The sequence below is a fragment of the Patescibacteria group bacterium genome (genome assembly GCA_041665365.1).
Taxonomy (GTDB): Bacteria; Patescibacteriota; Patescibacteriia; order UBA9570; family UBA9570; genus UBA9570.
Genome location: JBAYIY010000007.1, coordinates 1 through 57,671, shown reverse-complemented (window position 1 = coordinate 57,671; position 57,671 = coordinate 1). Strand labels below are relative to the sequence as shown.

56 protein-coding genes and 1 tRNA gene (1 of these 57 running past the window's edge) are annotated in these 57,671 nt (G+C 42.2%); 31 read left to right on the top strand and 26 right to left on the bottom strand.

The window, feature by feature from the left end:
- A protein-coding gene (locus tag WCV88_04165) for a hypothetical protein (GenBank protein ID MFA6475365.1) crosses the window boundary here: on the top strand, positions 1–466 show its end. 590 nt of this gene lie to the left of the window's left edge; only the last 466 of its 1,056 coding nucleotides appear in the window; the start codon falls outside the window, past its left edge; it ends in the stop codon at positions 464–466.
- A gap of 197 nt (positions 467–663) precedes the next feature.
- Complete coding sequence (locus tag WCV88_04160) at positions 664–2,007, top strand: O-antigen ligase family protein (protein ID MFA6475364.1); 1,344 nt, start codon at positions 664–666, stop codon at positions 2,005–2,007.
- Positions 2,008–2,178: 171 nt separating this feature from the next.
- Here WCV88_04160 and WCV88_04155 read toward each other — a convergent pair whose 3' ends face one another.
- The 7 genes from WCV88_04155 to WCV88_04125 all read right to left on the bottom strand — a co-directional run bounded on the left by WCV88_04155 (position 2,179) and on the right by WCV88_04125 (position 9,755).
- Positions 2,179–2,427, bottom strand: a complete 249-nt coding sequence (locus tag WCV88_04155; GenBank protein ID MFA6475363.1) for a hypothetical protein — start codon at positions 2,425–2,427, stop codon at positions 2,179–2,181.
- Positions 2,428–2,730: 303 nt separating this feature from the next.
- On the bottom strand, positions 2,731–3,516 hold the full coding sequence (locus WCV88_04150) for a putative metal-binding motif-containing protein (protein MFA6475362.1): 786 nt from the start codon (positions 3,514–3,516) through the stop codon (positions 2,731–2,733).
- Between the two features lie 817 nt (positions 3,517–4,333).
- Positions 4,334–5,809, bottom strand: coding sequence for a hypothetical protein (locus WCV88_04145; GenBank protein ID MFA6475361.1), 1,476 nt, complete (start codon positions 5,807–5,809; stop codon positions 4,334–4,336).
- Positions 5,810–6,618: 809 nt separating this feature from the next.
- Complete coding sequence (locus WCV88_04140) at positions 6,619–7,482, bottom strand: Wzz/FepE/Etk N-terminal domain-containing protein (protein MFA6475360.1); 864 nt, start codon at positions 7,480–7,482, stop codon at positions 6,619–6,621.
- A gap of 130 nt (positions 7,483–7,612) precedes the next feature.
- Positions 7,613–8,323, bottom strand: coding sequence for a hypothetical protein (locus tag WCV88_04135; GenBank protein ID MFA6475359.1), 711 nt, complete (start codon positions 8,321–8,323; stop codon positions 7,613–7,615).
- The gene (locus WCV88_04130) at positions 8,320–9,087 is read right to left on the bottom strand and encodes a hypothetical protein (protein ID MFA6475358.1); all 768 of its coding nucleotides are present in this window, start codon (positions 9,085–9,087) and stop codon (positions 8,320–8,322) included. Before WCV88_04130 ends, WCV88_04135 begins: the two co-directional genes overlap by 4 nt.
- Before the next feature lie 107 nt (positions 9,088–9,194).
- Entirely contained in the window at positions 9,195–9,755 is a 561-nt protein-coding gene (locus WCV88_04125; GenBank protein ID MFA6475357.1) for a winged helix-turn-helix domain-containing protein, read from the bottom strand.
- 36 nt (positions 9,756–9,791) lie between these two features.
- Between WCV88_04125 and WCV88_04120 the strand changes: the two genes are divergently transcribed.
- Positions 9,792–11,966: a hypothetical protein gene (locus WCV88_04120; GenBank protein MFA6475356.1), complete on the top strand. Its 2,175-nt coding sequence runs from the start codon at positions 9,792–9,794 to the stop codon at positions 11,964–11,966.
- 173 nt (positions 11,967–12,139) lie between these two features.
- Here WCV88_04120 and rplL read toward each other — a convergent pair whose 3' ends face one another.
- The 6 genes from rplL to WCV88_04090 all read right to left on the bottom strand — a co-directional run bounded on the left by rplL (position 12,140) and on the right by WCV88_04090 (position 16,836).
- Positions 12,140–12,553 carry a 50S ribosomal protein L7/L12 gene (gene rplL / locus WCV88_04115; GenBank protein ID MFA6475355.1) on the bottom strand — a complete coding sequence of 138 codons (414 nt, stop codon included), beginning with the start codon at positions 12,551–12,553 and terminating at the stop codon, positions 12,140–12,142.
- 50 nt (positions 12,554–12,603) lie between these two features.
- Entirely contained in the window at positions 12,604–13,119 is a 516-nt protein-coding gene (rplJ, locus tag WCV88_04110) for a 50S ribosomal protein L10 (protein MFA6475354.1), read from the bottom strand.
- Between the two features lie 253 nt (positions 13,120–13,372).
- Positions 13,373–14,038, bottom strand: coding sequence for a UMP kinase (gene pyrH / locus WCV88_04105; protein ID MFA6475353.1), 666 nt, complete (start codon positions 14,036–14,038; stop codon positions 13,373–13,375).
- A complete protein-coding gene (gene mltG, locus WCV88_04100) occupies positions 14,035–15,000 on the bottom strand; it encodes an endolytic transglycosylase MltG (protein MFA6475352.1) in 966 nt (321 codons plus the stop codon). Before mltG ends, pyrH begins: the two co-directional genes overlap by 4 nt.
- Entirely contained in the window at positions 14,997–16,043 is a 1,047-nt protein-coding gene (locus tag WCV88_04095) for a sugar phosphate nucleotidyltransferase (protein ID MFA6475351.1), read from the bottom strand. Before WCV88_04095 ends, mltG begins: the two co-directional genes overlap by 4 nt.
- A 10-nt stretch (positions 16,044–16,053) precedes the next feature.
- Entirely contained in the window at positions 16,054–16,836 is a 783-nt protein-coding gene (locus WCV88_04090; protein MFA6475350.1) for an undecaprenyl-diphosphate phosphatase, read from the bottom strand.
- Between WCV88_04090 and WCV88_04085 the strand changes: the two genes are divergently transcribed.
- The 4 genes from WCV88_04085 to WCV88_04070 are packed head-to-tail and all read left to right on the top strand — an operon-like array spanning position 16,823 to position 20,285.
- Positions 16,823–17,248, top strand: a complete 426-nt coding sequence (locus tag WCV88_04085; protein MFA6475349.1) for a divergent PAP2 family protein — start codon at positions 16,823–16,825, stop codon at positions 17,246–17,248. The two genes, WCV88_04090 and WCV88_04085, sit on opposite strands and share 14 nt — an antisense overlap.
- The gene (gene proB, locus WCV88_04080; GenBank protein ID MFA6475348.1) at positions 17,232–18,308 is read left to right on the top strand and encodes a glutamate 5-kinase; all 1,077 of its coding nucleotides are present in this window, start codon (positions 17,232–17,234) and stop codon (positions 18,306–18,308) included. The genes WCV88_04085 and proB overlap by 17 nt, the downstream gene beginning before the upstream one ends.
- Positions 18,301–19,032, top strand: coding sequence for a pyrroline-5-carboxylate reductase dimerization domain-containing protein (locus tag WCV88_04075; protein MFA6475347.1), 732 nt, complete (start codon positions 18,301–18,303; stop codon positions 19,030–19,032). The genes proB and WCV88_04075 overlap by 8 nt, the downstream gene beginning before the upstream one ends.
- On the top strand, positions 19,029–20,285 hold the full coding sequence (locus tag WCV88_04070) for a glutamate-5-semialdehyde dehydrogenase (protein MFA6475346.1): 1,257 nt from the start codon (positions 19,029–19,031) through the stop codon (positions 20,283–20,285). Before WCV88_04075 ends, WCV88_04070 begins: the two co-directional genes overlap by 4 nt.
- Here the strand turns inward: WCV88_04070 and WCV88_04065 are convergent.
- From WCV88_04065 to WCV88_04030, 8 genes are all read right to left on the bottom strand, one after another.
- The gene (locus tag WCV88_04065; GenBank protein ID MFA6475345.1) at positions 20,269–20,628 is read right to left on the bottom strand and encodes a hypothetical protein; all 360 of its coding nucleotides are present in this window, start codon (positions 20,626–20,628) and stop codon (positions 20,269–20,271) included. The genes WCV88_04070 and WCV88_04065 overlap by 17 nt on opposite strands.
- A 7-nt stretch (positions 20,629–20,635) precedes the next feature.
- Positions 20,636–22,042 (bottom strand): metallophosphoesterase, encoded by a 1,407-nt coding sequence (locus tag WCV88_04060; protein ID MFA6475344.1) that lies wholly within the window; start codon positions 22,040–22,042, stop codon positions 20,636–20,638.
- A gap of 86 nt (positions 22,043–22,128) precedes the next feature.
- On the bottom strand, positions 22,129–22,488 hold the full coding sequence (locus WCV88_04055) for an iron-sulfur cluster assembly scaffold protein (GenBank protein MFA6475343.1): 360 nt from the start codon (positions 22,486–22,488) through the stop codon (positions 22,129–22,131).
- 5 nt (positions 22,489–22,493) lie between these two features.
- Positions 22,494–23,657, bottom strand: coding sequence for a SufS family cysteine desulfurase (locus WCV88_04050; GenBank protein MFA6475342.1), 1,164 nt, complete (start codon positions 23,655–23,657; stop codon positions 22,494–22,496).
- The gene (locus tag WCV88_04045) at positions 23,644–24,303 is read right to left on the bottom strand and encodes a SufD family Fe-S cluster assembly protein (protein MFA6475341.1); all 660 of its coding nucleotides are present in this window, start codon (positions 24,301–24,303) and stop codon (positions 23,644–23,646) included. Before WCV88_04045 ends, WCV88_04050 begins: the two co-directional genes overlap by 14 nt.
- Before the next feature lie 2 nt (positions 24,304–24,305).
- Entirely contained in the window at positions 24,306–25,742 is a 1,437-nt protein-coding gene (gene sufB / locus WCV88_04040) for a Fe-S cluster assembly protein SufB (protein ID MFA6475340.1), read from the bottom strand.
- Between the two features lie 2 nt (positions 25,743–25,744).
- Positions 25,745–26,536, bottom strand: coding sequence for a Fe-S cluster assembly ATPase SufC (gene sufC, locus WCV88_04035; GenBank protein ID MFA6475339.1), 792 nt, complete (start codon positions 26,534–26,536; stop codon positions 25,745–25,747).
- A gap of 5 nt (positions 26,537–26,541) precedes the next feature.
- Positions 26,542–27,300: an SIMPL domain-containing protein gene (locus WCV88_04030; protein ID MFA6475338.1), complete on the bottom strand. Its 759-nt coding sequence runs from the start codon at positions 27,298–27,300 to the stop codon at positions 26,542–26,544.
- A gap of 64 nt (positions 27,301–27,364) precedes the next feature.
- On the opposite strand from WCV88_04030, the gene rpmB reads away from it, so the two are divergent.
- Positions 27,365–27,607 (top strand): 50S ribosomal protein L28, encoded by a 243-nt coding sequence (rpmB, locus tag WCV88_04025; protein MFA6475337.1) that lies wholly within the window; start codon positions 27,365–27,367, stop codon positions 27,605–27,607.
- A gap of 50 nt (positions 27,608–27,657) precedes the next feature.
- On the opposite strand, the gene ribH is transcribed toward rpmB, so the two are convergent.
- Entirely contained in the window at positions 27,658–28,068 is a 411-nt protein-coding gene (gene ribH / locus WCV88_04020; protein ID MFA6475336.1) for a 6,7-dimethyl-8-ribityllumazine synthase, read from the bottom strand.
- A gap of 24 nt (positions 28,069–28,092) precedes the next feature.
- Here ribH and WCV88_04015 point away from each other — a divergent pair, with 24 nt between their 5' ends.
- From WCV88_04015 to typA, 6 genes are read left to right on the top strand one after another with little or no spacing between them, the layout of a single operon-like run.
- On the top strand, positions 28,093–28,914 hold the full coding sequence (locus WCV88_04015) for an RsmB/NOP family class I SAM-dependent RNA methyltransferase (GenBank protein MFA6475335.1): 822 nt from the start codon (positions 28,093–28,095) through the stop codon (positions 28,912–28,914).
- A 46-nt stretch (positions 28,915–28,960) separates the two neighbouring features.
- Entirely contained in the window at positions 28,961–29,494 is a 534-nt protein-coding gene (locus WCV88_04010) for a hypothetical protein (protein ID MFA6475334.1), read from the top strand.
- Between the two features lie 6 nt (positions 29,495–29,500).
- On the top strand, positions 29,501–30,166 hold the full coding sequence (locus WCV88_04005) for a hypothetical protein (GenBank protein ID MFA6475333.1): 666 nt from the start codon (positions 29,501–29,503) through the stop codon (positions 30,164–30,166).
- A complete protein-coding gene (locus tag WCV88_04000) occupies positions 30,167–32,407 on the top strand; it encodes a M48 family metalloprotease (protein ID MFA6475332.1) in 2,241 nt (746 codons plus the stop codon). It abuts the gene before it with no gap.
- Positions 32,391–36,746, top strand: coding sequence for an AarF/UbiB family protein (locus WCV88_03995; protein MFA6475331.1), 4,356 nt, complete (start codon positions 32,391–32,393; stop codon positions 36,744–36,746). The genes WCV88_04000 and WCV88_03995 overlap by 17 nt, the downstream gene beginning before the upstream one ends.
- Before the next feature lie 59 nt (positions 36,747–36,805).
- Entirely contained in the window at positions 36,806–38,617 is a 1,812-nt protein-coding gene (gene typA, locus WCV88_03990) for a translational GTPase TypA (protein ID MFA6475330.1), read from the top strand.
- Between the two features lie 136 nt (positions 38,618–38,753).
- Here the strand turns inward: typA and WCV88_03985 are convergent, their stop codons facing one another.
- Positions 38,754–39,353, bottom strand: coding sequence for a YdcF family protein (locus tag WCV88_03985; GenBank protein ID MFA6475329.1), 600 nt, complete (start codon positions 39,351–39,353; stop codon positions 38,754–38,756).
- Between the two features lie 111 nt (positions 39,354–39,464).
- On the opposite strand from WCV88_03985, the gene WCV88_03980 reads away from it, so the two are divergent.
- The 5 genes from WCV88_03980 to WCV88_03960 all read left to right on the top strand — a co-directional run bounded on the left by WCV88_03980 (position 39,465) and on the right by WCV88_03960 (position 44,464).
- Positions 39,465–41,720 (top strand): hypothetical protein, encoded by a 2,256-nt coding sequence (locus WCV88_03980; GenBank protein MFA6475328.1) that lies wholly within the window; start codon positions 39,465–39,467, stop codon positions 41,718–41,720.
- Between the two features lie 71 nt (positions 41,721–41,791).
- Positions 41,792–41,862: transfer RNA gene (locus WCV88_03975), tRNA-Trp, on the top strand.
- Between the two features lie 196 nt (positions 41,863–42,058).
- A complete protein-coding gene (locus tag WCV88_03970; protein MFA6475327.1) occupies positions 42,059–43,126 on the top strand; it encodes a hypothetical protein in 1,068 nt (355 codons plus the stop codon).
- 504 nt (positions 43,127–43,630) lie between these two features.
- Positions 43,631–44,116, top strand: coding sequence for a hypothetical protein (locus WCV88_03965; GenBank protein ID MFA6475326.1), 486 nt, complete (start codon positions 43,631–43,633; stop codon positions 44,114–44,116).
- 99 nt (positions 44,117–44,215) lie between these two features.
- Entirely contained in the window at positions 44,216–44,464 is a 249-nt protein-coding gene (locus tag WCV88_03960) for a GlsB/YeaQ/YmgE family stress response membrane protein (GenBank protein ID MFA6475325.1), read from the top strand.
- On the opposite strand, the gene WCV88_03955 is transcribed toward WCV88_03960, so the two are convergent.
- Genes WCV88_03955 through WCV88_03945 form a run of 3 tightly spaced genes read right to left on the bottom strand, consistent with a single transcriptional unit; the run spans position 44,461 to position 46,623 of the window.
- Positions 44,461–44,679 carry a DUF167 domain-containing protein gene (locus WCV88_03955; protein ID MFA6475324.1) on the bottom strand — a complete coding sequence of 73 codons (219 nt, stop codon included), beginning with the start codon at positions 44,677–44,679 and terminating at the stop codon, positions 44,461–44,463. The genes WCV88_03960 and WCV88_03955 overlap by 4 nt on opposite strands.
- A 2-nt stretch (positions 44,680–44,681) precedes the next feature.
- The gene (locus WCV88_03950; GenBank protein MFA6475323.1) at positions 44,682–45,005 is read right to left on the bottom strand and encodes a hypothetical protein; all 324 of its coding nucleotides are present in this window, start codon (positions 45,003–45,005) and stop codon (positions 44,682–44,684) included.
- A gap of 16 nt (positions 45,006–45,021) precedes the next feature.
- Entirely contained in the window at positions 45,022–46,623 is a 1,602-nt protein-coding gene (locus tag WCV88_03945; GenBank protein ID MFA6475322.1) for a hypothetical protein, read from the bottom strand.
- Between the two features lie 157 nt (positions 46,624–46,780).
- Between WCV88_03945 and WCV88_03940 the strand changes: the two genes are divergently transcribed.
- The 12 genes from WCV88_03940 to WCV88_03885 all read left to right on the top strand — a co-directional run.
- The gene (locus WCV88_03940) at positions 46,781–46,969 is read left to right on the top strand and encodes a hypothetical protein (protein MFA6475321.1); all 189 of its coding nucleotides are present in this window, start codon (positions 46,781–46,783) and stop codon (positions 46,967–46,969) included.
- Between the two features lie 2 nt (positions 46,970–46,971).
- Positions 46,972–49,194, top strand: a complete 2,223-nt coding sequence (locus WCV88_03935; protein ID MFA6475320.1) for a M4 family metallopeptidase — start codon at positions 46,972–46,974, stop codon at positions 49,192–49,194.
- Positions 49,195–49,205: 11 nt separating this feature from the next.
- Positions 49,206–50,795: a polysaccharide deacetylase family protein gene (locus WCV88_03930; protein ID MFA6475319.1), complete on the top strand. Its 1,590-nt coding sequence runs from the start codon at positions 49,206–49,208 to the stop codon at positions 50,793–50,795.
- A 60-nt stretch (positions 50,796–50,855) separates the two neighbouring features.
- Complete coding sequence (locus tag WCV88_03925; GenBank protein ID MFA6475318.1) at positions 50,856–50,981, top strand: hypothetical protein; 126 nt, start codon at positions 50,856–50,858, stop codon at positions 50,979–50,981.
- Positions 50,982–50,984: 3 nt separating this feature from the next.
- Positions 50,985–51,662: a fibronectin type III domain-containing protein gene (locus WCV88_03920; GenBank protein ID MFA6475317.1), complete on the top strand. Its 678-nt coding sequence runs from the start codon at positions 50,985–50,987 to the stop codon at positions 51,660–51,662.
- A gap of 97 nt (positions 51,663–51,759) precedes the next feature.
- Positions 51,760–53,142 carry a hypothetical protein gene (locus tag WCV88_03915; GenBank protein MFA6475316.1) on the top strand — a complete coding sequence of 461 codons (1,383 nt, stop codon included), beginning with the start codon at positions 51,760–51,762 and terminating at the stop codon, positions 53,140–53,142.
- A gap of 18 nt (positions 53,143–53,160) precedes the next feature.
- Complete coding sequence (locus WCV88_03910) at positions 53,161–53,760, top strand: hypothetical protein (GenBank protein ID MFA6475315.1); 600 nt, start codon at positions 53,161–53,163, stop codon at positions 53,758–53,760.
- A complete protein-coding gene (locus WCV88_03905; protein MFA6475314.1) occupies positions 53,757–54,425 on the top strand; it encodes a hypothetical protein in 669 nt (222 codons plus the stop codon). The genes WCV88_03910 and WCV88_03905 overlap by 4 nt, the downstream gene beginning before the upstream one ends.
- A 15-nt stretch (positions 54,426–54,440) precedes the next feature.
- Positions 54,441–55,067: a hypothetical protein gene (locus tag WCV88_03900; GenBank protein MFA6475313.1), complete on the top strand. Its 627-nt coding sequence runs from the start codon at positions 54,441–54,443 to the stop codon at positions 55,065–55,067.
- Positions 55,068–55,121: 54 nt separating this feature from the next.
- The gene (locus WCV88_03895; protein ID MFA6475312.1) at positions 55,122–55,556 is read left to right on the top strand and encodes a CxxC-x17-CxxC domain-containing protein; all 435 of its coding nucleotides are present in this window, start codon (positions 55,122–55,124) and stop codon (positions 55,554–55,556) included.
- 192 nt (positions 55,557–55,748) lie between these two features.
- Positions 55,749–56,996 carry a PIF1 family ATP-dependent DNA helicase gene (locus tag WCV88_03890; protein MFA6475311.1) on the top strand — a complete coding sequence of 416 codons (1,248 nt, stop codon included), beginning with the start codon at positions 55,749–55,751 and terminating at the stop codon, positions 56,994–56,996.
- Positions 56,997–57,071: 75 nt separating this feature from the next.
- Positions 57,072–57,671 (top strand): integrin alpha (locus WCV88_03885; GenBank protein MFA6475310.1); only part of this gene is annotated, 600 nt, incomplete at its 3' end.

Here is a 57,671-nt window from a genome sequence, read left to right as displayed (position 1 = left end):
TGTGGGAGAATTGACTCAGACTGGCCCGATCGGGCGGCCGTTGCCCATTGAGGTGGATCATACCCACCTCTCTTGCGGCGATGGCGCCTCGTCGGGCTACGATTGCTTCACCGGGCCCCTCGCCGGCTCCGGGGATAGCTACGCCCTGAGTGAGTACACCGGAACGATTCCGGAACTCACGATGGGCAGCATCCTCGTGCTGCCGGAGGGGTTCAAGTGTTCGAGTCTGACCACTCTCCCGGGCAAACGACTTTGTGAAGTCGCCCGGGATCATTTCTTCTTCGTCGTCGACGATTCGTACGGCGAGGGCGAGGTGGCTTTCCCGGTCGCTGACGGCGTCCGGGAAGAGGTGGTGAAGGCCGAGGGGATCGACCTCCACAATGCCGGCGGGAATTACGCCGGCGACGTGGAGACCATCATGGGGAGTATCCTCGTGGTGGCGAACCCTACGGTCGCCGTCAAGTAAAGAATTTGGACGCCCCGGTTGAGGTTGTCTGTACTACGCATGTACATGACAATCTCCCGGGGCCTCTTTTTTTTATCAATCCAGTAGAGACATGCCATGGCATGTCTCTACTGGATTGATGTGTTATAATAATCTCAATGTCTTTCTCCCCACTTTCAAAATTCAACACCATACTTTTAATTATATACAGCCTAACAGTGTTAAGTGTATTAGGCTGGATAGTATTTGGAGATATTTCTGCTACATCCGCCATTGGCTTAGCGGCCATTGTAATTATCGCCCCAATTTTTTTATTAAAAACCGAGTATGGTTTATATGCCCTACTCATCTTTCGCCCGATCATTGATATATTTTCTGGCTATGGCCTTTTAACCATTCGATCAGTCACTATAAATTTAACTTCCATGGTGGCAATATTGGTGATTGTGTGGTTCTTAGTAATTCTACTTAGAGAACGGGTTGAACTTAGTGCCACTACCCAATTGGGCTGGCTGATTGGAGTTTTAATCTGGGGAGCCGCCACCTTGGGTGTCAGCTTGGATACATTTATCTCATTGAGTGAATGGCTCCGCCTCAGTTCGATTGTGATTATTTTTATAATTGCCTACCACGTGGCTACCACACAACCACACAGTATCACGCGGCTAACACCGGTACTAGCCGTGGCTCTGGTGATACCATTAGCCGCTGGCTTGGTGCAGCTTATTACCGCCACCGGGCTATCATTTGGTGGTTTAGATAACCGCGTCTATGGCACCTTTGGTCACCCGAATGTGTTTGGGTTTTATTTGGTATGTATCATAAATTTATTATTAATCACCCAACTGACTAAAAAACCTGAACAACGGTCTTTAATATATCCATGGCTAATCGGCTTGGGGTTGGTGATGTTATTATTCACCTATACTCGAGGTGCCTGGATTGGTTTTGTCGTCATTCAAATATTAATTGGCCTAAAATATTATCGTAAACAATTACTCACTATTGCTACTGTCTTAGTCGGTGCATTTTTGTTGTGGCAAGTAATCAACACTGTTACCATCAATACTTTTAATTATGATCTAAATAAAATAAACCTCTTACATCGCCTAACCAGTCGTGATGAGGAAGCCGATTCGATTGATTGGCGCTTACAGGTGTTTCAAACTATGGCACCGCAAACCCTCAATTCTCCCCTTCTCGGTTACGGTTTAGGCAACTTTGTGACTTTAAGACAACAGGGCGATATCGGTTTGTTTGATGACCCTGAAGCCCATAATGATTATCTCCGTTTAGCCATTGAAACCGGCTTCGTTGGTTTGGCTCTGTATCTTGGTTTCTGGCTAGGTTTGTTAGTAACACTATTCTGGAATTATGTTAGCCACCATGAAGACAGCTGGCAAAAACACTATGCTCTGTTTGGTATGGCCTTAATTATTGCCGCGCTAACAATTAGTGTCAGTGATAATCTACTCCAAGGTACCGCCGTGATGTGGACATATATGACAGTGCTAGCCATGATTGTTGTGGAGACAAGGCCACACGGCCAAATGGATCGCTGAGGCGCTGAAAGAACTGATAACGCTGAATACAAAAAAATGTGCTGGTAGCACATTTTAATATCTTTTTCAGTGTGACTTCGTATTTTTATTTTTCCATAATCATCATCTAACCTCATCGATAAATTTTTTATATTGCTTAACGAAACGATCTGTGACCTGTATGTTCATGGGCTAATCTAACTCTGCAAGTGAAGTTATTACTCTAGTTTTTCTCGATCGAGCTGCGTTTATACCTTGTTGAACAAGATGATCTAATTGTTTTGCCTCTTTTCCTTGCAAATAATAAGTCGGGACTGGTCTTGTTAGTAATTGTACCTGAAGCGTTTCCCATAGTTCCATGGGTATCATAACAACCGGTTTGTCATTCAAACTTGTCTTTGGACATGAATTTACTGTTTTTACTAATTTAGCCGTAGTCATAAATCGATATTATATCAAAAAAAAGGTCACGTCAACCCCCTATTTATTTCCTAACTCCTATTTGTTAATTACTATTTCCCATTAATCTATCCATAATACTATTTGATTCTGGATACATTATTAGGTGGGCTTGCCCGCCGAAGCTCTTCTTAGAGCGAAGGTGGGAGGTGGCGAGGAGCGTTTGTGTGCTCTACTCATGCCACCTCCCGAGCTGATCTATCTTCTGCTAGAAGATTTTGGTTTTTTGTTTGCACTTATGTCTGTGCCCGGAGAACTACCAATCTCCGGTTGAGATAACCACCTTTAGCGGGTGGCCATCTCGGCCTGGATGGACGTGATCGTCCTCCAGGTTGACGGATCGACCTGCTGGGCCGCCGTCATTTCGCACGTTGCGTTCACACCGGAGTAAACCACTCCGCTGGAGGCATACGTCCACGAGATCGTCGTATCGAACGGGCTGCTCGAGGCGGACTGATCCGCCACGAACGACGCGTCCACGCACTCGAACTCGGGCCCGCTGCCCTGTTCGAAATTCTCGTATCCGTCGCCGTCGGTGTCGCACAACATACTACATCCATCGTCGGCGGTGCCGTCGCAGTTAGTGTCGATCCAGTCGTACATTTCCAACTGCCCCGGGTGGATATCGCTGTTCGACCAGGACGCCGTCGTCCCGATCGAATCCGCGCAATCACCACCGGGGAGGCCGGCGACTCCGTCATATGACGTGCAGTCGTCGGAGACGTACCCGTCCCCGTCGGTGTCATTGTCGTCGATCGACCCGTTGCAGTCGTCGTCGACGCCGTTGCAGTACTCGGTCGCGCCCGGGTGGACGCTGGCGTTGGCGTCGTTGCAGTCCCCGCCGTCCACGGTGTACCCGTCGCCGTCGTTGTCCACGTCGGTTTCGGTGGTATCGGTGTCGGAGTCCGTGTCCGTATCAGCGTCGGCGTCCGTGTCCGTGTCCGCGTCGGTGTCGGTATCGGAGTTGGTGTTGGTTTCGAAGCAGTCCGAGTCCGAGTCACATTCCTGCACCGGGCCCATCTTGCAACCGACGACGAGCGCGAGCGAGATCACGATGTTTTTGAGCGTCATTGTCGTAGCTCCAGTCGAAATTGTGTAGTCGATCGGTCCCGGTTCTTTTGAACAGGGTAGAACACATGTCATGGGAACATTCCCACAACCGCATCTTTCCCATTCTGGGAACCGAGCACGCCGGTATTGTTTTCACCGGTAGCGATATGGAGACCTCTCCGGATACGTATCCCTCTCCGGAATACACCATCCCCGGCCCTTCCTATTGTAGGAAGGGAGTAAGAAAATTTATTCTTATTCCCTCCTAGAATAGGACCTGCCACGCCGGCAAGGCGGGGGGCTAGGGTGGTGTACTCAAAGAAGTGTGTATGCTTGATGAGGTCTGTATATCGCTACCGATGATTCTTAGCAGAAGATTTTAAAGAACAAATTGTGTTTCGTGGTCACAAGCGATCATTGCTGATCGACTATGACTCTTCGAACCACATGGCAACACCTTCACTTTGATGGTGTTCTCATCTGATTCGTGTGAGACTAACTGGTGTTTACCCACTCCGGAATTTACCCCCAACCCCCTTGCAGGGGGCTATGAGAAGATATTTTTAAAACTTCTTTTCTTATCCCCCTGCACCGTGCTCCGCCGTAGCGGCTTCGCAGAGGCGAGAGGGGGACAGAGGGGGTAAAGGTTTTAACCATAGATTATTTTTAAAGACCGATTCCTTATTCAGTTGAATCAGGAACCATGTTTACCGAGGTCACTACCTCGAGAGACATTATCCCTTATTCATATTTGTGTAGGTGGGGAGGAGGTACAGATTGTTCGCAGACTTGCGACACAACCTATACCCCCTCACCCTAACCTACTTTCCTACTCAGATCAGAACGTCTTGATGATCCGCAGACCACCCGCGATCCCGACTCGCTCGGTGATCGCGAAGCCGCCGGTCGCCTGCACCTGCCCGCTCACCCAGTCGACCACGGGGCCGATCTGGGGAACCAGGTAGAGCTCACGCTCCACCTGCACGGGCACGCCCAGGTTGAGACCCAGGCGGTACCGCGGGGTGAGGACTTCACCGTTGTACATGGTGAAGCCCGCAGATCCGTTCAGGAAGGCGGAGAACCCGACCTTCCCCTGCCTGTTGAGCCACGGGCCGGTGAAGGCCTCGAGGTCAACCTGGCCGGGGGTCAGGCAGTTCGGGTCCCACGACGGGCCGACGCCGAGCCCGAAAGCCCACGCGCCGTACCCGCCGCCGATCACCGCACCGCCCTCGACGTGCCCGGCGAGGTCGAAACCCCTGCCCGGGTTGAAGGGGCTGTACTTGGGGATGAACGTCCCCGTACCCGCGACCGACCCACCGACCATGAAGTCGGTGTTGTACGCCGCGAGCCTTGCGGACTCGCGGGCGTCGGCGTCGGCCTGAGCCTTGGCTTGCGCCTTGGCGTCGGCCTCTGCCTTCGCGGCGTCGAGGATCGGCGAGCACCTGTCCGGGAACTGCACCCGGAGCAGGGTCTCCGACTCCACGAACTCAACGGACAGACCGTCGGGCGTGGAGGACGGATCGCCGAGCGCGTCGACTTCGATGACGCGGGACTCGGTGCCCTCCTCGAGAGCGGCCCGGACTTCCGTCCAGGTCAAAGTCTTCGCGTCGGACCACTTCGAGCGGTCCGCGACGACCTTTCCCAACCAGGTGAGGTCGTTCCTGACCTCCAACTGGCGGGTGCTGGGCACTGCATCGAACGTGCTGCACCCGCAGGTTTGACCCTGCAGGGTGTAGGTTCGCGTGACCGCGTCCGCCCGCACCATCGTGGGACAGAGGTTATCGGTCTGGCGGAGGAGCACTTCCGTGAGGAAGCTCCACCTCTTGTTGGGGTCGGCCGACACCTTCGGCATCGCGGAGGCACCTTCCTTGGGCATGATCGTCGCCCAGGAGTACCGCCATCCATCTTTCGCACCGTGGTGGGGGTAGTCGGTGACCGAGTATTCCTTGATCCTTGCGGATCGAGAAAACACCGCGTCCTTGAGGACCGCGGTGCGTCCCTCTCCGAGCCCACCGTGCAATGCGTCGTCCTTGCCATTCTTGGTGTTGTCCCAGCGGTTGATGTCAGTAGATGATTCGAACTGGATGTAGCACCCACCCTGGCCGTACTTGCTCTCACACTCCTTGAAGTTCTTCATGATCCCGGCCGCCGCGGCGTCGACACTGGTCGCGCCGGCATCGAGCTTCGACCAGTACCCGAGAGTGAACGGACCCACTTTTGGATCCTCCCACTTCTCCTGGGCCTGGGCGACGGTCGCCGGGGCGAGAATGGCGAAGATGAACGTGAAGATCGCGAGGATGTTCTTGAACGTCATTGTTTTCGTAGCTCCATGTAGTCGAGTGAAGTCGATCGGTCCCGGTTCACGTCCGGGTGGACATACATCACGGCGAAATTGCCGCGACGAATGTCTCCCCGTTGGGGAACCGAGCTCCGATATTGTTGGTTTCATCGGTAGCGATATGGAGACCTCTCCGGATACGTATCCCTCTCCGGAATACACCATCCCCGGCCCTTCCTATTGTAGGAAGGGAGTAAGAAAATTTATTCTTATTCCCTCCTAGAATAGGAGGGCTAGGGTGGTGTACTCAAAGAAGTATGTATATTGATGAGGTCTGTATATCGCTACCGATGATCATTCGACAAGCTTACATGCTCAATAAATTTATACTGAGCGAGTGAAACGAGTCGAAGTAGGAAAGTAGATTGTAAATGTGCTTAACCCTTTCGGGTTGAGTGATTCATGACAGCCAGCGATCATTGCTGATCACCGGCTATACAGACGAACCACATGGCAACACCTTCACTTTGATGGTGTTCTCATCTGATTCGTGTGAGACTAACTGGTGTTTACCCACTCCGGAATTTACCCCCTCTGTCCCCCTTTCAAGGGGATAAGAGATGAGGGTTGGGGGTACACTCATGGTATCCCCGTTCGTACTAACTGTTCATAGTGAAAAGGTGCATAAGTTTATTGTTATCTTTTACCCCCTGCAAGGGGGCTAGGGGGTACATATGTCCCCAAAAATAACTGAACAATTTAGCATTATTTCTACTTTTTGTCAATACTAAAACGAGTCCATTTATTTGAACTCGTTTTTTTACCTAAATTACTGGGGAAAACCCCTATTTTTTCAAATGATCCTGCATCGACACCGGTTCACCCGCCCCTTGGCGAGGTTCACCCGCCCCTTGGCGAGGTTCTTCATCCTTCAATTCCGCACCATACACATATGGCTGTTTGGGGTATTCATCTAATACCTTATATTGGGGCTCTATGATTTGATCAGATTTTTCAATCCGATCATCGTAGAGACGTGCCGGCGGCACGTCTCTACCAGGCGTGACGGTTTGCACATACCTCACCTTGGCTTGTTCATCTTGTAACCGTTTGGTTTCTTCATAAACAATAAATACAGCCGCCGAGGCGATTAGGCCTAACACAGCCGCAATCGCACCATTTAATGGAATGTTTGGTTTTACCGGACTATCCGATGTGACCGGCCCATCGATGAGCTTAATCTCAACGGTATCTCCCCCACCATGATAATCTGATGAATTAGTAGTGAGCACTGTACTCATGGCCATCACCACATCTTCAGCGGCACCGGCGGTGGGGGCATAAGCGGTGATATGCAACACACCAGTGTTACTAAACATTTCCGCATCAGTCATGGCTTCCCATTGTTTTTTACGGGCATCAGTGGAAGCACTAAATAAATCGGGTGAGACTGTGCCGGTGGCCAAAACGCGGTTTAAAAAATCAAATGAGTCGATCACATTCACTAAATTTTGCCCCAACTTTTCGGCAGCTTTCTGTGATGTGTAAGGGTCAACATACTGCGCTTGTTTCTGCACAATCAATAAAGACACCTCCGATGAATACATCTGGGTAGGAATAAAAGATAACCCGACCGTAAGCGCCGCGGCCGCAGTGGTGATGAACAATATGGCAATCCAATGGGCAAAGACAATGCGAAGATAATTCATTGGTTAAAATTATAACAGAAAAAAATAAAACTCGCAAAAGGCTTACTGGAATGTACCCCCTTAGTCCCCCAAAGAAGTTTTTTAAAAACATTTTTTCTTAGCCCCCTGCAAGGGGGTTGGGGGTAAAGTTTTATAACCCTGGCTCTGCCACCAACTCAATCGGGATTATCTTGGTTGAATTCGTAGCAAAACCAACCATGGCATTGGTCAAATCATAAATCGGTGCGCCTACTAAACTTTTTTCTACCGTGCGATCTAATATAATATCTTTATCATTAAGACCAGACACTGATGCATATGCCACCGTGGTGACAGGATTACGGCCATATACAATTAAGCTTTCCCCTAACTCAACTGGCTTATCTCTAAACTGGGCAATTCTTAAACCGGTCGTATTTACATGGATGTAGGCTAAACCGGTCGTTGCATCAAGGCGCATTTGATCACTGGTATATTTTTTACCGGCATTAGTTTCTATGGTCACGGTTGTTTGATCGGTAAATATTTCGGACACAGCCACGATCCAACCATCACCACTCTGTACTATCCCATTACCTAAAATGGTATTTTCATCACGAATCAGCACTAAGGCATCGGCCTGATCATTTTGTAGAGCGGCTACTAAACTAGCCGACGCCGACGAAGTATTATCCGGCACTACAATCACATTCGGGGCGGTTGGTGTTAAATCCAATTCATAAACATCAGCCATTAAACTACCGGTAAAACCCGCTATCAAACTTAACAGCAGTGTTAAAATTAACCAAGCCGACCGACCGGGTTCAGCCGTTTGCCATTTAGCTCTTTCACTTGGCGCTGTCGGTACCGGTAGTCTCTTCATACATATAACCACTGCGCTGTGGCTAATAATAAAATTAATCCTAAACCACAGGTCAATAAATACCGCCAGACCAATTGTTTAGTTAAGGTTTCTGTCAGATGATGCCGGCTTAAGTGCAATAAGACATAGAGTAGTAATGTCATAATAATACCGGTCACAAAAAAACTCACTGGCCAATAATAGAGCACTACTACTAATTGCGTCATAACAACAGTTATCACTAACACAAACCACTTGGCTTTCACCCAGGGTATCTTCTGAATCCAAAATGTTTGCCCCACCAGCGCCGTTGTTACTAATAAAGTGGCAATAAAAATATAGCGCAGCTGAGTTAAGCGTAAAATTGAAAACATGAACAGACTGACATAAGTATAAAATGATGCTACAACGTTGCAATAAATACTAATATGCTCCATGGAAAATGGAATATATTTGTTCGGTTGAAATAACCAGACCGCGAGGTTTTTCTCAAATAGGAAAAAAAAGATACCGGTACACAACACCGCCGCCACTTGTAACCACAGGGTCGATTGAATTAGTAAAAAGGTATACCCACCAACTACCAGCAATATCATCGGAACTGATAAACCAATATACTCAAACCGCCAACGCGGTTGGCGCATGATCATGATCGCACTAATCGGTACTAATATCACTATCACCAAGTAAGCTAACCACCCTTGTGGGTATTTTACTAAGAGAGCCAGACATAGCATTACCACACCGGTGGTCCAATATGGAGTAAAACGTTGGAAGATTAACATTTATCTAAAATAAAGATAAATTATGGTAGCGGCCAGCAATAACACAAACACCGCTAACACATTATTGATTTTTGCGATTAACTTAATCATAGGAAAAAGTATATCCCTTACTTTGTTAGTTGGTCAAACAAGACAATGTGCTTACTATGTAGGATGTTAAACAAAAACTTGTCAGTCACATCATGCCGATATTTGTATTCGGCCAGGGTCATGTGTGTATAGCGTAACTCACGGCCAAACTGTTGTTTGAAATCATCCAACAGTTGTTGCAACTGACGTTCGGTCATATCACCAATGACGAACAAATCAACCACACTATCAGTGTCATCCACAAAATAACCGTGTAAACTGACATAGCGTACTTTGGCCGCGCGACATAATTTCTCAATCACATCTTTTTCTAAAGTGACGCGCGCTTTAATGAATAAGGCTTTTAATTCCGGATAGAGTGTAAAATTCGTGTTCACGCGATAATATTTTTTACGTTGTTCTTGAGCTGAGGTAATTAAACCTAACTGCTCTAAATGACCCAGCTCCCGCCTAACCGAGTTGATTTGTTCTTGCACCACGCGCGTTAATTCACGGACAAACCAGCGTTGCTCAGAGTGGCTTAAAAATAGACGTAATAACTTTACCCGAGTCCGGGAGCCGAATAATGATTCCAACATATAGACAAGTATAACACAATTTCGTATACTATGCCTATGAATAAGCCTGTGTTCGGTGAGTTGTTCTTAGATCGAGCCGAGGGGAGGAATGCCATTCATCTCTATGTCTCTCAACCATCGCCACTGGAGGATAAAAACCTGGGGCGTATTTTTGTATTGTTAGAATTTGATAGTGTCGAAACATATACTGAAACGATTGTCCAAGCCATCGACGAAATGTTCACTTCTGCCTATTATCGAGCCAGTGATTTTGAAATTGAAGCGGCTTTTGAACGGGCTTTGCAAAAGGTCAATACGGCCATTCAAGATCAAATCAACCAACATGGTGAGGGTTGGACATATCATTGTCATGGCATAGTCGGTGTCTTACACGGCACCACTGCCTATTTTAGTACGGTCGGTAAAATTGATGGCTACTTAATTCAGGGTGATGAGATCATTGATATAGTGCAGTATTCCCCGACCAATACAATTCAGCCGCTCAAGTTATTTAATACATTAGTATCTGGTAAATGCCCTGAACGCGGTGGTTTGTTATTTTGTACTAATAACTTACTAAATTATTTATCGTTAGAGAAATTACGCCGCACCGTCCTTGATCATACTTCAGCTGATGGCGTGGAGTATTTAAATACAGTGCTATCGGATCAAGATACGCTCACTAATATTGCGGCTTTGCTTATCAAATTTGAAGATGTCCAAAATGATATATCTGATGAAACAATTGAATCACTGACTAAAATAGATATTACAACTACTGAGGCTGACCGGGACAAAGAAACGAATGATTCCATGTCAAAGTTGATCGATCAAGAACGCACCACCGGTGATCTTTTAACACCGTCGATTTGGCCAACCATTAAGAAACGGCTACAGTACGTGGGTAATCAATCGGCTGGAAAAACCGAACAGCGCCGCGCGGTTGAAGATAATTATGCCAAATCGCAAAATGCATTTGTGAATGTGCTGTTGATTATTTGGCAATTCATTGTCAATGTAGCCCATCAAATCATGCTCGGCTTGGTGTGGTTATTTAAAATCAGCGTACAGCTCGGGCAAATGTTGTTTAAACGCAGTAATTCAATGTCGCGCTCGGTCGGACGATCCCGCTGGAATATCAGTTTACCCCAAAAAATCTTTGCCGGTTTGCTGGTTTTAACTCTGTTGGTAATTTTAATAAGTTTGTTTATCAAGAGCCGCTCGAACAATAATTCACAGCAGACTGATACCCAGGCTGCTTCTTTGCAGGAGATTGATCAGTTTATCAGTGAAGCGGAATCAAAACAACTAGTTAAAGATGAAGTTGGAGCCAGAGCAGCCTTAGCGCAGGCGGAAGCATTAATCAGCACAGTTTCGGCTGATAAACTGGGTGACCGCAGCACAAAAATAAATAATCTTGATACGGCCTTAAACAAAGTCACTGTTCTAGACTCCCCAACCTTAGTGGGTGATTTATCGGATAAAGTGGGTGACGCGCAAAATTTAAAACTCAGTTTAATTGGAAAAAATGTCTTTGTGTTTTCCGGCAGCTCAACTGGAGTGTGGCGTGTCAACATTGATAAACAAGAAGTGACCAGTGTGATTGAATCAGGCACAGATACCACTGGTTTCAAATCCGTCGAAAATGATACCGCGGCTACTACCCTAGCGGTAGTAAATGATAAAGACTTTGTTCAGTTTAACCCAGTGTTAGAAAAAACCAGTGCTGTCACGGTGGGCTTAAAAGACGATCAAGTTGCTATTACTGATATTGATATTTTTGCTGATCGTTTATACGTTATGGCAGCTGATCAGAATAGAATTGTGAAATTAACGAAAAGCGGTAATAGTTATGCCACACCAACTAATTGGTTGAGTGATTCAGAAAGTTTGCAAGATGCCATCTCCTTTGATATTGATTCGTCCATCTATATATTGTTTAGTGATGGTAATGTTAAACAATATGATGGTGGCACGTCTAGTAATTTCAAACTGCCAGAGTTTAGCCCCAGTTTAGCTGGCAGTGTAAAACTGGTGAAAAATAATGCTGATGATCCGTTTATTATTCTGAATCCAAGCACTCAGCGGGTTGTGGTATTATCAGCTGATGGCAAATTACAAGCGCAATATAAATCACCGGCCTTTAGTAATGCCAAAGATGTGGCCTACGATGCGGCTAATAAAATCATTTACGTAGTGTCAGACAATAAGGTGTATTCGGTGGGGTTGTAAGAACATCTCGGATTTTACCCCCTCTGTCCCCCTTGCAGGGGGATAAGAAAGAAAATTTAGAAAAATCTTTTCTTAGCCCCCTGCAAGGGGGTTGGGGGTAAAGACAACAATTTAGTGGTAAAAAAAATACCCGATATAATCAACCGGGTATTTTTTATGACAGGCTTTGTTGTCTATTTCAACGTTACCTTGGCACCGGATTCTTCGATTTTCTTTTTCATGGCTTCGGCCTCCTCTTTCTTGACGTCTTCTTTAACGACTTTTGGAGCACCGTCGACTAGGTCTTTAGCTTCTTTTAACCCTAACGCTGTCACCTCACGCACGACTTTAATCACGGCGATTTTATTGGCACCAACTTCAGTTAATTCAACATTGAAAGAATCTTTCTCTTCCACGGGAGCAGCGGCACCAGCTCCGGGCATAGCCATCATAGCCATAGGCGCAGCGGCTGAGACACCAAATTTTTTCTCTAGAATTTTGACTAAGTCAGCCAAATCCAACACGGACATTTTTTCAATTTGTTCGACCAAGTCTTTAAATTTGGCCGGCACTTCTACTACTTCATCCTTTTTTACTTCGTCTGACATAAAGATATATGATTATTTAATAATTTGTTGAGTCATGCCATGGCATGTCTCTACACTTTTTGGGCACGAATCGCATCCAATGCTGTAACCAGGCCGCGGACATTACCGACCAAGACGTTGACCATACCAGTCATGGGCGACTGGAGTGAACCAACTAATTTGGCTAATAACTCTTGCTTACCTGGTAAGGTGGAAAGCTGTTGCACTTCAGCGGCGGTCATGAAACGATGTTCCATTAACCCTCCGAAGAAAGCTACTGCTTCGTGTTTCTTCTTGAATGTGGCTACCACTTTGGCTGGAGTGATTTCGTCATCACCCACGGCGACGGCGACGGCTCCATCCAACTGTGCTGCGTCAACTGCTATGCCTTGCTGTTTTAAAGCGAGTAATAATAAGTTGCGTTTAGCCACCATCACAGTACTGTTTTCTTTGCGCATGTCTTTGCGCAAAGCTTCTAGATCTGTGACTTTTAACCCAGTATGGGAAAAAAACACGACCCCTTTATGATTGAGTGCGCCCGTTATTGCCTCAAGCAATTGCGCTTTTTGCGCTCGATTTTTTGGCATAGGCGTTCTTTATAAATTAAAAAGGTCTACATACCCAGCAGACCATTTTTCCTACATAGGTCTTACCGATTGAGCCTATGGTCTGTGGATACAACCGGATGATACTCTATTACGCTGTTGTCCGTCAAATACCTTTGTGGATAAATACGTGCCATCATGTAGAGACGTGCCGCCGGCACGTCTCTACATGATGGCACGTCTCTACATGATGGCACGTCTCTACATGATTGCATGTCTATACGTGGGGGTAAATTCAGGAATGTATCACTGTCCCAACAAAGTGTTTCAAATCCCCCACCTTTTGGCCATTCATGATTTTAACGGTCAACTTATGTTTGGCGGCCAGCTGCGCAGCAATTGGATCGAATGGTACATTCAAACCGGGCTGCCAGGTTTTACCAATGATAAGTTGTAAATCTGGCCAGGTGATATCAGTAATTTTTACGGCAGCACTATATTTTTTAGGATCTTTATTGTAAAGATAAGTGATGTTAGATAAATTATATACTGTATCAACTTTATTTTTCACCGCTAACATCACGGCATCATAATCGGTCGATCGACCTGGCTTCCAACCAGCCCCAATGAAAATCTTTTTTTGCTTTGGTAAGATTACTCTTGGATCACTAATTATTTTTTTATCCGCCGACTGACCACACGCCAACTGTAATAAGTGTGCATTAATCCGAGACACAGCAATACCTAATTCATCAAGTTGAGCTGAACTTTTTGTGAATGTCTTACCGGCTGTGATATATTGTCGCGCCGGAATACCACCACCCACCACTACAATAACGCGCTGGTGTGCACTTAAACGTTTTAACCATTTACTGTAGATTCTAATTCGTTCAACCGACGGTTGTTTTGTGACTTCATTAAATATAAGTGATCCACCAAGGGAAATAATAATTGTGTTCATGGGTAGTATTGATTTTTATAAACTAAATGTTGTTCATAGGTTTCGGCGTATTTCATCTCGCCGTCTGGGGTGGCTAAGAAATACCAGTAATTAGATTCGGTTGGATAGGTCGCTGCGTATAACGCATCATAGCCAGGATTACTAATTGGCCCAGGTGGTAAACCGGCATTACGATAGGTATTATACGGCGAATCTATTTCTGTATCGGATAATGGCACAAAGGTTGAGTTTTTACCGGTAATATAATTTAATGTCACATCAGATTCTAACCGCTTACCGGCATCAATTCTTTTCCAAAAAACCCCCGCTACCAAACCTTTATCTGTTAAAGTGCGCGCTTCTTTTTCGACAATACTGGCTAATATCACAATTTGATCAACCGTGCGATCATTGAGTTTAGCGGCCGCTTTCATCTCAGCGGTATATTTTGTTTTAAAATTATCTAATTGTGTTTCTACAACTTGTTCTGGTGTGGCATCAATAAAAAATCTATATGTATCCGGAAAAAGCCTACCCTCAGCTTGTTTCGCTTTAGCCGCTTGGACATATTGTGCACTAGTAAACGGTAACTGTTTGGCCAATTCATCACCCATTTGTTCGGTACTCCAGCCTTCTAATAAAGTTATTACTACTTCGTTTTGCAAAGCAGTTTGTTGAGAAATAATATTAATCACAGCCGGGATATTTACATGGCCAGATATATGATAGGTGCCAGCTTTTAATTCAGCCCGTTGTCCGGTTAAAGTAGCGTGAATAATAAAGGCCCAAGGTGAGTTAATGATACCAGCTTCTTGTAGGGCTCTAGCCGTTGCTTCAGTGCCACCAGCTGGAATTTCAATATTAACCGGTTCTGTTAAGGTAATCACTTGATTAACACGCACGATGTACCAGGTGAATAAAATAGTAGCTAGGAGACAAGTAGCTAGGGTAAAGGCCAACAACCATTTGGTTATTGCCTTCATAATAAGTGATCCTGTTTATTAGTCTTGAGCTGTTCAACTAGATCTTTTACTTTTTGGCTAGAATATTTATTACAAACGAGCAAAGCATCTGGTGTATCAACAATAACTAAATCGTGGGTGTCGATAGTAGCAATTAACCGGTCAGTTTCAGAAAACACCAGCGTGTTTTGACTACCAATATCAGTGTGATTACCCTTACTATAATTTTGAATCTCAGTTGGCACTAATTCATCTTTTAGCCTTGCCCAATCACCGATATCGTTCCAACCAAATTTTCCCGGGACAGCTAATATCTTATTGGTTTTCTCAATAATGGCATAATCAATCGCGATCTTCTTTAATTTGGGATATATTGTATTTAACTGATCAGGGTGCTCTTGTATCTGAACAAGTAACTCATACATATCCGGTAAATACTGCTCATATAATTTTAAAAGGGTATCAGCGCGCCACACAAACATATTAGCATTCCATAAATAATTTCCAGCGCGCACAAACTCTCTAGCTTTGACTTCAGTAGGTTTTTCTTTGAACGACATTACATTGTAAACCTCCGGTGTAATTAGATCGTCTAATTCAATATAACCAAAGCCGGTGTCGGCATGAGTGGGTGGAATGCCAATACACAAAATATGATCCGGATGTGCAATAATAGCTTGCTCGGCTACCTGCAAAATTCTTTGAAACTCAAGGTTATCTTTTATGCTGTGATCAGAGCCCAAACTGGCAATAATGGCTTCAGGATGATCTTTCGCGATCATGATGGTTTCTAAACCGACCGCCGCAGCGGTATCGCGTAACGCCGGTTCTATAATCAAGTTATGCTCAAGGACAGCACCCAACTCCGTTCGCACCACCGGTTCAGTGGCGGAATTGCACGACACATAAATATGCTCCAAAGGTACAACATCTAACACGCGTTCAATCGCCTCTTGTAACATGGTTTTGCTGCTCGTTAGGGCGTGTAATTGTTTTGGTTTACGGTTACGCGAAATCGGCCATAATCGTGTTCCAACGCCACCGGCTCTAATGACTACATACATATACCCCAGTCTAAAGGAAAAGCACTAGGCTGACAACCACCGCCAAAATAATGCGATAATAGGCGAAGGGTTTTAAGGTGTAGCGTTGAAAATACACTAATAAAAAGCGAATACAAAATAAACCAACTACCGCTGCTACACTAGCACCTAACAACATCACTAAAAGATCATGATTAGATAATGATGCTTGGCTTAAATCATACCCCTTCTTCACAGTTAAACCCAATAATAATGGAATCACCATAATAAAAGAGAACCGAGCGGCCGCTACCCTCTTTAAACCAAATAACATACCAAAAGACATAGTAATACCAGAGCGCGATGTACCGGGTATTAAGGCTAAAGCTTGTACACAACCCATTATCATGGCTTGTTTCCAGGTTAATTGTTCTAAATTAGTAGCTTGTTTAGAAAATTTTTCAACTAATAAGAATATAATCGCCACTACTACCAACATAATAACCACTACCCAATCAAATCGAAACGTTTGATCAATTAAATCCCCAAATAACGCACCGATAATACCGGCTGGGATAGAACTAATGGCAGCCATGTACAATAATTTTGGTTGAGTCTTGGCATAATTAATTATATCTTTACCAAAATATAAACAAATTGTTAGTAAAGTACCAACATGCAGAGCGATGTCAAAAGTTAAGGCGTCACCCGCCTCAAAGTTAAATAACTCATGCAATAACAATAAATGACCCGACGAGGAGATTGGTAAAAACTCCGTTACCCCTTGTATAAAGCCGAGAATGGCTGCATAATAAAAATCTATGTTGCTAATCATACCGTTTGTTAGCCTGATTATAACACAGCTGATAAAAATGGCTATTGATACCTTTTACTATCATCGGCCAACCTCTTTGAATACTTATGGTGGTATGCCCTCTGGCCATTCAGCTTTATTTGCATCCTTAACCACTTTAGCTGGTCTCACCCAAGGGTTCGATTCTTTTTTGTTTGCGCTCAGTTTCTTTTTCTATTTAGTGATTATTCGTGACGCGGCTGGTATTCGCCAACAACTGGGTAAACAAGGCAAAATGTTAGGAGATTTATTAACTGAACATGCCAAAGATCATCATCATAGTATTCCACATGATTTGATTGTGACGCGCTTAGGGCATACTCCCTGGCAAATTGCCGTAGGCAGTTTATGTGGAGTGGTTTTTACTTTGCTTCAATATGCGGCTTATTATTAAGCTTGGTTCGAACGTCTTACTGCATGGTGAGCCACAATTAAATCAAGGTTGGTTAAACCAAGTGGCCGAGCAGTGTGCGGCTTTAAAACAAGCCGGCCATGAACTAGTGATTGTGTGTTCTGGTGCCGCTAGTATTGGTAAACAACACGTCCAACTAACCCCAGAAGAAAAGAGTAAATACACCACCATGGCACGACGCCAACTTTACGCTGCTGTTGGTCAGCCGTATTTGATTCATGCTTTAATTGAAGCCTTTAATCAGGTAAATATCACAGTGGCGCAAGCTTTACTCACCCGTAATACTTTTTCTGAATTGAATCGCTATTACAACACCACAGCTGTTTTTAAACACATGTTAGAAGAAGGTATAGTACCAATCGTGAATGGTAACGATGTAGTTACCACACTTGAATTATCCTCCGGTGGTAACGACGGTTTAGCTGCTGTTATCGCCATTGCTTTAGACGCTGATCGGTTAGTTCTGCTCACTAACACTGACGGCGTATATGACAAAAACCCTTTTGCCGATAAGACTGCGAAAAAATTTCATTCGGTTAAACAGCCCGATGTGCTTTTACGCATGTTGAGTACCGAAACTTCCGATGTTGGTACTGGCGGCATGTATGCCAAAGTGGAAGCAGCGCGCTTAGCGTGGTATGCCGGCATTCAAACTGTGATTGCTAATGGTATGAATCTTACTACCTACACTTTACTGGCCGATAATGACCCACCCGGCACTGTCTTCACTCCACAGGCCGTACCGAGCCGCTCTGAACAAGCTAAGATTCGCTGGTTTTTATCGTCCCGGAATAATTTTGGCAGTGTGGTGATAGATGTCGGTGCCGAAGATGCCATTAAACAACGCAAGAGTTTACTCGCGGTTGGCATTACCGAGGTAAAAGGTGATTTTAAAAATGGAGATATTATATCGATCGAAAATCAAGCCGGGCAAATTATCGCCTGCGGTTTAGTGGCTTACGATGCCGATACTGTTAAGAAAAAACGTCCTTTAGAAAAACCATTAATTCATGCTGATAAATTGAAATTACTTTATGTCTAATGTGTTTAAGGTAGCCATTATTGGTGGTGGCAACATGGGTTCTATTATTCATGAATTAATACCCGATAGTATTATCATTACTCGTCAAACTTTCTTAACCACTTTGTGGGATCAATATAACTGTATTGTGTTTGCCATTAAACCCCAAGATTTTAAAACTTTATCTCCCCTGCCGTTTGCAAGTAAATTAATCATCTCAGTGATGGCTAGCATCACAACTGGTCAGATTAATACCATCACTGGCAGTAATCAAATTATAAGATGTATGCCAAACACTACCATTCAAGTTGGTGTTGGTATGACTGTGTGGTGCCAAACAAACCAGGTGACACCAGATCAAACCAATTGGTTCACAAAGTTATTAACAAAAAAAACTAAATTATTACAGGTAGAAAATGATGATTGGATTGATAAAAGTACCGCTATTAGTGGTTGTGGACCGGCTTATCTCTTAACTATTCTACAAATTTATATGTCTGCTGCACAAGACTTAGGTTTTACTCCTGAGCAAAGTAAACTATTAGTGGAACAAACTTATAAAGGTACACTAGCATTAATTGAAAATAATCAAGAAGATATTGAAACTTTAAAAAATAGATTAGCCACCAAGGGTGGTATAACAGAAGAAGCTTTAAAAGTGTTTGAAAAAAACAATTTATCTGGTATTTGGCGTGAGGCTATTCAAGTGGCTTATCAACGTGCCAAAGATTTATCACACTCATGAATCTTACAAAACAATTAGTTAAAACCAAACAAGCCAGCCGGATAATAGCTGGTTTAACAACGCAACAAAAAAATCTGGTCTTAAAAAAACTAAGTTTAGTACTTGTTCAAAATACCACCCTAATATTGCGCGCCAATAAAAAAGATATTAGTAATTTGCCTGTGGGTTACACCATGCTGGATCGGCTGACATTAACCGAATCTAGAATTAAGTCTATGGCTGATGGTTTAATTAATGTGATTAAATTGCCCGACCCCATTGGTGAAATATTGGAAACACGAACCATGCCCTCGAGAATATATATCAAACGACAACGAGTGCCGCTGGGCGTCGTGGCGGTAATTTATGAAGCACGACCGAACGTCACCATTGAGGTATTTAGTCTCTGTTTCAAAACTGGCAATGCCGTTATTCTCAAAGGTGGTCACGATGCTTTTTATACCAATCAAACACTGATTAGAATAATTCATAAAATTTTAAAATCCGAAAAAATTTCACCTAGTTGTGCACTAATGCTTGATTCTTCAGATCGATCTCTCACCACTCAACTATTACAAGCCCATAGTTTAGTTGATGTGATTATACCACGCGGTAGTAATCGCTTAATACAATATGTCCGTGCTACGGCAACAATACCAGTGATAGAAACTGGAGCTGGTGTGTGTCATACTTTTGTGGAACGATCAGCCGATATTAAAATAGCCAGCCGAGTGATTGTGAATGCAAAAACCAGACGACCAAGCGTGTGTAATACTTTAGATTGTTTAGTAGTCGAACAAGTTATCTCTAAAAAACTCTATGCTGTTTTATTACCTAAATTAATTCAACATCAGGTTCTTATTAAAGCTGATCAATTTAGTTTTAATATCTTAAAAAAGATTTATCCGAAAAATTTATTAGAATTATCAGATAACAGTGATTACGGTAAAGAATTTTTAGCTCTCACATTATCTATAAAAACCGTCCCATCTTTTCAGACTGGCTTTGATTTTATCCAAAAATACACTTCCGGCCACTCAGAAGCGCTTATCACACAAAATAAAATTAAAGCTAAACAGTTTCAGGAAAAAGTTGATGCTGCCGCTGTCTATGTGAATACATCTACGGCGTTTACCGATGGGGCTGAGTTTGGTTTAGGTGCTGAAATTGGTATCTCTACCCAAAAACTCCATGCCCGCGGACCGATGGGTTTAGTGGCTTTGACTACTTACAAATGGTTAGTCAACAGTGCCGGGGCTATTCGACAGCCATAACTAACACTTGCGCCGCCGTAGCGGTAGAGCTGACGAGACGAATATTATACTGACCAACTGTTTTTGTCTCACCAGCAACGGTAAATTCTATATCACCAACTGATGTGTGAATAGAGTTTTGTTTAGTAAGAGTCAATTCTAAACCGGTTTTACTGGACGTAACCAGTTGCCCAATATGCAACACTAACAGCTCGTTTCGATCTGATACTATGTTCTCGGTGGTATTAGTGTTAATGGGTACAGCTTTTTTAAAAGGTACAATATAGGGGTAAATTAATAAACCGAGCGCGATGATTAATATACCAACGGCCGTCAAGATAAATGTATTTAGATGTCTGCGCATATTATATTTATGAGTATATCACAATCACATGGCGGCGCCTAACGTTACTGAATAATGTGAAAGTAGCTTGCCCTTGTTTTACCGGTATGTTTCGGCGCAGGTGTCCATTCACATACACCTTAACTTCCTGTTTACCAGATAAATGATTTAATTGATAAGTGGTATCAACAGTTTTATCAAAGGGACGTTCGACCCAACTATACCCGGAGGTTACTGGTTTAACCCGATGAATTTGAGTTGTTAGGTTACTTGGTGTAACTTGAAATAATGCTTGCGCCGTATAAATTACGGTAGTGTTTTTTATCTGTTGCGTTTGGGCTAGTAAAATAATCTCATCATCATACACCTGGCTTTGGTATGGCAAAATATTGCCCTGATCATCATAAACCACATAGGTAGCATCGGGTTGATATTGTAATTTGAATTTCAAACGTAAATAGGGTAAATCGGTTAACCCGGTATATTCACTAGTTATCTTTGCCTGAGTGTACTGGCCAGAGTTATTGGTTTGATCAAACGCTAGAGCGGTATCAGCCAATGGAAACATAATATGGGAAACCTCAGTTGGAGTGACATGCACCAAAACAAAGTGCTGTTCACCATCCGGCTGCGCAATGCGACCACCGGCCCCACCAGTAATGATTTGATATAAACCAGCTGATAATAATTGATAGTCATACCCTTGTGAATGGCCGTTTATTACCAGATCGGCGGAATAGGTACTAAGCGCCGTTGCTAAATGATCTCGTTCAGTATTATTTTCAAAACAACAAGCTGTTTTGCCCCACGCTGGAGTAATAATTGGATGATGAAAATAGACGATGGTTTGCAGTGACGTGCTAGCCAACATATTATCTAACCAATTGATTTGTTCAGTAGTCACCCTACCACGGCTAGTGCTGCCAGCGGTTGATAAAGCCACCAAGCGTGCCGGTCCAATATCAAAACCATAATCCGGTGAACCAAAATAGCTTGAGTAGGTCACTAAATTTTCATCATAATCATGATTACCTGGCACTGGATACATCGGCACAGTAGTATCAGTCAGTGTATCCAAGACCGACTGAAACATATCCGGCAATATGGCAGGGTCGGTACTCCCCTGTATTAAATCACCTGAGTTAGTCATGAATGGTGGGTTGATAGCATCAACTAGCGGTACGATATCTTCAAACACCGGATTAGCTTCAATTGTGCCACGCGCTTGATTATCAGATAACGCTACAAACCACAGATCGTCTTGTACTTGATACCAAGGTTCCACTGTAAAGGTAGTTGGTTCATTTAGTATACCGGTTAAGCCCGGCGTTACAATCACTGTATCTGGATCGACATTTTCCAAACTAAACTGTACAAACTCATCAGTTTGAGTGGGTGTTACAATAAAACTACAACTGGGTTTAGTTAAACGCATAACACCTGGCTCGCGCTCAAAGCAACCATCACCCGTTGCGGTGTACGCTAAAACCGTACTGGGTAAGATGAAACTTATCAGCAAACCTATAAGGTAAGTCTGGTAATAGCTTGCAGTGGTAATAAAGCGCATTTTAATCTGGTTGGACCTAATTCAATACCAAGTAAATCTAGCACAGATTGGGGTTTTAAAGCGAGCACCTCAGATAATTGTTTGCCTTTAATTGTTTCAGTCAACATCGAAGCCGCCGCAGTACTAATGGCACAACCAACTCCTGCAAACCCTACCGCATCAATCACACCAACGTCATTCACATGGATGCTAACAGTAAAACTATCCCCACAAGTGGGATTGTTTTCTACACGTGTATATGAAGGGTTGGTTAACAAACCAAAATTGAGTGGGTTTTTATAGTGTTCGAGAATTTGTTGTTGATAGGGATCCATACTATCTATTTAAATCTCTCATACACTTTTTTTAACCCCACAATTAATTTATCAATATCTGCTTTATCATTATAAAAATACACACTGGCGCGAACGGTAGCTGGTACGCCCCACTGTTCCATCACTGGTTGAGCACAATGATGGCCAGCGCGCACCGCCACATTAGATTGATCTAAGATACTGGCCACATCATGGGCATGAACGCCTTTAACATTAAATGACACTATACTGCTGGCATGTTTAGTAAGCCCATAAGTAGTGACAAAATCTAATTGCTGGATTTGTTCTAATAAATATTGATAAACATCATTAGTAGTTTGTTGTATTTTCTCCAGACCAATATTCTGAAGATACTTAATGGCTGCACCCAAACCGATTACCCCGGCAATATTCGGTGTGCCGGCTTCAAATTTATAGGGTAAATCATTCCAAGTGGCTTCTTGTAGCGATACAGTTCGAATCATGTCTCCCCCACTATTAACCGGCTCTAATTTTTCCAGCCAGTTTTTTTTACCATACAACACACCAATACCCGTAGGCCCACACATTTTATGAGCGGAGAAAGCCATAAAATCACAGTTTATTTTTTGCACGTCAATTGCTAAATGCGGCACACTCTGGGCAGCGTCAATAATCACTGGAATATTATTGACATGAGCTAAGGCTATAATTTTTTCTATTGGTAAAATTAAACCACTACTATTGGCAATATGTGCCATAGAGACAATTTTAGTACGCTCCGGTAATTGGTTGGGTAAATTGGCTGGATCGAAAAATTCCAGTTTTGCTTGATGTCTCTGCGCAGCTAATTGCCATGGCACTAAATTACTATGATGTTCAACTTTAGATAACAATATTACATCACCGGGTTGTAATAATAAATTACTTAATGAATAAGCTAATAAATTGATACTAGCCGTTGTGCCACTGGTGAAAATAATTTCTTCACGTGAGTTTGCACCAATAAAATTTTTTACCGTATCTCTCACCGCTTCATATTGTGTAGTAGCTTGCTCGGCAATACGGTATAAACCTCTATGTACATTGGCATTAGTGGTACGATAAAACTGATCCATGGCCTGCCATACAGCTTCCGGCTTTTGACTGGTAGCGGCATTATCCAGATAAACCAGCTTATTATTTAAAATTGGGAAATCATGCTTCAACATAACCTAATTGTTTATCAACTAAATTTTGCACCTCTGGTGAGGTAATACATTCTGCCAACCAGCCGCGCACAATTAATTGCTTAGCTGTTTCTGGAGTTAAACCACGACTAGCACAATAATACAAGATCTCATCATCTAACTTGGTTATACCGGAACTATGCGACGCTTGCACAGCATTAGTGTGAATATCCAATTGTGGCACAGCATCACTTCTGGCTTTATCACCTAACAATAAGGTGTGTTCATCCAGTGACGCTTTGGTATCTAAAGCAGTTTGTTGAATCTTAATATTCCCTTTAAAATCACAGTAGGCACTATCAAACAACACACCATGAATGTTTATTTTACCAGACGTGTGTTGAGCAGTATGATTGTTCCAATAATTTAATTTAAACTGATCATGTTTGGTGCCAAAAAATATTCCGGTATGCTCACTGGTGCTACCGGCACCCACATGATTAATATTTACTTCACACTGAACATTACCACCTAAAATAGCACTATAAAATTTTACTGAGCTATCAACTTCTAATATAATTGAACAAGTAATAGCGCAAGCTTTTTTTAATAATAGTAAAACTTCTAACTGCTCGTTTGGTTTAACGGCTAATTTATTGATAGATTGTGAACCATCGATAATGATCATAATTATCCCACTGACCCTTCCATTTCTAATTCAATTAAACGATTCATTTCCACGGCATACTCTAACGGCAAGGCTTTTACGATTGGTTCAATGAAACCATTCACCACCATACCATGTGCTTCTTGTTCAGATAAACCGCGCGACATTAAATAAAACACTTCTTCGACACCAATTTGCCCAACGGTGGCCTCATGACCAATGGTAGCATCACTGGTATGCACGTTCATATCCGGAATGGTTTCTGAGATAGAATGATCATCTAGAATCAAAGCATCACATTTAATTTTTGAGACAGACCCGGTGGCTCGAGGACTAATAGTGAGCAAACCTCGATAGACTGATTTCCCACCATCCTTACTCAGACTTTTCATAATTACACTAGACGTAGTATTAGGCGCACTGTGAATCACTTTAGCCCCGGTATCTTGAATCTGACCGGCTCCAGCAAACGCGATACCTAAATGTTCGGCATGCGCCCGTTCCCCTTGCAAAATACTGCACGGATACAACATCGTTACACAACTGCCCATGTTACCACCCACCCATTCCATTCTCCCCGCTTCGCCCACCAAAGCCCGTTTCGTATTCAAATTATATGTATCGCGGCTCCAGTTTTCGACACTCGAATAACGAAAATGTGCATTTTTGCCAACAAATATTTCCACACAGCCCACATGTAAAGAATTTGAATTATATTTCGGTGCGGAACAACCCTCGATATAATGGGCTTCTGCTTCTGCTTCGATAATTATCAAAGTATGCTCAAACTGACCCATGTTTTGAGCATTCATCCGAAAATAAGCTTGCATTGGTGCATCTACTTTTACTCCTTTAGGCACATACAAAAATGTTCCCCCACTCCAGACGGCGGCATGCAGGGCTGAAAACTTGTGATCTTGAATCGGAACACACCGTGTCATGAAATATTTTTGCACCAGGTCAGGATATTTTTGGACAGCTACATCCATATCTTCAAAAATCACACCTAGTTTTTCCCAACGCTCTTTTAAACGATGATACACTGTCGCCGATTCATATTGTGCACCGACTCCGGCCAGCAGCTTTTTTTCAGCCTCAGGAATACCTAACCGCTCAAAGGTTTTCTTTATATCCGGTGAAACTGTCTCCCAAGATTTACTGGGTATTTTTTCATCTGGTGAAGCATAAAAAATAATTTCGTCAAAATTCAAAGCCGATAAATCTGGACCAAATTTTGGTAACGGTTTCTCAAAAAATAATTTCAAACCGTCCAGCCGTTTTTGTAACATCCAAGCTGGCTCATGTTTAAGTGTGGAAATCTTTCGCACAAGTTCTTCCGATACACCACGACTGGCGTGTTTGGTGTAACTTGATTGATTTTTATGATCGAAAGTATCACGATTTAGCCCAGCAAATATTTTGTCTGTTGTCTGCCTGGTAGTTTGAGGAATAGTAGACATAATTATTGACCTCTCCCCTTACTCCCCTCTCCTTCAGAAGGAGAGGGGTTGGGGGTGAGGTCTCTCAACCAATCGTAACCTTTTTCCTCAACTTCTTTGGCAAAATTTTTATCGCCGGATTGAACAATTTTCCCGTCGATCATCACATGCACATAATCCGGTACAATATAATCTAAGATGCGGTTATAATGAGTGATTAATAACACACCTAAATTATGGGTGGCTTTGATTGTTTTTAAACTGGAACAAACTGTCCGTAAAGCATCAATATCTAAACCGGAATCAGTTTCATCTAACACGGCTAAATCGGGTTGCAGTAAAGCTAACTGCAGCATCTCAACTTTTTTCTTTTCGCCACCAGAAAAACCAGCGTTTAGATAACGTTCCAAAAAACTTTTTTCTAACCGCACCAAATTTAATTTTTCATCTAAGACTTGTTGGAATTGTTTAATCGTTAAACGCTGTTTGGTTTTAGTGTTATAAATCGTGCGCAAAAATGTGAATAATTTTATACCGGGTATTTCTTTGGGATATTGAAATGCTAAAAACATTCCCAATAATGCTCGCTTATCCGGAGTTAGTTTTAAAATATCCTGTCCGTTAAACTCAATACTGCCAGCTGTTACCTGATATTTTGGATGACCCATAATCACTTGTGAAAGAGTGGTTTTGCCTGACCCATTCGGACCCATCAAAGCATGAATCTCCCCTTGCCGTACAGTCAAATTCACCCCTTGCAAAACGGGTTTATTATCAACACTGGCGTGTAGATTTTGTATAATCAAATCAGGCATAAAAATTAATTATGAATCGCGTACGTAACATTAACCGTCACATTAACTTCCTGACTACCAGGCGCAATGGCGGCACCGACTGATTTTTCTGCCATGCTATCGGCTGATAAATATGCATTATAATAAGGTTGTGGCGCCACTTCACCGTCATTTTCAGAAAAAGTCACAATATCACCCAAAGTGACACCAGCGGCTTTGGCTAAATCTTCCGCTCGGGTTTTGGCTTTAGCGAAGGCCTCAGCGCGCGCTTCAGTTTTGACTGTTTCAGGATCATCAATGGCAAAAACCGGCGAAGACACATTATTCGCACCAGCTTGAGTAGCAGCATCAACTATTTCTCCAACGCCATCCAAATTGCGTACTTTTACTGTCACACCCTGAGTGAGTTCATAACCGATAATTTCGCCACTACTTTTTCTAGTGTAATCATAGCGTGGGTTTAAATTATATGAAGTAGTTTTTATGTCAGCATCTTTTATCCCGGCTCCTTTCATGGTGGCGACAATATTGTTCATGCTCGTATTAGTCGCAGCTGTGACGGCGGCTACGGTATCGCCTTGTTCAACGACCGAAAAACTCATCGTGGCAATATCGGGTATACCAACGGCTTTACCGGTGCCACTAACCATGAGGCTTGGCTGGTCTTTTGGTTGTGGATTAAATTCAATATATGTTTTGGTGCCAACATAAACACCCACCAACAACATAATAGCCGCAGTTATATAGGTGAAACGTATTAATGCATTATTTAGGCCAGAATCCATAGAGTTTTTTGGTTATTTGATTTAGACTTGTCTTGTTTTACATAATACTGTATAGTTTTCCGGTATGTCAAAGAAATGTATAGTAACAAAACGCAGTTCATCGGTTGGCTATAATGTCAGCCACTCTAAACGCCGCACCAAACGCCGCGTTTATGCCAATTTGCAAAAGCGTCGTTTGCTCAATCCGGCGACAGGTAAACATATCACTGTCACTATTACAGCCTCCGGTTTACGCACCTTGGCCAAGTGGGACAAAGCCGGTCGTAAATACGATCTGCGCAAAATGTTGGCGAAATCAAAACAGTAACCGCCTGTGTGAAATAATTGAAGTGGACGAATAATATTCGTCCACTTCAATTATTCGTGTAACAATTTGATGTTTATCATCACCGCTTGAACCGCGCGGGTCGCATATTCGCTCTCGCGGTGGTTGAATTGCTCGCGTGTCGCACCGGGTCCAATCACGCCAAACCCGACTGGTTTTTGATACTGCAAAGATAAATGCACAATGGCCTGCGTCATCGTGTTCACCACCAACTCATCGTGTTTTGTTTCACCTTGTGCTACGGCTCCTAATATCACTACCCCGTCAACCTCTTTGCGTTGTAATAAGCGTTTTGCTATCACCGGCATATCCAAACACCCCAATGTTTTGGTTATAGTCACAATTGTGGCCTCGTGCCGAGTCGCCTCAATGGTAGCGGCCTCTACCATGGCAGTGATTGTTTCTGGATTAATCTCAGTTGTGAGAATCGCAATTTTTTTCATATCGTGGTAATAGTATACCTAAATATGTCTAAAGCACAATTTATTGAATATTACGGGAAACAGATTGAGTTGTTAAATTTTTCTCCAAAACCGATCATTCTGCCTCATCCAAAATACCTGACAGAATTAACTAACTTATGGGAAAAAGCTGGTTTGAGTATTAAACCATTAGATTGGTATAAATCGGCTTGGTTGTGGCCGGATGGTATAGATATTGGTATACCCTTACCAGGTTATGAACTGAATTGGTTCTATATCATGAATGCATCTTCACTCAAACCAGTGTTGGCTTTGAACGTTCAATCAAGTGAAATTATTTTAGATGCTTGTGCCGCACCGGGCGGTAAAGCCACGTTGCTGGCTCACCAATTAAATAATACCGGTAAATTATATTGTTATGATAATTCCAATAAAAGAATAAACCGTTTACGAGATACTTTTCAAAATTCAGGTTATAACAATATTCATATAAAGTTGGGAAAATCAGAAATTTTATTTAAAAAATATCCGGATTTTTTTGTTGGTATTTTATTGGATGCACCGTGTAGTTCAGAAAAACATGTCTGGCACAGTGAGAAATATTTAGCCGCTTGGACACCATCGCGTATAAAAAGATTAAAGCAACAACAAATCGCGCTAATCAACGGTTTGTGGCTAGCTTTAAAACCCGGTGGTAGATTAGTTTATGCCACTTGTGCCTTGAATGAAGCCGAGAATGAAGGTGTCATTCTGGATTTTCAGAAGCGACATCCGGAAGCGCAATTATTACTGCAGGAACGCATTAAACCTGATGAAATATTGTTTGATCCAATGAGTTATGCACTGTTGACGAAGCCAAAAAAATAGGCTAGTGTGTTTACAAAAGCGCCGCCAAAGTATTGGGAAACACTTTATGAAGAAAACAATCACGCTAGACAATCTAGCAGACAAAATGGACGGTTTGACAGCAATCGTCAGTAGTTTAGTTAATATAGTTGGTATTTCATCCACAAAAACGGATGGATTAACTAAAACTGTAGATAGTTTATCCACGAGAACGGATAAATTAACCACTAAAGTTGACACTCTATCCACACGGATGGATAGTTTAGATACCAAAGTTGATGGTTTATCGACGAAAACAGATATTTTAGATACAAAGGTTGATAGTTTATCTACTAAAGTGGATCATGTTGATGGTAAAGTAGATAGCTTATCCACAAGAATGGATAATTTAACTACTACGGTAGATGATTTAGCCATGGCCACTAAACTGGGTTTTGATTCGGTCGATGAACGCTTCGATCGAGTTGATTATAGATTATCTAATCTTGAACAAGGTCAGGATGAACTTAAATTACGCCAAGACAACGTGGCTTACCGGTTTGAGGTGACCGAGCTCAATCAACGTGTGACGGTAATCGAACACAAGTTGCATCTGGTATAACATCACATGCCTGAAATAAAACCTAAACGAGGCGAGCAACGCGAGAGTACTGAACTAACTTTAGAGCTCTCGCGTGATGATCGCACGTTGTTGATATTAACCAGACTGATGATGTCTGATACCCGTACTAGTGAATTAGCCGGTGTCGCACTGGAACAACTTACACAATCTACAAGTGATTCAACTACAATAGAATTTAAAGACCCCACGCACTCAGTGGAGTGGATTAGAGCCTTACGTTATGAGATTGATCGTGAACGTCTTAATTATGGCGATGAATCCGTTCCGGAACGCCAGGAGTTTTTAGAACGCCGTCGTCCTGTACAAGAAGCCACCCGCCGTTTGCGGACACGATTACAACTTGAATATAAACGTACGACCACTGAAACTTTAACAGAAGCTGAACAACGTGAATCTGTCATATATCAAGAAGTTGGTGAGATTGTCGCCAATGTGTCTGAGGCGATGGGTTTTCGGCGCCCAGTTTTATTGGAGTTAACGCGTAGTACAGACATGAATGCTTATGTTTTACGTACTGAAAAATTAGATGAAGATTACACCGTTCCTTCAACCGAACCAGTGCACGTGTTTGTTAATATTGGGTTCATTACACAGTTGCATAAAATGTTTGTCGAACAAAAAAAGGTCTTTACCAAAGATCATTTGGCTTAAATTATTGGACATGAGTTACGTCATCTCCAACAAAAAAAATATCAACCTGATAAACCAGATAGACCAACTGATGAAAGTGTCCGTTTTGAATATGATGCCGATTTAGCCGGCATGGAAGGCGCCGATTTAGCCGGCTATAATCCACAAGCCGCCATTGAGTTACAACGTGTCTTACTGCAAGCCACTGGTCGCCCAAACTGGAAACAAGTGATTGAACATTATTTTACAAAAACTCACCCCATCACACAGAACCGTTTAACCGCACTGGAAGAAGAGTATCATCGCCCAGAACGCATTGTGTATAATGCCGATCAACCGCAGCAACTGTTTAGTGATGCGGCACTAGAAGACGCCAAAGATTTAGCTCGAGAAAAACTGTTACAACAATTACAAGTAGCTCGCACTGCTGAAGATTGGAATAATATACTCGATGATATAGAAAATAATCCTCGCGCCACTTTTCGAGATGGTTTAATGGCTTTAGAAGTATTTCGATTACAGCTTGATATGCGCACTGCTCTGGCAGCCGTGTATGATGCACTAGAACATGACCGATTCGGTTATCACAACGCTATTCTTTACGAAGCGAATTTAGCCTTATCGGGCGAAAGTCTATATTGTTCATTGATTAATCCACTAGCCATTGAGTCAAGAATGTTTTCCCAACCTCGTTCACCAGATAATGATTATCGCGGTAAAGTTTTAGAAGATTTAGTCCAAAACCCAACTTCAGAAGATACTACATTGCATGATCCCGACAGTATTAATCGCACTATAATGACAGATGCGATTAAATTCCATCGTCAACATGCTGTTTTAGTACCTCCAGAACTCCCACCCACTGAGCCATTTACAAAATTGGAAGATCTATTTGATCACACTAATCCAGCCGCATTAAAATACTGGAAAATAGAATCACATTTTGATAAAAAAGCGAAGATTAAACAACATAAAGACACATTTATAGCTAATTTAGCCCAGCGCTGGTTACGCGGTTTTGAATTTCACTACACACTTACCGGACAAGAATCTATCGACCTTAAAAACGCCGCTTTAAAATTACTCGAGGAGTTACCACCCAAAACTTCCACTGATTCAATCACGACTAGTGCCTTACCAACTATACCATCATCGTTAGCCGAACTCGCCACTACTGTACAAGCGCGATTATCACGCTCTGAAAAACAAGTAGCTCTACCAGCTACAATAAACACTGGGTATCAATTACCACCGACGCGTTCTTTTGAATCAACTTTTCAGCCTTTTCAACATGCTGCCATGATTGGTTCTGGTACAAGATTATCCAAAACCAGATTTGGTAAAATTTACCAACGTTTACAAAAATTATTACGACATCATTTTGATGCGGTTATTACACCAGACCATATTGAACACGTCACAGGTGAACGAGTTACTACAGTTACACAAACCGTTAAAGATGAGCTATTTCGCCGCGCCACCCATGATACTATTTATCCAAAATTTGCCCATGATGTTATTCTATTCGATGATTTAAAAGATTTGCAGCAGTGGAAAGTTGTACCAACAGTCATGCGTACTTTACCGGTGTATGATTATACACATGCCCAAAGTGACCTACCTTTTACACGAGGGGATCGCCTTGATTATGTAGATCGTTTTAATAATTTACATAAACCATTACTTGAAGTAATGACCGGTGCGCTAGGTTTGAATATTCACGCGCAAGACCACGGTAAAATTGGGGCAGCCATGCGCACTGTACAAACTTTACAGAACCACCCCTATATTCAGCAATTAGCTCGGGGTATTCCAGAAAAACCTTCAACCCACATGGCTACTGTGGCCGGAACAGTATATAAACCACCGTTTTTTCATCAAAAAGACATCAAACGGGTTTTGTTTAAACGGTGGTTGGAAGAAGGTTTACGCATTAACCTTAGTGAACCAAATCGGCCGGCCTGGTTGCAAGAAATAGTAAACATTTTAAGAGACAAGGCTGAGCAACTTGGTTTGCCCGAAAATTACTTTCTGGTTGAGTTGGACAAGCCAACCGGGTTGGCTGGGTTGATGTCGCGTTTTTTTAAAAAACCATCAAACTTAACAACCATTGACGAGACTGAATTACAAAGACCATTGAATCGTCTGGCGACTGAATTGTATGCCGCCGGTGTGGCCGAAGATGCAACTGAATTGAGAGATTTGTTTACTGATGCCAGTGGTCGACCCATCGAAATAAATTTCTATGACGAAGCTAGGTAATAGTATTAATACAACCGATCATGATAGATTACACTCGGCTCGAGTTGTATTCGGACAAGATCTACCCATACCTTCTCGTTATTATGGAGATAACACAACAGCCTATTTAACGACCAGCGATGAACGTGAATACACTGATTATAATTTTGATAGTCGCCTGAACGGTTTTTATGAATCTAGAAGATATGCTAACAGAGATATTGAATTAGCCCAGTGGCAACGTTTAGTTGAATATGCCATACGTGATTTAATACACGTTTGGCCACCAGCTAATTATCAAAAGTTAACTACCCAATTACAAAGTAATGATTTTATAGAAATGGGTAATGGCTATCTTCATTTACAGAACTGGTGTCAAACTCACGCCACAGAGCATCCCGAGCTACCAATGTTACGTTTTATTGCCGCTACACCGCCCGAGCTTGGTTATACGATTACCTTATTTAGGGCATATTTCTCTAAACATAATATTAAAGAAACTGTCCGCACCTTGCAAAAAGAACGTTCACCACACACCACTACTATAGTTGAACGTTTTCAGCAAATGGAACGTAATAACGAGTTTGCTATGAAACCAACTCGTCAAGAAACGGCCGCGTTACAGTTAGCAGATGGAGCCTTACCATATGTACTTGGTTTGATCAATGAGTACACAAAAAATCCTGACACTTGTCGTGAAGAGTTAATTGCGCTGATGCCATTAATGGAAGCAGCTATTGGTGTACGGGGTAAACGGTGGCAAACCGAAGCACCAGAACACTTACGGGTTCTTACAAAACATTATGCCGAACTACAATGGTTAATCGCTAATCCATTGTTAAGTGAACACGCTAGAGTTTGCCAGGAAGATATTTTGCACCTGTTACCGACTAGTTTAGTCACTACTGATGATGCTCAAAATCAAGATAAACGTTTATCTTGGCCTTTATTATTACATAAACTATGTTTCACGCCTGATCGATTAAAAGCCCAATATGCTGAGGCTGGAATAAATGATGATACGCTAATTAGGCTCTATGTTGCCAGCGGTGATTTTGATGTAGCGGCCGTAGCAGATTTAGCGGTCAGTGTAAAAGAAGCTTTTCCATATATTCCAGATAATCCGGTAGATATAATACGAGATGCACCAAAAGGATATATCACTTCTCGCGCCATTGCTAAAAACATACATATCAACAAACATGGTATTGAAGATATTCCAAATAACCTTCCACCGCCTCCCGCATTTGAACATGTCGTAGAACAGGCCAAAGAGTGGTTTTGGAAAAACCGTGTATTAAGACTGAAGCACATTCTAGAAGCCGTTGTTCAAGAACCAGATGCTTTAGAAAAAATGCAACAACTCAAGCCAGGTTTTTACCGTAACTTTTGTTTGGCGTTAAGAGCTGATCGTCTCGGCAGCACACCAGCTGAACTTGAACAACTCATGGCTTTAATGAAAGCCGAGCTGGGTGATGGTGCCGAAGTAAACCGCTCAGCTGATGTGGTGAATGGGTATGTTAAAACCAACTATTTCGAAGGTACAGCAGCGGGTATTGCCTGGAAACTGAAATGGTTATTAGATCGTGGTAAAATAACGGAGGATGAAGCTGAAAATGTACGTAAACATACTTGGGACACTTCTTCTCATCCATATGAATACCGTAGCGTAAGTGATAAAGTTTGGACACAGCGTCATAGGGAACTTAAACAAGAACAAAAAGTTGCCGCGGAGGCTTACCCAACCAGTGCGGAGTTACTGTTGTTTTCCGATACGGTTGAACGCACTGATAAGGGCGAAACTATGCTTGACCCGATGTATAAAGCTAAATATGCAGCACGAGTATTACTGCCAGAACTAGAACGAGTGGAGTCAGCACCAGACACACTTAAGGCTGCTCGAGCTCACGTGCTGGAATTAATGCCCGAACCAAGTATGTTTCGCGATTATTTTTTACATGTGTTGGCCCAACATGAATTGTGGCAAGTGGTTAATAAGTTTTGTTCGCCGGATCAACTGGCCAAAGCGAATATTCGTTTAGCGTCTCGCACAATTAGTTTGCGTGATCATTTTGTTGTAGCTGGTGCCAATATAGTTGAAGATGCGTACATGGATAAATACCCCAGCGTTCAAGTGAGTGGTTTAGTACGCTTGGGTGATCTTATTTCCGTGCCGCAAAAAAAAATCATCGCGGATTTCTTAACGGATACAGCGGTGTCTCTGACGGGAGGTTTGCGCGAAATGTATGAACGTCAAGCCGTTGATTTAGAAATTGATCATTTACGCGTTGATTACCACCAAGCCAGTGTCGCCACACTTGGCAATGTAGCTGAACCGTTACCTGCCATGGTGGCGGCCGCGAATGATAAAGCCTTTCATGCTGTATTGGATCACGTATTAATACGCTTCCCTAAGGCTACTCATCATCGTGATTCAATCTTGTTTGCGCTCATGACAGACTTAGCCACCACCGAAGTGCAATGTAGTGAGTTAGAACGTTTAACCTATCGCTATCAAGCTAATCATCCAGGAGATTTTCCACCGGGTGAACCACCGACTTTTGCCGCTACCGAAACAATGAAACATTATTTAGCCATGTTCAGTGATCGAAGCAAACGGGCTGAGGTTTTATTATGGTTGTTAGGTGGTGATCTACCAGATGATCGCTATTTAGCCAGTAAAACTTTTAACATTAATGAGCAAGATAAAGTCACCGCCTTTTGGGCGTTAAGTTCCGAAGAACGCCGTACCATTTTTTATTCAGCGTTATTGGGTGAAGGTGGCATCTGTGAAGTGGCTCCCTTTTCAATTTATGTTGGTCATAACCACACACCAGATAAAGAAGCTCTACAAAAATTTTCTCAAGATACTTTTGAATTAGTCTTCATGGAAGCTTTAGCCGATAATCCCCCACTGCAAACCATTGGTAAAATTATTTTTCAGGAAGTCATGTCCGGTTATTCACCAGCGCGCCGCGTAGAATTCTTGGTTAACCTTTTGGAAGAATTACGCGAAGTAAAAATTCGTGAAACAAAGTTACGCCCCGGTGAAGCTTTGCGTATGGTGCTGCAGGGTTTAGGCGTGGTGGGTGTAAAAGTTGGTCAGGTGTTATCAGAACGGCCTGATTTGATTAGCGATGAAACCATCCGCACCGATTTAGGAAACTTACGAGATAAATGCGCACCGTTTAATAAAAGAGGTGTCTTTGCTTATGCTCGAACCGCTCAGTTATTTCAAGCGCGTCCTGACGGTGTGCAACTAACTGAAATTGGTGAATGCAGAGGCAGTGCTTCAATTAAACAAGTGCATAAGGCTACCACAGCTAAAGGTGAACCGGTGGCTTTTAAAGTGGAACGACCAAACACAGCGCGCAATTTTACGGAAGATATGACTGTACTGGATGGTGTTGTTATTGCCTTACAGCATGAAGGTTATAACATTCCAGATTGGTTTGTACCGGAAATACGCCAACTAGTGACCGATGAGCTTGATTTCGGTAAAGAAGCATCCGCCGCCCGTGATTTGGGTCAGCAAATACGTAAACGTGGTGCCACAATTCAGGTCGGTAAGTTAGCTTTACCAGTGTCCGTGCCGCAGGTATTGTATTTACGTGAACGCGGTGAGGGTGAGGCTCAACGCATTCAGTTGATTGTTGAGGAATTTTATGAAGGTTTATCTATGGCTGAGATTATTCGCCTGCAAACAGCCGGTACAACTGATAAAGAACTTGAACCATATATGACTTTTGATGTTGAAGCGGCTCAAGCCGGTGCCGCCATTGATTGGTTGTATCAAGTGGCTGATGATGGAATTTTTCATGCCGACCCTCATGCCGGCAATAGTATTGTTGATCTGCGTCCGGGTCATGAACGTTATGGTTTAATTGACGCTGGCAGTGTCGGACGGTGCGAAACAACTAAAATGAAGCAAGATTTTCTTGAATTCACAGTACAATTAATTTTAATTAAACAAGGCCTGCGCAGTGAAACTGAACCTGTGGCAAGAATTGTACATGAATATACCGGCCAAAGAAGTTCTATTGCAACTTGGCAAGAAGTAATTGATAAGGCATTACGAGATAATGCCACGACGGCTGATTTATTTAAAGATCTCGTGGGCAGTATTATGCGCGTACCACATAGCACACCAGATAAAAACTTTCACTATTTAATCAAAGCCCTAGCCTCAAGTGGTGGTAATTTTGAAGCCTTACAACAACGTTTACAAAGACAAGTAATGGCGGCCTTAGTTACCGAAAAACCTGAAGACATTTATCGCATACCTGAGTTGCAAAAACTACTACCATTACTAGTCAGAATCTCTGGAGTAGATATGGGTGCATTGATGGGACAACAATAACAGAACAAAAACTGTCAAAAACTTGACGACATTAAGGTAACCTATTATACTCTTGCCTTATGTCAAATCTACGAAACGTTGCTATTATTGCTCACGTTGACCATGGTAAAACTACTTTGGTCGATGCTTTATTGCGCCAATCTAAAACTTTCCTAAATAAGGAACAAACCGGCGCCGAGTTAATCATGGATAGTAATGATCTCGAAAAGGAACGAGGTATTACGATTTTCTCCAAAAACGCTTCGGTTCAGTATAATGATACTAAAATCAACATTATTGATACCCCCGGCCACTCAGATTTTGGTGGTGAAGTCGAACGCGTCTTACAAATGGCCAATGGCTGTTTGTTGTTGATCGATGCTAAAGAAGGCCCCATGCCGCAAACTCGGTTTGTGTTGCGTAAAGCCTTAGAAATGAAGCTAAAAGTGATTGTGGTGATCAATAAAATTGATAAGCCAGATGCGCGTATAAATGAAGTACTCAACCGCACCTTTGATTTGTTTATAGAATTAGGCGCCGATGATGCCACGGCTGATTTCCCGATTTTGTATGCGGCCGCTAAAATGGGCAAAGCGGGTTTAGAACCAAAGTTGGAAGACATGACCGATATCACCCCAATATTTGATGCGATTATAAAATATATTCCTGAACCAACTGGTGATCCAGCTAAACCATTACAATTGTTAGTCACTACCTTAACCGCCGATAGTTTTAAAGGTAGAATCGCCACTGGTCGCATCTATAATGGTAAATTAACCGCCGGCCAAAATGTGGTTCATATCGACCGTAAAGGAGTGCAAAAAACTTTGAAGCTCACTTCTATTATGGCCTTCTCCGGTTTAGGACGCACGGAAGTTGAAACAGCCACCGCGGGTGATATTGTAGCTCTGGCCGGTGTACCTGAAGCCAATATCGGTGAAACAATTGCTGATCCGGAAAATCCGATTGCTCTTCCCCTCTTAACAATCGAAGAGCCAACTGTGAAGATGACTTTTTCGGTGAATGATTCCCCTTTCGCTGGTAAAGAAGGTGACTTTACTACCTCGCGCCAAATTCGGGAAAGGCTTTTTAAAGAATTGGAAACTGATACTGCCTTACGTGTGACCGATGGACCGCAAAGTAATTGGGTTGTATGTGGTCGTGGTGAATTGCATTTAGCTATCTTGATCGAACGTTTACGCCGCGAGGGTTATGAATTACAAGTGTCTCGCCCTCAAGTAATTGTGAAAGAAATAGACGGTAAAAAAATGGTGCCGTATGATCAAATCTTTATCGAAGTGCCTGAAGCCTACTCGGGTGCGGTCATTCAAAAATTAGGCAGCCGCCATGGTGAGATGCAAAACATGACGTCTGATAACGGTATTGTTTACATAGAATTTATTATTCCCACTCGCGGTTTGTTCGGCTACCGCAATGAGTTTTTAACCGATACGCGCGGTTTGGGTATTATGAATACGATGTTTTATAAATACATGCCTGACCCGGGTGCCTGGAAAGAACGCGATCAAGGTTCACTGGTAGCACACGAAACCGGCCAGAGTAATTTGTATGGTTTACGCAATGTGCAAGATCGTGGTGTTATGTTTATTGGTCCCGGCATTGAGGTCTATAAAGGCCAAGTGGTTGGTCAACACGCCCGATCCGCTGATTTAAGTGTAAATATCTGCAAAGCCAAACAGCTATCCAACATGCGGTCTAAAGGTGATGGGACTGATGAACATTTCAAAGCCCCTCGTATCATGGATTTAGATGCTTCACTCGAATATATTGGTGATGATGAACTGGTGGAAGTAACCCCAAAAAATATTCGCATGCGCAAAATGACTTTAGATAAAAGTGCCCAACGCCGCAAAGAGTTAGGGATTGAGTAAAGAACACCTCCAATCAGGAAAACACCATCCCGCCCTCGATGACTCGGGCACCCTTCCTATTGTAGGAAGGGTAGGATAAATATTAAGATAATTTCTTAACTCCCTCCTACGATAGGAGGGTTGGGGAGGTGTTTCTTTATCTGTGTAGCGGTCGTTTCGCTAAACTAGTTAGTATCCTTTTCACAAGGCTATTACGATACATAAAATGATGCTGCCAAACATACTGCACCAAATTTTGGGGTTGATATCGTTTTAGTTTCCAGAAAAAATACTGAGCATAATAATATGCAATTTGTTCGTAACGTTTAGTATGAAAGTATTGCCAAACGGTGTAAGTGTGCTGATGACCATGATATTTAATATCATAATCGTTCTTAAACACCTGTGCACAAATATATTGTACCCTTTTGATATGATCAAAACTTGATAATATCAGTATATTCTTAAAATTATTTTGATCAATAATCTTTTTACTGAAAATAATATTACCGATGGTGTCTTTTGATTTATTTTCACAATATAACTGTACTGGTGTTAGCATTTTGCCTTGAGCATACTTTTTCATGGCTTCAGCCTCAGTGGTACGAGCTGGATTTGGACACAATCCCCAATAATCACCACTAAATATAATTGGTTTAGCAAGGTTTAAAGCATAATCAATCTCATGCTGCACAATCTCTGGTAATGTGCCATCAGCCGTTAAGCCTTTCCCTAAAATAATGATGACATCTAACATAACCAGACTATACCTTAGTTATACATTAATCGCAAAATAATTGACTAATCTCATGAACAGATTTATGCTTTATGTATTAATAATATTAAAAAAGCCTTAAAACCATTTTTTATGAAAAGACGAATATTATTTTTAGTAAGTTTGCTTAGTGTAGTGTTGGGCAGTGGTATGCTCAAAACTGCCCAAGCTGAAGATTTAATTGTTGACGATCAACAGCAACAAAGTATCGCCACTAATTTAGGTTTATATGGCGGCAGCGTTTGGGACATGGCGCAAGATCCAATTACGGATACTCTCTACGCGGTGGCTAATAATACCCCAAATGGTTTTTTTTATTCGACTGATGACGGTGATAATTGGGTGGGCGTACCGGCCGGATCAGATTATAGTACTAGTTTGAGTGTTGAAGTTGATCCTGCGACCGGTATTGTGTTTGTGGCTTTCGCGAATGCGCTGTATCGCAGCATCGATCAAGGTGTTACCTTGCAAAAAATTTCCGACACTTCAGCCGGAGTATTGTTATATGCCAACGACCGCCTGTTCGAAATCACTGAGGGGGCGACCTTAAATATCAGTACTGACAATGGTGTTAGTTTTGATGTTGTAAACATCGCCGATAACTTCGCCGCTTGGAACATGGCTTATTCATCAGCCGATGCGGCTCTTTATGTGGTGGGTAATAACACAGATGAAACTAATCCAATCGTCTATCGCTCAACCGACAATGGTGCAACCTGGAGTTTGTTGTATACTTTTGCCGATATTTCCGACACCTCATCGTCTGAAGAATTAGCTGTGAATCCAACTAATCCACTACATTTAGTTTTAGCCGGCGGTTTTGATTATTTAGCACGTCAAAGTTTTGATGGTGGCGCCACTTGGTCTGAAATTGCCGATATTTATGCCATCAACACCACCTTCGATACCACCGGTCGAGCTTATCTTGGTTCATATTACTCCGATGATACCGGTGTTACTTGGACAGCCTTTCCGACGGAACATCTCCGTTTACCGGAACACAACCTAATGATTGATATCTTTGATATTGATGTCTTATATGGTGACGGACAAGTTGGTATATTAAAGAGTACTGATCGTGGTGTCACGTGGACAGCAAAAAATCTAGGTATTACTGGTGTAATGGTGACAGATATTGTCCAAGCGACGGATAAAGATATTGTCTGGACAGCCTCATATAATGGTTATGCTAAAACTGAAAACTTTACGGACTCAGCTCCAACCTGGCAATTCCCCATGCTCGGTGAAGCCGGTGTCTCTGTCTGGTTGGATCCGGCAACCCCGAATACGGTGTTAGCTGGTGGTATTTGTTTCCTCTATAAAACTACCGACGGTGGTACAACCTGGTCTGATAACATTTTATTTGGCACCGTGTCTTGTGATGAGCAAGTATCTGATATTATCGCTGACCCAAATGATAACACTATTCTCTACGCCGCTGTCGCCAATAATAATCCGAACCGAGATAAACACGGTTTAGTTCTAAAATCCACCGATCAAGGTGAAACCTGGACTGACCTGGTTGTGCCAGATGATTTGTCTGTCCAAACTTTAATAATGAATCAGAGTGGTGATTTATTTGCCGGAATTGGTGCTAGTGGTGGTACGGCCATCGGTGGCGTTGGTATTTATAAATACAGTGCCGCTACTTGGACACAATTATCCGGTGCACCGAGCGAAGAAATACGCAAATTATTACTTGACCCAACTAACGATCAAATCATGTATGCCTTAGGTGGTGGCAGTGTTGGTGCCTATAAAACCACTGACGGTGGCACCACTTGGACAGAACTGACCGCTGCACTCGACTTGAGTAACTTCTATGCTTTGACTCTACAAAATACTTCTACTCTATATTTAGCTGGCTCTGACTCCAACAGTAAAGCTGTAATCTATAAATCCACCGATGCCGGTGCTACCTGGGGCTTATACTATACCGGTTTAACCGGTGAGCAATATTACTCTTTATTGTTCGATGGTTTAACCGCCGGTAATGATCGCGGTATTTATCTGTTGCAATCCAAACCTGCAATGACCTTACGCGCTAATCAACACAGAAAGCCCACCCTGACCGTACCAACCGACAGTCGTGTCACATTACGCACTAAACTATCCGATGCTTCCACAGGGCGCGTGTTAAAACATCAAAGCGTCAGATTATATCGTAAACTATCATCCAACCATTGGAAATTAATTGATTCTGCCAGAACCTCCATCACTGGTCGCGTTAGCTGGCACAAACCAGTCACCGCTTTAACCAAATTCAAAGTACGCTGGACACCATCTGCCCAAAAAGCCGAAGAATATGCTGCCGGTCTATCCCGCGTCGTAACCGTGCGCGTCGAATAACGGTAATAAATAATGAGGGATTTACAGACTAGGGCTTTTTAGTTATAGTGTTTTAGCTCATTATTTTACCTAGGGGGTTCGTATATCGGTAGTACAGTGGTCTCCAAAACCATTAGGGCGGGTTCGATTCCTGCACCCCCTGCATAGCAGTACATCTCGAATAGTAGCTAGGTAATTAATACGTATTTAATTCTCTGTTTGGATCGGCTCGATACGGAATTACAGAAAATTCTTGCTGCGTGATTTTGAGCGTACAAAGCGAAAAATTGTTAGAAATAATAAGATGTAGTACACTGTGGATATAATTACTTAATAAAAAAATAATCACAAAAATGTTTATGAATAAATCATTCCAATATTTTCTAGGTCTTGGGGTTAGTTTGTTGCTGCCATTGTCGGGTTGGGCGTTTACAGCCGACCTACAAAGCATCAGCCCAGCACCACAGCAGGATATTACTGATATGATGGGTGGCGCACCGGAACGGGTGGTGTTGGCTGGCTGGCTGATTGATGAAGCAGACATTGCTAACGGTGTTGAATATACCGCTGTGTTTACCGTTGACGAAGAACCAGCTGGCGTGGTTGCACCAGGCACAACTATGTCCGTGGATACACCGCCTGTGTACAATGCTGATGCCGGTACCTATACTGTTCAATTTGTGCCATCCGGTATGAAGCAACCTACCGATAGTTCCAGTCCAGAGAATATCGCGGTGGTGGCATTAGTTGGTGTAGCAGATAATGCCGCTGGTGAAGATGGTCCACCGGAAGAAATGAAAGGTTTTTGGCTATCCACCAATGTTCAAGATTGGGCCTTGATTCCACCATCACCAGATCAAGCCACTCCGGCGTTTGGTTATTCACTGGTTGGTCCAGTAGGTAAGACTGGTTCAATGACCGTTTTCATGCCAGATGGAATTAAGGATTTATTGAGTGAATATAGTGGTCAAGAGCTAGCCTGGGCTGGCATGGCGGTATTTGACGGCGACAATCAAGCTTCCTTAGATATTACCGAAGTGACTGGAGGAGCTGTGTTTGAGCTCAATGTGATATTTTCTGAATCTGCAACCACTGCTCCAAGTGCCAAGGCTACTACAGTGACCAAAACGTTAACAGTACAGGAGCAATTGCCCATTAGTTTGGCCGCCAGCAAGACGGAACTAAATAAGGGTAAACAATTCCGCTTATACGGTTGGCTTGAAAATGGGAAACAGAATCAAACTGTTACGGTCTGGCAAAAAAAGTCTGGAAAAACTAGTTATACAAAAATTGATACTTTAACTACTGCGGAGATAGGATATTACACGCAAACATATACAGCTAGGAAAACTGCCAAGTATAAAGTAAAATACCGTCATAACGGAAAAACGATTACCAGTGCCGTCACTACCGTCACGGTGGGTTAGCATCAAATCATATTTAAAAAACTCAACTTTTTTTCGGCGAGCTTAGTTTATATGTTATAGAGGGAGCTCAAATGGAAATCCAACTGAACCACCCCCAGCTTTAATCAATAAACGTGATTTTTTAACGCCTTATCTGAGCAACTACCTCATGGTGAAATGAAAAACTATGTAAGATTGCCCTGCATAAAAGTACATTTCGAGTAGTTACTTACGCAGCTAGGTTATTAATGCGTATTTAATTCTCTATTTGGATCGGCTCGATATGGAATTATAGAAAATTCTTGCTGCGTGATTTTATTAAGATATGCAGCGAGTTTAGCTGCCTTGATATATTCAACATTCAGTATCACTGAATTCACTGATATCCGCATCCTGCAATTGATAAACCCAAGAATCAACATTCTGCCAAATACTATCATTAAATGCTTGGGCTTAGTGACAAAAAAATATGCCACTGGTTATATTTAACTTCACGTACAGAAGGATATATGTTTGTGCTATAATATGAGTAATAATTACTTAAATAATAAACTTATGAAAAATATTTCTCATGTGTTACTGGCAATTTTTGTTGGTGCTTTAACGATTTCTTTGACAACACCAGGGCTGGCAAAAGCCAAGTCTATACGCCAAAGATTTAATGGAAATTCTTATAACGGAACCTGGGAAGTTACGAGTGATCCTTGCCGACCGGAAAATATTGGTAACACTGGTTTTATCATTATTCAGGCTCTTAATCTCAAGAAAAAGGGCGGCTTGAAAACAAATAATGCTGTGACATTTGATGAAACTCGTATGGCTATGTCGGGAAAAGTGTTTAAGAAAAACGACAAATATCGGGTACGCTTTATCTATCCTACTGATGGAACTTATTTGGATGGATTAATTAAAGGTCGGATAAAACAAACTAGAATAAAAGGAACTTACGTCCATAGCTCTGATGGTTGTACTTGGAGCGGTTCTTTCAACGCACAGCGACAATATAACTAACAGAATGCCCTAAATAATCATATAGAACAGCTAAGAATAACCTAGCATTATTACATCAATTGGAGTAGACTTAAACTACTTATTATTTATTTTAATTCTATGGGTATATTGCTTTGGATCGTTTTTGGAGGGTTAGTGGGCTGGATCGCTTCCATGATTATGGGTACAAACGCTCAACAGGGCTTACTACTGAATATCGTAGTAGGCATTATTGGAGCAATCATTGGCGGAGTGCTAATGAGTTGGCTGGGTAAAAGTAGTGTCATTGGTTTTAACTGGTACAGTTTCCTGGTCGCTTTACTCGGTGCAGTAGTGTTATTGGGTATAATAAAATTGATCAAACATTAGATTACACGTACCACTTTATCTCGGCTCGTCTCCCCTTTTATTATCTCTAGACAACTTTTCGCCACACCTAAATGCTCGGCCAAGAATGTAATCACTTTGGCATTGGCCTTACCTTTCTCGGCCACCACGGTGACTTTTATTTTAAAGTGAGTCGCATCAACTGCGCTCACCTCATTGCGTTTAGCGCGCGGTGTGACGTGAACATTTATAATCATGTCTATGAAAAAATCAGCTCACCGATGAGAAATAACATGAGCAGAGCACCGGCGGTAGTGGATATATAAACCAACGTCGCCGTTTCTTTTTGCTTGACAATGGCATACAAGCCAAAAGCGCAAGCGGCGATGCCTGCAATCATTCCGGCCATCATTGAATATGCCAATACCGGTCGATTAGCGATATCTTCTGAAATCGAATTACCAGCGGCCACGCCACTATACATGGTGGAAGATAATAAACCGCCCATATAAAATAATATTGGCGTAAGAATAATTAGGCCAATAGACCATTTACCGGTGGCTGTTTTTGGTGTGTATTTCATAAAATAATTATAACAATTATTTACTAGTCTTGGGAGTTGGAATGAGTTCGAAAGTAGTCTGCTCTTGATAGGTCACATTACCAATCCCAAATGGATTATTCACGGTGCGGTTATAAACTTTTTTGGCAAACACACCGCCTTTACCAATCATTTCCCAATCGGGTAAAACATAACTAGTCGGATCCCCCAGCGCACCGACACGTTCATCATCATGCAATAAAGCAAACTCCCAGGCATTATTTGGATCGGTCACAGAGGCATCGGCCACAAGATCGCGTAAACTGGCACCACATTCCCAGACCAGACTGCCATCCACCGGCAAACTTAAATCTAAAGGCATGGAAAATTTAGACCCGGTGTTGGCCGTGACTATTGAAAATTCCGGAATTGTCAGTGTCCAAGTTTCCGGTACATTAGCCGTACATGGTTTCATGGTAACGATTTGATTACGCGTGACAGTTACTTCGGCACTACCGGCTAGCTTCATATTATCTTGATATGAAATTGTCCCCGTACCGGAGGCTTCAATTTCAGAAATAGTATCGTAGGCCGACATTGAAATATGACTGGTGATCTTTAATTCAAAGTTCACACAATCCTTAATCATTTGATTGATCTTATCACTACTCACCCCGGCTTTCCCCTCCAAGCCCAACAACTGCACCATTTTGGAATAATGCAATAATTTTACAGCTTGAGTGGGATCTTTGTCGGTGGTGCACTGTTTGGATGCTTTAGCACTGGCGTTATTGATAGCGGTGGCAATATCATTGAGGGATTTATCAATTTCGGTCTGAAATGAACTATCTAAACCAAACCACTGCACCGTAGCTTGCCAAGAAATAAATTCATGCACGGCTGCATCAAGCTTGCTATCATCCGTCACGGCGGCGGTTAAATTTGGTTTAACGGAAGCATTGAACCAACCGGTTAAAATATTCTTGATTTTGCCCAAATGATCACTGTCTACTCCGCCGGTCTTTTTTCCGGATGATAAAACAATGCTGGCAATATATTGTTTGGCTTGCCTTTCAATCGTGGTCGGCGCCGGTGGTGTGGTCGTGTTATCTGGCAGTACCAAAATACCATAACCGCTAAAGCCAGTTAACTGCAGTGTGGCTACATTATTGTCTTGACTTATAGGATACAACTGAAAATCTTTACCGTCACCGGAATAAGAAAAACCGACTAAATTTTTAGCGCTTTGCTCGGCCGGTACGGGCAATGTTAAGGTAGCGGGTTTATCCAATAATGTTCCATCTGGGCCAACCACTACACCTAAGACAAACTCCATACCGGACGGTAGATTGGTTAAGGTGTTAATGTTATTAAGACTAATTGATTCTGTACCCGCTAAGGCTTGCTCGGGTAAGTTTAGGGTCGCGGCCGCATCAGTTGATGAATCTAGTTGTATTTCGCCTCCGGCTGAAGAAATATCTTGAGTAACTCCAGCGGGATCAACTTCAGCCGTTACTTGTAAACCTTGAGCATTACTTTGAAATATATTATTGTCATTAGTGATGGTGTCAGGATTTCTGAAATAAAGCATCCAAACACTGACCCCAAGTAGAACAATAACAGCCACTATTATTAGCGGGAGTAAAATTTTTTTTAGCATATTGTCAATTTTATATAAATAATCTATTTTATTATATCTAAATAATACCACGCTGCTACAAAATCAAACAGTTGTCATAAATATAGTCTATGGTGTACTATTGTAGCAGATAATTATGAGGAGGAGTACCATTATAATTTTAGTAGTTTGTTTGAGTGTGATTCTACTGGGTGTGGGTGGTGGTTTGTTCTGGCTTACGCAAAATAAATTATTGACAACCAAAACTCCGGCCGGCACAAATTGTGGCGGTATTTCTGGAATTATTTGTCCGCAAGGGTATACTTGTTCATATCCGGAAAGCGCTACATACCCTGATGCCATAGGTAAATGTGTACCGAAAAAATAATTATGAGTAAACCATTTTTGGTTCTAACTATTAGTTGCAGTTTGTTAGCTGCTACTAGTGTGTCTGCGCAATACGAATTAAGTGCCATCTCTACAACAACTGACAGTTTAAATACCGAGCACATTACTTATCAGCAATATTATCAAGGCGTACCGGTGTTTGGTGGACAACTTAAATTACACACTACTACCACACCGCATCAGCGCATTATTACCGGACAAACCACACAAGCCAGTGAAATTGATGTTGTCCCAACGGTATCAGCTGATGCGGCTAGTAATATTGCAATTACTTTATCCGGGCAAACTGCACCGACTGTTTTGAAGAATAATCTATATGTATTTAATGAACATATCCTTAATAAGCAAGCCCCTGATCAAAATGTCTTAGTCTGGCAGATAGAATTATTTAAAGATAAAGATAACACTATTTTTCATAAATTTTATTTTATCGATGCTCATATCGGGACAATAGTTTTTCAAATCGATGGCCTCCAAGATGCCATCGATCGTCGCATTTGGGATTGTTCATATGGTCTAACGGGCGATTGTTATTTAGATGAATTAGATATCTCCACCGGGTATTATTATGGCCGATCTGAGGGTCAACCAGCCCGTGGTCCAAACCCACTTAATCCGAATTTTCTTCTCACCTATCTATCTGACACCGATAATTTATACACCAATTTGGGTAACATCTACAATTACTATTTGGCCACATTTGCTCGCGCCGGAGCGAATGGTAACGGTGGTATGGGAGATGGCTCGTCGGCTGCTTTTGCGACTACGGCTACAGTTGGTTTAACATATATTGATTATTATTTTCTAAGTGAATCCGATTCCGGCAGTTGTCCGAATGCTTTTTTTGATGGAGCCCGTGCCATGCATTATTGTGAAGGTTTTATCACCAATGATATCAGTGGTCATGAATATGCTCATGCGGTTAATTATTTTAGTGTGCTAGATAGTTCGGGTGCTGCCGCTGGTTTAACCTATACTAACGAAAGTGGCGCCTTGAATGAAGCTAGTTCTGATGTATTCGGTGAAGCGCTCGAGTATTATGTAACCGGTAGTAATGATTGGGTGTTAGGTGAAGGATCGCCATTGGGTATCATGCGCAGTATGATCGACCCAACTGATTACAATTATACCGGTGATAGCGGCAGTGTACCCTACCCTGATCGCCATAACAGCGCCAACTTGTATTGCGGTACAGAAGACAGTGGTGGTGTGCACATTAATAGTTCGGTTATTAATAAAGCGGCCTATCTTATGGCTATGGGTGGAACTTTTAATACTTGTACTATTACCGGCATTGGTCGTGCTAAGGAAGAAGCTATTTTTTACCGAGCGCAGTCTACTTATTACACTACCTCCACAGATTTCAATGGGGCGTACACTGCCCTACTGGCTGCTTGCCATGATTTATATAGTGTGACTGATTGTAAGGAAGTGGAAAAAGCCTTACGTGCGACCGAATTAAACCAAGCCGGTTCGTGCAGTGCTGAACCAGCGGTTGATCCCGGTTGTTTAGCCGTCGATACTGCTCCAACTATTACTGATGTCACTTCAACTGTGGCTGATGGTTCGTATAAAGCCGGTGACATTATTGATATTGCCGTGACTTTTTCTGAAGCGGTGAGTGGCACTGCGACAGTGACTTTAGAAACTGGTACAACCGATCAAACTTGTACTTTTACGGCTAGTGCTGAAACAACTGGCACATGTGATTACACCGTTCAAGCTGGAGACGTGAGTGCTGATCTAACAGTTTTAAGTATCACTGGCACGATCACTGACGAAAGCGGTGATGCCATCACGACTACTTTGCCCACCACTAATTTAGCCGCTAATAAAGCTATTGTGATTGATACTGCGGCACCAAAGATTCCAACTAAATTAAGAATCTACGCTTCACCGCAAAAACATAAACTGATCAAAAGCATCAATCCACAAACTTACACTAAAGTAATTAAAGCCAAATCAATGAAGCCGTATTTTCAATGGCCAGCTGTGACAGGTGTGACAAAATATTATGCTAAGTTTACTCATACAACCATGTCACGATCACAGTTATTACACTCGACTAATCTGCGCACCAATCGCAGTTTGCGGGGTAAAATAACCAATTCAACCAAAAAATATTATTTATACATGTTACTCGAAGATGCCGCTGGCAATCAATCGCGGGTTAAAACTCTGATGCGATATAAAATAAGAACTTAATCATACCTACTGTGTTAAAAAAATTATCGCGTCTTTTGTTTATTCTGGTACTCTCTTTTGTCTTAGTGCCATCATCTATCCAAGCTGTCACATTACCTGGTCCAGTGATACGAATTTATGATGAATCACATAACTTCGTCCGTGAATTTTATGCCTATGACTCTAATCTAACTATTGGTGTAAATGCGGTTATGGCTGATGTCACGGGCGATGGTCAGGAAGAAATTATTACCGCTCCCCAAGCCGATGCCGCGCCGTATCTAAAAATGTTTTCCCTAACTGGTGAGTTGCTCACACCCGGCTGGTATGCCTTTGCCACCGATTTTCATGGTGGAGTAAACCTAGCAACAGGCGATCTCACCGGCGATGGTGTGGCTGATCTGGTGGTAGCACAAGCCTCTGCTGGGCAAGCCTGGGTGAAGGCCTATGATCTAACCGGTCAAACACCGCGCATTATTACCGAATTTTTGGCTTATCCAACATCGTTTGACGGTGGCGCCGATGTAACTGTGGGTGATATCGATGGTGATGGCCACGCCGAGATTATTACCGGTGCCGGCCAAGGGGGTGGCCCGCAGGTCCGGGCTTTTGATAAACATGGTATCTGGACCGGCCTGGCTTTCTTCCCTTTCCCAGAAGATTTTACCGGTGGTGTCACAGTCGCGGCTGGTAATTTAAATAAAACTGCAATGGATGAGTTAGTAGTGGGTCAAGCCAGTGCCGCACAAGCTTGGGTAAAAATTTACGATGCTAACGGTCAACATATTATTAATACCTTCAAAGCTTATCCGGCCGATGTGCAATATGGTGTTACAGTATCAATAGCGGATAAAAAAATTATTACCGGACCAGGCAGTGATGGTGGGCCGCAAGTGCGCGAGTTTAATACCCAAGGTGAGAACCTGAGTAATTTTTTTGGCTATGATGATGAGGCTTTTCGTGGCCAAACCTCTGCGCAATATAGCCCAGAGCGGCAACGTTATATCGTAACAGTAGCACCGGTTAAAAGTGAACCGATTATTACTGGCCCAAAGGTAGCCTTAACCTTTGATGATGGCTATAGTTCAAGCCATGGTTCTTTTAATAAAATTCTGGATACATTAAAAGCTCGTAACGTTCATGTGACATTTTTTCTATTAGGTGATTGGATCGAAGATCATCCCACCGAAATGCGCCGCATTATCGCCGATGGTCATGAGGTAGCCAATCACAGTTATCACCATCCGTTATTCACCAGACTCACAGCCGATCAAATTAAGAATGAAGTCATTAGTAATGAACAGTTAATAAAACAATTTGGCGTCGACCCAAAACCTAATTTCCGTTACCCCTATGGTGGGCACAATGCTTACACCGACGCAATTATTGCCAGTTTAGGCTATCGTTATTGGCAATGGACGGCCTCCACCGGCGATACTGGTCCAAACCGCAATAGTGTTACAGCCGTAACCAATGGCGCTTTAGCTAACCTGCATGATGGCGGCATTATCTTATCTCATTTATCGTCTGATGCGACAGCGGCGGCACTTGATAATATCATTACCGCCATTCAGAATTCCGGTTATACCATTGTTAAAATTAGTCAGCTCGATAGCGATTAAAGTTGGTCATTATGTGAACTATGATGTATCATGTACACATAATTACTTATAAGATATTTTATGGCAAAACGCTTTGGCGCCTTAGGCAGTATCCACAACAAAGTTAAACATCCCCACAAAACCAAAAAACGTTTGGCTATAAAAGCTGCCATGTTGGCCGCAAAAAAGAAGAAGAGTCACAAGTAAACAATGAACAAACTGTTTTTACTCCCTCTGTTTGTTATATTAACTTTCGGTGTTTTGTTCAAAACAGCCCTGGCCGGTGATACGTGTCTGGAGCAAAAAAAACCGTGCACAGTGGTAACACAGGCTGGTTTAACTAATCGGTCTGATATTAACATTGCAGTAACCTTACCGGTTGAAGCTAACCCAACTTTAGGTGGTACAGAAACTATTGCCAATTTTGAAATTAAAATAGTGGATGCCTACACTAACACTACGGTGTATGATGGTTATTATAATCCAGCCCTAATTGGTCAATGGATGACAGTCGGAAAAATGGAAGGACTCAAAACCTCCGGTGCATATCAAGTAACAGCCCGAATGAACTATGAAAAAAAACCTTCACCGTGGAGTGACTCCAGTACAGTGTATACCAGAACTGGTCGCGTGAGCGGCGTGACCGTTGTCTCGCCCGTAGTAATATGGAACATTACCGACCACATGGATGCCGCCCAATTATATTATGACGTCGTTGTGCAACGACGCAACGATGGTGTCACCGTAAAAAAGCTGACGGTATTTGATGTAAATACTGCAAGAATTACCGGTTTAAAAGAAAAAACTGATTACCGAGTAACGGTACGGGCGTATAACTCATTAAACGGTCTAGGTAGAAAATCATTAGCTAAGAAATTTTCTATATAATCATAAAATGTCATACATTATGGTTGACATTATCGTTTTTTATGTCAAAATCTTTGCAAGATAACTTATATAAAGAATAAAAAACCTTATGGGATTCATGGATTCAATGCGCGATTTAGGCAGGCGCCTCACTGGAACAACCCCTAAAATTGCTGAAGTTTCACCCGCTCTTGACACTCATAGAAAAGATGAAGTTCAAAAGCCACTTGAGACTGAAGTTAAAGAAAGAAACTGGCCAACTGAAAAAATAGACAGACCGAAACCAACAGATATAAAAGGTTTAATTGTTGGTTATGAAAAAAATTTACCTGTATTAACAATTAATGACTACGCTAGACTTAGTGATAACGCTGTTAATTCTGATGATTACCATAAACCCAGTTTTTCGCCAGACCAACGTTATCAGCCTGGTACGACTTGGGATTTTAATGGATATTTTCAAGGAAATAATCACACTGAACAATTTCCTCAGAGATACATTATTGACGAAATGCGCTACAAGGGAGCTCTAACTAATGGCAAAAACGTTGAAATAAATATTCAAGGTGCTTGTCAATCTGATGATGGTAGACTGTATGTTGGCGATCATACTACAAAACCGACAGCTGGCTATGTTATAAGCTTTACTCACGATGGAGATCGTAAACTAACACAAGTACCAATTAATTTAGATGTGCAGACTGACCCATTAGCCCGAGAAAAAGCTCGAGTCATTCACGATCAAGTAATTGCTGCCTTGAATGATGGCATGCCTCCTAAAGATATTGAAGGATTTGTTACACAAATGGCTAAAACATTATCTGAAGCCAATGAGAATAAATTCAAGTCCCTATTCAAACCCGAGCTTCCAGCACCGGCACCACAACTTGCCGAAACAGTAAATATTGATGAATTAATTATAGATCAAAAAAATGGTCTTCCAGTTATTTTAAGCAAAACAAATAATGAACTTGATTTTACTGATATGCGTGCTTTTGGGGAACAGGCTGTGGCCTCATTCGATTTTATAGGATATGTCCGCACTAATGATGACATTGATTTCTATATTGACACAATGGTTACCAGAGGACTTTTAGCTGACAATGCTCACCCTGGAATTTCTGTAGCAACAGATGGTGTTAGGTCTTGGCATAGGACGCGACTAGATCCGAACTTGGATAGAAATGTAGAAGAGTATAAAATGGAAATACGCGTGCCTGTCGCACTACAAAGAAAATTTGGAATATATATAGATGATAGTAACGAGTGCAGAAAGGCAGCTAGCGGTGATCGTGAGAGTCAACGCTCAGAATTCTTTGATGTCGATACCGGTTTGAATGTACCTAACGATCCAAAAGCTCGAGAAAAAGCCAGAGTGATGCATGATAGGGTTGTAGATATGGTTGCCTCAGGAATATCGCCACTGGCAATTTCTGAAACAGTTAAAGCCACAAAACAAATTGAGGGTGAGCAAACTGATTCGCCTAAGCAACTTGCCTAGAAAATGAATCCCGATCGCATGGAACCAAGCTTGGTTCACGAGAAAATAGAAACCGCCGTAGAACTCGATCAAGTAGATCTGATTCATTTACCATGGGGTGAACCTCAAGCCACGGACTACAACAATGGTAAAATTTATCAGACAGAACAAACCATCCGTTTTAAAGGAATGGATATTTTATTAAAAGCCAAAAAAACTGAAATATATAAAACCGATCCATCAAGCTATGTTTTTTCCCTAGAGAAAGATACCGAGACAATAGATGGTGTTATCATTATTCACTATGCCAGTACCACTTCTACTAGTACAGAAGTGTATGCCCATACATCAATTATACGTAATAAAGAAAAAGGAGCTTCACTAGTCATTCCTAATGGTGCCGGTGTAACATTGTACAAACAAATGTTAAGTGCCCTACAACAACTAGCCAATGATAAGAGGATACCAATACGACATATCGTTACTCGAATAACAGATTTTAGAAATGACAATCCCTTATCAAGGGATCGGTGGAATGAAACTTTTATGCCTATCTTAGAAAACAATGATTATCAACCTGTCTATCCTAACCATGATTCTGGAATGTTTACTAAAACCTATCAACCACAAATCCAATGACATTTGATAAACTCGACAGACGATTTATTAAAAATATACAACAGCCAGATTTTAATAGTGAACAAGATGAGGGTATCGATTTAGAAAAACTTGATTTGACAAAGTTGCCTTGGGACACAGGCCATGTGGAAAAGAATCGATACGGTGATGATGAAGTAGTCTATCGAGCTGAACAGATTGTGTGTTATGGAGAGAAAAAACTTCCACTTCGCGCTCAAAAAAATGAAAAGTACACAATTGACAGAATGACAGGTGAAACTGTTCTGTCTAGTCTAGACTATTTAGTTATTATTGGAGAAAAAAGTGAAACCATTGAAGGTGAAATTGTGATAAATTTTGTGAGCGACTCAGATCATTCAACAAATGGACAGGTCGAAACATCAATTATTCGTCATAAAGAAAAAGAGGCTGAACCAGTTTTACCTCAGAATGCAGGAATTACTTTATATAAACAAATGTTACAAACTCTCCAACAATTAGCTAATGAAAAGGCTATACCTCTACAACACAGAGTAACTCGCGTATTAAGTTTTCGAAAAGATAATCCCTTATCAAAAGAACAATGGTATGCTAAATTTGTGCCAATTTTAGAACACTATGGTTATGAACCAAAAAATCCGGGTCATAATAATGGTAAATATGAAAAAACTTATCAACCACAGTGATATATTTATAAAAAAATGAAACGCATTGGCGCAGAACCAAACTTGGTTCATGAAAAAACAGAAACTGCCGTGGAACTCGATGAAGTTGATTTAGTTCATTTACCCTGGGGTGAAGCACAAATGGCTAGTGCCGGTAAGAGCAAAGTTTATCAAATTGCACAAACCATTCATTATCATGGAGAAGATATCTTATTAAGAGCTAAATGCATTGAAACTAGTGATACAAAACTTACCATGCAACATTTTGCTTTTACTCTAGGTGATACTAAAGAAACAATCAATGGAACAATCACTATTAATTATGACTATGCACTTGATCCATCTGGAAATGGTCATGTCAAAACGTCAATTAGACGCAACAAAGAAAAAGACACTCCGCCACATCTTCCGCCTGGTGTCGGCATAACACTGTATGAACAAATGTTAAAAACGTTACAACAATTGGCTAATGATAAAAGCATGCCTTTACAACATTATGTCACAAGATTTACCGAGTATCGTCCAGACAACCCCTTAACCATAAATCAATGGAATGAAAAGTTTATTCCAGTCTTACAAAAATTTGGCTACGAACCAAGACATCCTGAATTTGATGATGGTAAGTATAAAAAAACCTACCAACCTGGTAGTGACCCCCGTTGACTTAAACTTCGTCCTAGTGTATAACTACCTACTAAGTATCAACATATATTCATTATGAGTGACTTCAAACGAAGCGGTAAGTTTAGTGGCAAGAGAAAATCAAGTGGTGGATCAAGCCGCGGTGGTTTTGGTGGTGGCAGATCAGCTGGTCGCGGTAGTTTTGGCCGACCCAGTTTTGATCGCTCCGATGAATCGAGAGAGATGTTTGAAGCCACTTGTGCCGACTGTGGCAAATCTTGTGAGGTGCCTTTTAAACCAAATGGTCGTAAACCAGTTTTGTGTCGGGAATGTTTCAGAAAAACCGGACCAAGTGAATCCAGAGATGATTCCAGAAGTGAATTCAAGCCGTCTTTCAGACGATCAGATTCGTCTGACCGAGGTTCAGATCGTCGACCAGCCGCGCCGACTCCAAATTACAAAGTTGAATTAGACAAAATCAACAGTAAATTAGACCAAATCATTCAAGCGTTAGGACAAGACGAAAACTAGTTTTTGTTTTAGTCTATGCTTGGTCGATCGATACAGATATTACCAATATTTGGTGGAGAATTGTACTAATTTTATTTGGTCTGCTAGCGCTTATTTCAATTATTGTGAGATGCAACAAACGCAGGCTTTAACGGATCGCTGAATTAATGAGAAAAACTGAAAACACTGAAAAGATTACTTATTATCCTATCTATGAATCAAACCACAGCGCTTGAGTATTTGCAATCCGGTCGCAATGTGTTCTTAACCGGGCCGGCTGGTTCAGGTAAAACGTTTTTATTGAATGATTTTATTCAGTGGGCTAAACAAGCTGGTAAAAAAATTGCCGTCACAGCCTCATCTGGTATTGCGGCCACTCATTTAGGTGGTACCACCATTCATTCTTGGTCTGGCCTAGGTATTGCTGACCGTATTTCTGAATATACCCTAGATGGTTTAACCCAAAAACCGCACCTCCTCACCCGCTTTAATAACACGGATATTTTAATCATCGATGAAATCTCCATGTTCGATGCCGATAGATTAGATTCGGTTGATATTATTCTGCGCACAATTAGAAACACTGCTGCCCCATTTGGCGGTATACAAGTAGTATTATCCGGTGATTTTTTTCAATTACCACCCATTACGCGCGATAACAAACCGGTTAAGTTCGCTTTCGAATCACACATTTGGAATGATCTTAACCTGGTAGTGTGTTACTTAGATTTAGTCTATCGGCAAAGTGATGATCCCCTGTTAACCATCTTGCAAGACATCCGGCGTAATGCCGTAACCGAAGCTACTATTGAGCAATTACAGGCGCGTCTGGACGAACCAATGCCGGATCATCTCACACCCACTCGACTTTATACGCACAATATCGATGTTGATACGGTAAACATGGCTGAATTGAATAAATTGCCCGGCGAGCAAAAACATTTTCAAATGACTAGTACTGGCAAGAAAGATCAAGTGGCACAACTAAAAAAATACTGTTTAGCTCCAGAAGAACTGGCTGTCAAAAAAGGAGCCGCCATTATGTGTATTAAAAATAATCCGAAATCTGGTTATGTGAATGGCACGTTAGGTACCGTGATCGACTTTGATAATGATTCGGTCGAAATTCAAACCGCCCAAAAAAAAGTGATCAGACTTTACCCAGAAAGTTGGATAATTGAACACGATGGCAAAAAGATTGCCCAGATTTGTCAGCTACCGTTAAGGTTAGCTTGGGCTATTACTGTGCATAAAAGTCAGGGCATGACGCTCGATGAAGTTGAAGTAGATTTATCCAAATCGTTTGCTCCCGGTATGGGTTATGTGGCTCTATCCCGAGTGCGCACCTTAGCCGGTCTTTATTTACGCGGTATAAATCAGAAAGCCTTGTTCGTTGATCCTAGAATTACGGAGCAGGATTTATTATTTCTTGAAATTTCTAAAACCTTTGAAGCTACTTGACTTTTTGCGAACCTTGTGGTACACCATCAGCAATAATAGTGTCACTATTTTATTAGTAACGGTAACGGAAAATTTATGAAAAGAATTCTACTAGCGATTTTTCTTATTTTGCCTTCAGTCACCTTGGCGCAAGATACATATAGTTTATCTACTTTTCAGGAATTTACCGGTGAAGCCCTGAACGATTACACTGGCAATACTGTGGCTTCCGCTGGTGATGTTAATGGTGATGGTTATGATGACGTTATTGTAGGAGCACTACAAAGTGATGACGGTGGTGCCTCAAATACTGGTGCGATTTATCTGATCTATGGACAAGCCGCTACGTTAACTGGAATTTCATTAGCCTCAGCCATAGAATTTACTGGCGAAGCGGCCAGTGATTTAACTAGTGGTGCAATAGCTTCGGCCGGTGATGTTAATGGTGATGGTTATGATGATATTTTAGTAGGATCAATTAGTAATGATGCGGCGGCCAAAAATGCTGGTGCAGTTTACTTAATTTATGGTCAGGCAGCTCCGATGACTAGCGGTACGTTATTATCTAAGTCAGTAAAATTTACCGGTGAAGTGGCCAGTGATGCGGCTGGAAATTCTGTCGCGTCCGCCGGTGATGTTAATAATGATGGTTATGATGATATTTTAATCGGTGCTCGGGGTAATGACTTTGGTGGT

Excerpts from the sequence above, each read along its gene's own strand:
- WCV88_04030 (MFA6475338.1), bottom strand. The coding sequence starts at position 27,300 with ATGGATTCTGGCCTAAATAATGCATTAATACGTTTCACCTATATAACT.
- WCV88_04050 (MFA6475342.1), bottom strand. The coding sequence starts at position 23,657 with ATGTTGAAGCATGATTTCCCAATTTTAAATAATAAGCTGGTTTATCTG.
- WCV88_04055 (MFA6475343.1), bottom strand. The coding sequence starts at position 22,488 with ATGGATCCCTATCAACAACAAATTCTCGAACACTATAAAAACCCACTC.
- WCV88_03985 (MFA6475329.1), bottom strand. The coding sequence starts at position 39,353 with ATGTTAGATGTCATCATTATTTTAGGGAAAGGCTTAACGGCTGATGGC.
- WCV88_04125 (MFA6475357.1), bottom strand. The coding sequence starts at position 9,755 with ATGTTGGAATCATTATTCGGCTCCCGGACTCGGGTAAAGTTATTACGT.
- WCV88_04130 (MFA6475358.1), bottom strand. The coding sequence starts at position 9,087 with ATGTTAATCTTCCAACGTTTTACTCCATATTGGACCACCGGTGTGGTA.
- WCV88_04005 (MFA6475333.1), top strand. The coding sequence starts at position 29,501 with ATGCCTGAAATAAAACCTAAACGAGGCGAGCAACGCGAGAGTACTGAA.
- pyrH (MFA6475353.1), bottom strand. The coding sequence starts at position 14,038 with ATGAACACAATTATTATTTCCCTTGGTGGATCACTTATATTTAATGAA.
- WCV88_04070 (MFA6475346.1), top strand. The coding sequence starts at position 19,029 with ATGAATCTTACAAAACAATTAGTTAAAACCAAACAAGCCAGCCGGATA.
- WCV88_03920 (MFA6475317.1), top strand. The coding sequence starts at position 50,985 with ATGAACAAACTGTTTTTACTCCCTCTGTTTGTTATATTAACTTTCGGT.
- WCV88_03970 (MFA6475327.1), top strand. The coding sequence starts at position 42,059 with ATGAATAAATCATTCCAATATTTTCTAGGTCTTGGGGTTAGTTTGTTG.
- WCV88_03925 (MFA6475318.1), top strand. The coding sequence starts at position 50,856 with ATGGCAAAACGCTTTGGCGCCTTAGGCAGTATCCACAACAAAGTTAAA.
- WCV88_03980 (MFA6475328.1), top strand. The coding sequence starts at position 39,465 with ATGAAAAGACGAATATTATTTTTAGTAAGTTTGCTTAGTGTAGTGTTG.
- WCV88_04015 (MFA6475335.1), top strand. The coding sequence starts at position 28,093 with ATGTCTAAAGCACAATTTATTGAATATTACGGGAAACAGATTGAGTTG.
- WCV88_03955 (MFA6475324.1), bottom strand. The coding sequence starts at position 44,679 with ATGATTATAAATGTTCACGTCACACCGCGCGCTAAACGCAATGAGGTG.
- WCV88_04145 (MFA6475361.1), bottom strand. The coding sequence starts at position 5,809 with ATGACGTTCAAGAACATCCTCGCGATCTTCACGTTCATCTTCGCCATT.
- WCV88_03895 (MFA6475312.1), top strand. The coding sequence starts at position 55,122 with ATGAGTGACTTCAAACGAAGCGGTAAGTTTAGTGGCAAGAGAAAATCA.
- WCV88_04075 (MFA6475347.1), top strand. The coding sequence starts at position 18,301 with ATGTCTAATGTGTTTAAGGTAGCCATTATTGGTGGTGGCAACATGGGT.
- WCV88_04090 (MFA6475350.1), bottom strand. The coding sequence starts at position 16,836 with ATGATTAGCAACATAGATTTTTATTATGCAGCCATTCTCGGCTTTATA.
- sufC (MFA6475339.1), bottom strand. The coding sequence starts at position 26,536 with ATGCCTGATTTGATTATACAAAATCTACACGCCAGTGTTGATAATAAA.
- WCV88_03935 (MFA6475320.1), top strand. The coding sequence starts at position 46,972 with ATGAGTAAACCATTTTTGGTTCTAACTATTAGTTGCAGTTTGTTAGCT.
- WCV88_04150 (MFA6475362.1), bottom strand. The coding sequence starts at position 3,516 with ATGACGCTCAAAAACATCGTGATCTCGCTCGCGCTCGTCGTCGGTTGC.
- rplL (MFA6475355.1), bottom strand. The coding sequence starts at position 12,553 with ATGTCAGACGAAGTAAAAAAGGATGAAGTAGTAGAAGTGCCGGCCAAA.
- WCV88_04085 (MFA6475349.1), top strand. The coding sequence starts at position 16,823 with ATGTTGCTAATCATACCGTTTGTTAGCCTGATTATAACACAGCTGATA.
- WCV88_03910 (MFA6475315.1), top strand. The coding sequence starts at position 53,161 with ATGGAACCAAGCTTGGTTCACGAGAAAATAGAAACCGCCGTAGAACTC.
- typA (MFA6475330.1), top strand. The coding sequence starts at position 36,806 with ATGTCAAATCTACGAAACGTTGCTATTATTGCTCACGTTGACCATGGT.
- WCV88_04140 (MFA6475360.1), bottom strand. The coding sequence starts at position 7,482 with ATGAATTATCTTCGCATTGTCTTTGCCCATTGGATTGCCATATTGTTC.
- rplJ (MFA6475354.1), bottom strand. The coding sequence starts at position 13,119 with ATGCCAAAAAATCGAGCGCAAAAAGCGCAATTGCTTGAGGCAATAACG.
- WCV88_03965 (MFA6475326.1), top strand. The coding sequence starts at position 43,631 with ATGAGTAATAATTACTTAAATAATAAACTTATGAAAAATATTTCTCAT.
- rpmB (MFA6475337.1), top strand. The coding sequence starts at position 27,365 with ATGTCAAAGAAATGTATAGTAACAAAACGCAGTTCATCGGTTGGCTAT.
- WCV88_04065 (MFA6475345.1), bottom strand. The coding sequence starts at position 20,628 with ATGCGCAGACATCTAAATACATTTATCTTGACGGCCGTTGGTATATTA.
- proB (MFA6475348.1), top strand. The coding sequence starts at position 17,232 with ATGCGGCTTATTATTAAGCTTGGTTCGAACGTCTTACTGCATGGTGAG.
- WCV88_03945 (MFA6475322.1), bottom strand. The coding sequence starts at position 46,623 with ATGCTAAAAAAAATTTTACTCCCGCTAATAATAGTGGCTGTTATTGTT.
- WCV88_04120 (MFA6475356.1), top strand. The coding sequence starts at position 9,792 with ATGAATAAGCCTGTGTTCGGTGAGTTGTTCTTAGATCGAGCCGAGGGG.
- WCV88_03995 (MFA6475331.1), top strand. The coding sequence starts at position 32,391 with ATGACGAAGCTAGGTAATAGTATTAATACAACCGATCATGATAGATTA.
- sufB (MFA6475340.1), bottom strand. The coding sequence starts at position 25,742 with ATGTCTACTATTCCTCAAACTACCAGGCAGACAACAGACAAAATATTT.
- WCV88_04095 (MFA6475351.1), bottom strand. The coding sequence starts at position 16,043 with ATGTATGTAGTCATTAGAGCCGGTGGCGTTGGAACACGATTATGGCCG.
- WCV88_03915 (MFA6475316.1), top strand. The coding sequence starts at position 51,760 with ATGGATTCAATGCGCGATTTAGGCAGGCGCCTCACTGGAACAACCCCT.
- WCV88_04045 (MFA6475341.1), bottom strand. The coding sequence starts at position 24,303 with ATGATCATTATCGATGGTTCACAATCTATCAATAAATTAGCCGTTAAA.
- WCV88_04135 (MFA6475359.1), bottom strand. The coding sequence starts at position 8,323 with ATGAAGAGACTACCGGTACCGACAGCGCCAAGTGAAAGAGCTAAATGG.
- WCV88_03950 (MFA6475323.1), bottom strand. The coding sequence starts at position 45,005 with ATGAAATACACACCAAAAACAGCCACCGGTAAATGGTCTATTGGCCTA.
- WCV88_03900 (MFA6475313.1), top strand. The coding sequence starts at position 54,441 with ATGAAACGCATTGGCGCAGAACCAAACTTGGTTCATGAAAAAACAGAA.
- WCV88_04060 (MFA6475344.1), bottom strand. The coding sequence starts at position 22,042 with ATGCGTTTAACTAAACCCAGTTGTAGTTTTATTGTAACACCCACTCAA.
- WCV88_04155 (MFA6475363.1), bottom strand. The coding sequence starts at position 2,427 with ATGACTACGGCTAAATTAGTAAAAACAGTAAATTCATGTCCAAAGACA.
- WCV88_04010 (MFA6475334.1), top strand. The coding sequence starts at position 28,961 with ATGAAGAAAACAATCACGCTAGACAATCTAGCAGACAAAATGGACGGT.
- ribH (MFA6475336.1), bottom strand. The coding sequence starts at position 28,068 with ATGAAAAAAATTGCGATTCTCACAACTGAGATTAATCCAGAAACAATC.
- WCV88_03960 (MFA6475325.1), top strand. The coding sequence starts at position 44,216 with ATGGGTATATTGCTTTGGATCGTTTTTGGAGGGTTAGTGGGCTGGATC.
- mltG (MFA6475352.1), bottom strand. The coding sequence starts at position 15,000 with ATGAAGGCAATAACCAAATGGTTGTTGGCCTTTACCCTAGCTACTTGT.
- WCV88_03905 (MFA6475314.1), top strand. The coding sequence starts at position 53,757 with ATGACATTTGATAAACTCGACAGACGATTTATTAAAAATATACAACAG.
- WCV88_03890 (MFA6475311.1), top strand. The coding sequence starts at position 55,749 with ATGAATCAAACCACAGCGCTTGAGTATTTGCAATCCGGTCGCAATGTG.